Origin of the sequence: Bradyrhizobium sp. Arg237L, from assembly GCF_029990105.1 — a bacterium.
Lineage (GTDB): Bacteria > Pseudomonadota > Alphaproteobacteria > Rhizobiales > Xanthobacteraceae > Bradyrhizobium.
The window spans coordinates 1-55912 of the sequence record NZ_JAQMIL010000003.1; the positions used below are offsets into that span (position 1 = coordinate 1).

Sequence of the window (55912 nt, forward strand, 5' to 3'; positions counted from 1 at the left end):
TGAAGAAAACGCGTCAAAACAAGAATCTAGAGCTTCGGTTCTGATTCAATCAGAACCGAAAATGCTCTAGGAGTACTGAGAAGATCGTGCCGACCTGTCAGTTGCCGTACAGATAGTTCGGCAGCCACAGCGTCAGGCCGGGCCAGATATACATCAGCACCATGCAGATGATGACGATCAGCATGTAGGGCATCATGCCGGCGAAGATCTGATTCAGCGTGACGTGTTTCGGCGCCACGCCCTTCAGATAGAACGCCGACATCGCGACCGGCGGCGACAGGAACGCCGCCTGCAGGTTCACGAAGACCAGGACGCCCCACAGAACGGGATCGATGTTGAAGTGCTTCAGCATCGGCAGGAAGATCGGCACGAAGATCACGATGATCTCGGTCCATTCCAGCGGCCAGCCCAGGATGAAGATGATCGCCTGCGACAGGATCATGAACTGGACCGGCGACATGTTCAGCGACAGCACCCAGCTCTCCAGCAGCGCCTGGCCGCCGAGGATCGCGAACACCGCTGAGAACAGCGCCGATCCGACGAACAGCCAGCACACCATCGAGGTGGTCTTGGCGGTCAGGAACACCGCTTCCTTGGTGCGCTTCCAGTCCAGCGTCCGCGCCTGGAATGCGAGCAGGAAGGCACCGGCCGCACCCACCGCCGCCGATTCGGTCGCGGTCGTGATGCCGAACAGGATCACGCCCAGCACGACCACCGTCAGGATGCCGAGCGGCATCACCGAGGTGATCAACAGCCGCAGCACCTCGAACTGCTCGGCCTCCATGGTCCAGTAATAGTAGAGAAGCAGCAGGCCGCAGATGCCGGCGATAAACGCGAAATAGGTATAGAACTCCGGCGGTGGTCCAAGCTCTGCTGGTGCCGCGATGGTCTTGCCTCGCAGCTCGGCGCTGCCCATCTGCTCCAGCACTTCCGGCTCGTTCTTCGTGGCGGCCTCCGACCGGCTGGCGCCGCCGCCGAGCTCTTCGAGTTTCTCTTCCGCGCTGTCTTCCGCGGGCTGGGCCCCTGCGCCAAGCGGCTGAAGCGTCTCCTGCGCCCGCTGCTGCTGCTGCTGCGCGGCGGCCGGGAGCTGCGGCTGAATATCCGGCTGCTGGTGGATCACGACGTACCACCAGGCAGTCCACAGGGTCGCCAGCGTCAGCACCAGAGGCACGAGGGCGTGACCGAGGCTCGTCAGCAGCATCGAATAGGTGACGCGGGTGCCATCCACGCTGGCGTTGACGGCCCTTGCGGGCATCAGCACCGCCGCGAGCAGCGCCGGCAGCATCTTGCGCGAATAAGACTGCTGCAGCTTGGCGATCCAGGGCCGCACCGGGACTTTGGTTTCGTTTTCGGGAAGCTTCGGCGCAATCTTCGGGTTCAAGAGCGCCCAGCCGACGACGTAGAGCAGATAGAGGAAGGCGAGGAAGAAGCCGGGAAACATCGCCGCGGCGTAGAGCTTCACCACCGACTGCCCGGCGACCGCCGCATAGACGATGATCATCACCGATGGCGGGATCAGGATGCCCAGCGTGCCGCCCGCGGTGATGACGCCCGAGGCGAGCTTGACGTCGTAGCCGGCCTTCAGCATCGGGTTGAAGGCGATGACGCCCATCAGCACGACGACGGCGCCGACCAGGCCGCTGGCGATGCCCCAGAAGGTACACACGATCAGTGTAGCCACCGCAAGCGAAGCGGGCAGGCGGCGGAACGCGAGCTGAATCGAATAGAACATCTTGTCGACCAGCGCGCCGCGCTCCATCACGTAGCCCATCAGCACGAACAGCGGGATCGAGATCAGGACGTCGTTGGTCATCGCCCCGTAGGTGCGCTGGACCATCAGGTCGAAGATGTGATTGTCGCCCCAGGCCTCGCCGCCGCGGTGATAGGCGAAGAAGCCGAAGAACATGCCGAGGCCCATCAGCGTGAACGCCGTCGGGAAGCCCATCATGATGACGATCACGATGAGGACGAGCATCAACAGCCCGAGTGCCGGATCGCTCATCGTTGCAGGTCCCCGCCCATGCCGCGCTGCCGCGCGCTTTCCTCGATGTCCTGCGCATGCGCGATCGCGGCCTTGCGCGATTCTTCATCGACATATTCGCTATGCGCGAGCTGCTCCTCGACCACGTCGATCTCGCTGACATCGCGGAGCCGATCGGGCCAGGCGCCGGTCCTGAGGCACATGACGCAGCGCGCGATCTCGGCTGCGCCCTGCAGCAGCACCAAGGCTCCGGCCAGCGGGATCATGAATTTGAAGTGGTAGACAGGCGGACCGTCGGCGGTCACGTTGGAATGCTCGTTGATGCGCCAGGAATCGAGCGCATAGTCCCAGCCGGCGTAGACTAGCGCCGCGATGCCCGGCAGGAAGAATGCGAAATACAGCACGAGGTCGAGGGAGGCCTGCAGGCGCGGCCGCATCGAGCTGTAGAGGAAATCGCCGCGGACATGGGCGTTCTGCGCCAGCGTGTAGGCGCCCGCGAGCATGAACAGGGTGCCGTACAGCATGTTGGAGGCGTCGAAGATCCAGGCCGTCGGCATGTTGAGGATGTAGCGCTTGAAGACTTCGGCGCAGACGAGGCCCATCAGCCCGACAACCAGCCACGCCGCGGCCTTGCCGGTCCAGGTGCTGATGCCGTCGATCATGTACAGGAAACGCTGTGCGTTCATCTGCGTTCGCTACCGGCCGTTTTCGGAAGTATCGGGTTGGTATAGAGACAGCGGAAGCGCCATCCGGGGTTCGGTATCCCCCGGATGACGCTTTCGGTCGTGCGCAGCGCCCGTCAGGTCTTCTTCTTGGCGTTCGGACCAAAATAGTGGTTGTAGGCCATGCGGCGGTTGACCACCGTGTCGTTCTCCCACTGCGTCGCGCGCTTGGCGAAGGCGAGCTGGGATTCGACGATCTCCTTGAACAGCGCGTTCTCGGCCGACTTCTTCTCGACCACCTGGTCGTAGATCTCGAGCTGCTTCTGCAGGATCGAGTCCGGCGTCTTGTAGAACTTGACCTTGTCCTTGGTCTGCATCTCCTCGTAGTCCTTCGAGTAGCGGTCGATCGCCTTCCAGCTCATGTCCTGGCTGGCCGCGTCGACCGCGTTGGAGATGATGGCCTTCATCTTGTCCGGCAGGGCGTCGTACTTGGCCTTGTTGAACATGATCTCGAACTGCTCGGCATTCTGATGGTAGCTCTGCAGCATGCAGATCTTGGAGACGTCGGTGAAGCCGAGCACGCGGTCGGAGGTCGCGTTGTTGAACTCGGCGGCATCGAGCAGGCCGCGGTCCATCGCCGAGACGATTTCGCCGCCCGGCAGCGCGTTGACGGCGGCGCCAAGGCCGGTGAACACGTCGATGGAAATGCCGACGGTGCGGAATTTCAGGCCCTGGAAGTCCTCCACCTTGGACATCGGCTTCTTGAACCAGCCGAGCGGTTGGGTCGGCATTGGCCCATACGGGAAGGAGACGACATTGGCGCCGATCGAGGCGTAGAGCTTGGCGAGCAGCTCCTTGCCGCCGCCATACTTGTGCCAGGCCAGCAGCATGTTGGCGTCCATCGCGTAGCCCGGACCGGAGCCCCACAGCGCCAGCGCGGTCTGCTTGCCGTAGTGATAGACCAGCACGCCATGGCCGCCGTCGAGCGTCCCCTTCGAGACGGCGTCGAGCAGGCCGAAGGCCGGTACCACGGCGCCGGCGGGAAGCACCTCGATCTTAAGGTCGCCGCCGGTCATGTCGTTGACCTTCTTGGCGTAATCGAGCGCGTATTCGTGGAAAATATCCTTGGCCGGCCAGGTGCTTTGCCAGCGCATGTTGATCGGACCCTGCGCGCTGACGATGGTGGGCGCTGCAACGCTTGCTGCTGCGCCTGCGGCCGCAACCTTCAGGAAGCGGCGGCGACTGGACGTACTGCCCTTGCTGGATTTGGTCATGGTTTCCTCCCTGCCCTTTTTTGATCGCGATCGTTGGAGATCTGCTTTTTTAGGAAGGAAGACAAAGGCGTGCGCAGCGGTTTGGCAAGAACGTTCCCGACGATGCGACGCTAGGACGCGGGGGCCGGTGAAGACTGTATGCAGCCTATTTCTTGAGCGCGGCTATGACCGCTCCGCCGTCCGCGCCCGCCGGCCCTCGATCGGATAGGCCGGATCGTTGTAGCCGGGCGTGGAAGCATGCCCACTCACCACAAGCCCATCGATCAGCGCCTCGTCTTCGGCGGTGAAGCGATAGTCGAGCGCGCGAACGTAGTCGTCCCATTGCGCTTCGTTGCGAGGACCGGCGATCACGGCGGAGACGAAGGATGAATTCAGCACCCAGGCGACCGCGAACTGCGCGGCGGTGATGCCGCGGGCCTCGGCATATTGCTTGATCTCCTGCGCAAGCCTCAAGGATTCCGGCCGCCACTCGGTCTGCATCATGCGCTTGTCGCTGCGGCCGGCGCGGCTGTCCTTGTCGGGGGTAGCATCGGGGCGATATTTGCCGGTCAGGACGCCGCGGGCGAGTGGGCTATAGGGCACCACCCCGAGGCCATAATAGCCGCAGGCCGGGAGATGCTCGATCTCGGGCATGCGGTTCATCGCGTTGTAATAGGGCTGGCTCACGATCGGGCGGTCGAGGCCGAGCCGGTCGCAGATGTTGCAGATCTCGGCGAGGCGCCAGGCGCGGTAGTTCGAGACGCCGAAATAGCGCACCTTGCCCTGCCTGATCAGGTCGCCGATCGCGCGCACGGTCTCGTCCAGCGGCGTCGTGTGGTCTTCCTTGTGCAGGTAGTAGATGTCGATGTAGTCGGTGCCGAGCCGCTTCAGGCTCGCCTCCGTCGCCTGCAGCACCCAGCGTCGCGACAGCCCACCAAAATTGGGATCGTCACCGATCTGATTGGCGAGCTTGGTGGCGAGGATCCAGTTCTGCCTGTTGTTGGATATCGCGCGGCCCACCACCTGCTCGGAGTTTCCGGCGTTGTAGGCATCGGCAGTGTCGATGAAGTTGACGCCGGCTTCGCGCGCCTTTGCGATCATCCGCGCCGACGTTGCCTCATCGGTCGGGCCGCCGAACATCATGGTGCCCAGGCAGATCGGCGAAATCTTCAGGCCGCTGCGGCCGAGTTGACGGTACTGCATCGTCTGCTCCTCCGAACCCGGATGTTAAGCCTACTCGCTCTTCAATATCTTGAACACGCCGTTCGCCATGGCGATGCAGCGTCTGTCGACGGTCACTTCCGTGGTGATGAAGATCAGGCTCCTGGTCGACCGCACCACGCGCGGCTTTGAGATCAAGGTTTCGCCGATCTTGCCGGCCTCCACAAAATGCGTGTCGAGCTGCACGGTCGCCAGCGTCGGCTTGCCCGAGACGTAGCGGGCGGTCATGCCGCAGGTGCGGTCGGCGAAGGTCATGATCACGCCGCCTTGTACCAGGCCACGGCGATTGTGATGCTTGTCCTCGGTGATCAATGCATATTCATGCTCGTCGCCGACGAGGCGCTGCCACAGCGGTCCGACCAGATGCAGGAAACCGGATGTATCGACGATCTTCCAGCCGTCGGATTTGAGCTTTTCCGCAGGCGGTTTCGTCATGTGATGCTTTCCGTCCGGCAAGGCGTGATAGAGTCGTGATATCAGGTCATTTCATCGAACGCGGGACTGTTGTAGTCAAGGTCAATGGCCCGCACATTTGACGATGCCACCCGGCGGAATATCGCAGAGCTCTGTATGGCATTCACGCGCCTGCCGGATGACAGCGCGCTGCTGCTCAAACGTGCGGCGGTCGCAATCGCGCTCACAAGAGGCGAGGGCGAGGAGACCGCATTCCTGCTCACCCGCCGTGCGGCCAGTTTGCGCAGCCACAGCGCGCAATGGGCGCTGCCCGGCGGACGCTGCGACCCTGGCGAGACCCAGGCGGAAACGGCGCTCCGCGAGCTGCACGAAGAGCTCGGCCTCCGCGTCGATGATGCTGATGTGCTCGGCGTGCTCGACGATTATCCGACCCGCTCGGGCTATCTCATCACACCGATCGTGGTGTGGGTCTCGACCCGGGCGCCGATCGCGCCCAACCCGGACGAGGTCGCCTCGGTCCATCGCATCACGCTGCAGGCGATCGAGGCGGAGGATGCGTTCAGCTTCACCACCATTCCCGAAAGTGTCAGGCGCGTGATCCGCTTCCGCCACGCCGGCCAGCACATCCACGCGCCGACGGCCGCCTTGATCTATCAGTTCCGCGAAGTGCTGGCCGGCCGCGACACCCGCGTCGCCGATCTCGAACAGCCGGTCTTCGCCTGGAAGTAGGCAGCACTCAGCCGTCATTGCGAGGAGCGCAGCGACGAAGCAATCCACATCTCCACGAGTGGCGCGATGGATTGCTTCGCTCCGCTCGCAATGACGGGCGGCTCAGCCATCAGAAGTCTGGTTGCTGATGCCACTCATTTGAGTGACAATGCCGCCATAACAACAAACGTCAGGGGAGGCGTTCGGACATGCTGTCCTGGAAGAAACGACTTTGCGCCGTCATCGCCGCACTTGCTGTCGGCGCGGCATTTCACACCGCGCAGGCCCAGGATTATCCGAACCGGCCGATCACGCTCGTCATCCCCTTCGCGCCCGGCGGCAGCACCTCCATCGTCGGCCGCGGCATCGCCGAGAAAATGAGCGAGCTGCTCGGCGAGAAGATCGTGATCGACAACCGTCCCGGCGCTGGCGGCACGGTCGGCACCAAGGCGGTCGCCAAGAGCGATCCCGATGGCTACACGCTGGTGCTCGGCTATACCGGGACGCTCGCGATCGGCCCGTCGCTCTACAAGAAGGCGGGCTACGATCCGCGGAAAGATTTCGCGCCGATCGGCATGATCGGCAATGCGCCGAATTCGCTGGTCGTGCATCCGTCGTTCCCGGCCAAGAACGTCGCCGAGCTGATCGCCTACGCCAAACAAAATCCCGGCAAGATCAGTTTCGGGTCGGCCGGCGCCGGTACCGCCAGCCACATCACCGGCGAATATTTCGCGCGCAGCGCCGGCATCTCGCTCGTGCATGTTCCCTACAAGGGGACGGGCCCTGCGCTGGTCGACCTCATTGGCGGGCACATTCCGATGGCATTTGCGCCGATCCCGGCCTCCCACGCCAATGTCAGCGCGGGGACATTGCGCGCGCTCGCGGTGACGAGTTCGACCCGCTCCGATCTCCTGCCCGACGTGCCGACGATCGCCGAGGCCGGTGTTCCCGGGTTCGACGCCTCGCTCTATTACGGCCTCGCCGCGCCGGCCGGCACGCCACGGCCGATCATCGACAAGCTCAACAAGGTGCTGCGCGATGCGCTCGCCTCGGACGAGGTGAAGCGGCAATTGGGCTCTGATGGCACCGAGATCACGCCGGGTTCGCCAGAGGATTACACCGACTTCATCGACAAGGACGAAAAGAAGTGGGCGCAGCTCGTGAAGGCCAGCGGCGTCGAGCCGGAGTGATAGGGTGACTTTGCAGGAGTCCTTGCTACAAGAGAGCGATGCGCCTGCCATTGATTCGCTGTTTCCCCGGATTGGTCGCGCTCGCGCTGTTCGCGAGCGCGCCGGAGGCCGTGGCGGTCGAGGCTGCCAGCCTTTCGGCATCCACTGCGGATGCGATGGCGCAGGCCGCGACGCCGCAGGCAGTCGCCGAATATCGCCGCAAGCTGCGGGAATATCAGGAAGCGCGCGCCGCCTTCGACGAGGAAGCGGGCGCCTACTGGAGCGCGATCGCCGAGAAGCGCCGCACCCGCAACGCCAAGCGGCGCGAGCGGCAGGCGATCGCGCTCGATGATTATGTGCTCGACCAGCCGCCGGTCTATACCGGGCCGAAACGGCCGGTGAATCCGGAACCGGAAGAAGAGGAACCGTCGCGTCCACGCAGGACCATTCCTGTCGTCGCCGATTTCCTGAAGGCTGCCGCCGAGCAGTTTCAGTTCACGCCGCAACGGCCGGCCACCGAGATCGAGTTCAAGCGCGCCTACGCCCGCTACGCGCTCGCGGCCGGCTTGACGCGCGAGCAGGCGGTGCGGGTCTATTCGTTTGAAACCGGCGGCAGCGGCAATCACGATATGCAGTCGGGCTACCGCGGTCCGGGCACAAGGGCGATCTCGACCGCAATCGGCTACAATCAGTTGCTCACCACCAACACCGTCGAGTTGATCGCCCAGCAGGGCCCTGAGTTCATCAAGGTGCTGACCCAAAAGGCCGCCACGCTGTCCGGTCCCGCGCGCAAGGCGATGGATCACAAGCTCGCGGTGCTGAAGAAGATGGTCGCGTTCGCACGCACGGTGCCGGACGACTGGTCGGCGCATGAGCGGCTCGCGAGCACGCCGCAGGGCTGGGCGGTCCATTCCATGGTGCTCGATGTCGACGTCGGCCCGATGCTGCAGACCCACAAGCTGCTGACATCGGTCGTCTTCGCTCGGACCAAGGGCTACACCCGCCCGCTGACCGCGGCCGAGCTCGAGATGATGAATCTGACCGGCGACGGCACCGGCTACGACATGGTCACGATGCCGCAAGCGATGCGCGAGAGGGTGCCGACGTCGAACTTCTTCCAGCGCGGCGGCTACGAGCGCAACCCGGTCGCGATCCGCCACAACACGGTGGCAAAGCTGCTCGCGGTCACCGATGAGCGGATGGATTTCAACAGCAACAAGCCCGGCGCCAAGGAATTGGCGTCGGTGTTTTAGCGTCCGCGGGCCGTAGGGTGGGCAAAGCGCAGCGTGCCCACCTTTCTTGCACCGACCGTGGATGGTGGGCACGCTGCGCTTTGCCCACCCTACAGGCTACAGCGGCATCGCCGCCTAGTTCGATCCGAACATGAACTTGCCGTCGCCCTCGAGATAGGGGCCGGAGCGCATGTAGAGCTGGCCGTTCTGGCCGACGAAGAACAACGTGCCTCTCGGCACCTTCTTCGCGCCCTTGAGCAGCAGGCCGGCATTGTTGGTCCCCATCTTGTAGGCGAGGGTCGAGCCGTCCTTGCCATAGGCGTAGCCCATGTCGGACTTCAGCTCCCAGGGCGCGGGCGATGCATCCTGTGCGAGTGCGGGAGCGGCCAGCGTCGTCAGCGCCGCTGCCATCAAAAAGGTCGCCATCAAAAAGGTCGTCGTCAAAAAAGTCTTGGCCTGAAATCGAGTCATGATCATCCTCCCCAGTCGTCGCTGCCGAAACCGGCGCCCTTGTCTTGAACAAATCACGAACGCCATTATTCCGTCAATACGACGGAAGTCGTCGTGCGGCATCGCGTGCATCCTGCGGGTTTGTGATTTCCTGCTTCGCGACTATGTTGCCGTTTCCATCTACAAACGCATGATTGCGAAAAGTTTGATAGGGATGATTCGAATGACCCCCGGCATGAATATCGGTTTCGGTATTGCGCTCTCGCTCATGACGATGGCCACCGCGGCTTATGCCGACGAATTCAAGCTCTCCAACAACCAACGCATCGCCTGCAGCCGGGGATTGTCCGCCGGCAAGCTCAACACCGCGACCTGCAAGTCCTACGCCTATCTGTTCAACACCAAGACCTCGGAATACTTCCGCTGCCAGGTCTCGCTGGCGCTGACGCGTGACAACAAGGAGGTCATCAACGTGCAGGCCGATGGCGGTTGCACCAAGCGGCCGCGCATCTTCGACACCGATGGCAATTACTCCTTCGACGCCACCGAAACCGAACCGCCGAACACCAACTCGTTCTTCGGTCCCGGCGGTTATTCCGTCTGGGCCAGTGACAACAACGTGCAGAAAGTGCGCGGCTGCATCACCATCTCCTCCGGCCTCGGCTCGGATATCTCGAAATGCATCGACATGACGTTCCAGTGAGCCTCTGGGCCGTCGCAGAGAACGTCACGATTTCGATTCAGCGCTCGCAGCCGGGGAAGGCCGCGAGCGGGCGAATTTCTTCACCCCCATCGGCTTGCCGAACAGATAGCCCTGCACCAGGTCGAAGCCTACCGCATGGGCGGTGAGGAAGTCGGCGCGGGTCTCGACGCCCTGGGCAAGCGCCCGCGCGCCATGGTCGTGGGCGAGCTCGACGACATGTTTGCACACGGTCTGCTTCAGCCGGTCGTCGGCGGCGCCGGTGACGAATTGATGATCGATCTTCAGTTCGACGAAGGGAAAGCTCTTCAGCCCCATCAGCGACGGCCACTCGGTGCCGACCTGGTCGACCGATATTGCGATGTTGTGGAACCGCACCTGCCGCGCCACCTCGATCACGAGGTCCAGGTTCTCGATCACCTCGGCGCTTCCCATCTCGAGCAGCAGGCCGCCGAAGGCGGGGTGCTGCGGCACGCGACGGCATAGTTCGCGCACGGCTTGCGGATCCCTCAGGAACGACACCGGCAGGTTGATCGAGAGGTCTACCGGTCCTTTCTGCTCCAGCAGATAGTGCCAGTCCTCGATGGCGCGACCGACCACGAATTCGGACAGCGCATGGAAATGCGGATCGCTCTCATCGGGAATGAAATAGGCCGGCGGCACCACGCCCCAGGCCGGATGCCGCATCCTGACCAGAGCTTCTGCGCCCGCGGGCACCAGCGTGCGCAGGTTGATCCTCTGCTGGTACCACAATTCGAGCCAACCGGCTTTGAGCGCCTCTGCCACATCGACCGCGGGGCTCGGCGCGGGCTCCTGTGGCAGCAGCATCGCGACGCTGTCGCGCAGCGTTCCTGCGCCGAACGGCGTCGCCAGCGGTGGCAGCATGGCTACGCCGTATTCTTCGCCAATTTGCCTGACCGCTTTTACCATAATCGACTCGGGCGGGCCGATGACGAGAACCTTGCCGGCGAAATTCTTCCTGACGAGAACCTCCAGAATCCTGCCGACCTCGATCCCGTTGACGGAGACACCGAGCACAAGCAGGTCGGGCCGATGCGCGTCCAGCGCGCCATCCAGTTCGGTGGCCTCGCCGCACTCCGAGGTGATGAACCCGAGATCCTCGAGAGCATCAGAAAGAAAGGTACGAAGGTGCTTCTTGCTATCTGCGACGCAAGCCCGCGGCGTCAATTTGCGATGACCGAACCAGCCGGGTCGTGCGTATTCCTTGGGGTTGATGTGATGCATGCCCGCCCTCTCCCGCGATGTCGATTTGACTCGTACATCTCAGTGGCGGCCTTAATCTGGAAATTTGAGGACTCTCCCTGCAAATCCCCATGAATGCTAAGGTAGGGTTAAAGAGACAAATGAAGCTAAAATTGTAATTAAAAATCGAAGCAGATGAGGCCATCGCCGGCCGCAAATGCCGTGCTCCGACGCCATTCGGTCCGAACTGCTCGCGAGGCGATTGCAATGGTGCGCCGCCGCGTCGTTTCGCGGCGGCAGCACGCGTTAATGTCTGTGGTTGTTTATCGTTGTCGCGGTGATCGATTCCCGTTTTGAGAATAGCATTCACGTGATCGATGCTGCTCCTATCGTCCCTCCGGCTCGATGCCGACCTTAGTGCCCCATGCGCGCCGAAGCCGGGTGACCCGGCACCTTGAAGCGTTTGCCGGTGTCGCTAACCTTCCCACCATCGACTTTCAGGATCGAGAAATCCTGGGTCAGGTAATTTCCGGCGAGGACGTACTTGCCATCCGGCGTGAACGCGACCGCCTCGGGCAAGCCACCGACCTCGATGTCCTGAGTCTTGGTCACCTTCTTGCCGTCGATCTTCAGCACCGTGAGGCTGCCGTTCTTGTGATAGTAGTACGCGTTCTTCATGTTGGAGCCGCGCAAAATGGCGGCGACAGCGAGATCTCCCTTCGGCGAAATCGCAAAGCCCTCGGGACCGTCGCCGACCACCACACGATCGATGATGCGCGGCGGATTGGCTTCGAGATCGATCACGCTCGTGGTGTCGACGCTGCCATCGGATGAGCCGGCGCCGCCATTGTCGGACGTCAGTGCGAGTTTGCCATTTGGCGTCACCGCAACATTGTATGGCCATTGGCCCGTCGGCAGATCGACCTTGTTGTAGGTGACCTTGTCTCCGGCAATATCGAGCACCGAAACCTTGTGTGCGGGGAAGCGGACAGCAAGCGCCCGCTTGCCGTCCGGCGTGAACGCCACATGGGCGACGCTGTCGGGCAACGCAATCGTATCGGTGACCTTGACGTCGCTCCCATTGATCGAGAGCACGCTGACGGAATTGTCGCCGCGATTGGCGACCAACGCCATCTTGCCGTCCGGGCTGATGCTGAGCCCCGAGGGCTGCTTGCCGACGGTAACAGTCGCCGCCAGCTTCGGCGGGTTGGCCTTGAGATCGATGACATAGACCTTGTTGTCCGGCACCTGCTTCAGCGCATCGCCGTCCTTGGTCACATCGACCGAATCGGCGACGAGAGCGATCGAGCCGGTCGGGTCGATGTCGAGATTGACCGGCGGTCCCACCACCGAATTCTTCAGCGGCAGGGAGGCGACAGTCTTGGGATTTTCGGGATTGGCGAGGTCGAGGATGAGAACCTGGTCCTTGCCGGGCGCCGACAGGATCGGTTTTCCATCGTCATCCCATAATAGCTTCTCGTCGAGACCGACGATCATGAAGGGTTTCGCATGGACAGGATTGAAGGCGAGATTGCAGAGCAGGACTGCAGCTCCCAAAGATAGTCCGACGGCGCGGTAAGCAGGCATTGGCGTTCTCCCGGTTGCGCCGGCCACTGGCGGGCCGGTTTCGCGCAGGGAAAATTAAGCAGGGAACACGATCGTTGCCAATGACCAAACTGACGTGCGTATTGGCGCTCGGCTCTATGCGTCGTTTGGATGGGTTGGCCGACGCGCCCCGTCCGGTCCATTTCCCGGCCGGGGGCACATCGGGCGTCTCATATCCGCTCGGCGTCGCTATCGTCACTCCGGCTTGATGCCCGCGAATTTGGCGACCTTGCCCCATTTCTCGGTCTCCGCCAGCACGTAAGCCTGCATGTCTTCGGCTGAGCCGCCGACGGGTTCGGCGCCGAGCTTGCGCAGGCGCGCAATCCCGTCCTCGGTCTTGAGGAATTTGGCGACGCTCGCGTTGAGGCGGTCGATGATCTCCTTCGGCGTCTTCGCAGGAGCCGCGATCGTAAACCAGGAAGCGGCCTCGTAGCCGGGCACGCCCGCTTCCGCGATTGTCGGAAGGTCAGGCAATAGCGGCCAGCGCTTGGAAGTAGATACCGCAAGCGGACGGATCTGTCCGGCTTCGGCGAAGGGCTGCGCGGCGGGGAGGTTGTCGATCATCAGATGCACGCGGCCGGCGATCAGGTCGGTCAATGCCGGTGCGCTGCCCTTGTACGGCACATGCGTGATCTCGACGCCCGTCATCGAGCGGAACAGCTCGGTCGAGACATGGGCGGTGCTGCCGAGCCCGGGCGTGCCGTAGAACAATTCGCCGCGCTTCGACTTGGCGTAGTCGATCAGTTCGGCGACCGACTTCACCGGCAGCGAATTGGTGACCGAGCAGAGATTGGGCACCCGCGCGATGATGATGACCGGCGCGATATCCTTCAGCGGATCGAACGGCATGTTCCCGAACACGAACGGATTGATCGCATGCGTGCCCGGCGTGCCCACGAGGAAGGTGTAGCCGTCAGGATCGGCCTTGGCGACGGCGTCGGCCGCGATGTTGCCGCCCGCGCCGGTCTTGTTCTCGACGATGAACTGCTGGCCGAACTCCTCCGAGACCTTGGCCGCGACCACGCGGGCCAGGATGTCGGTGGTTCCGCCGGCGGCAAACGGCACCAGGAGCTTGACCGGCCGCGTCGGCCATTCGGCGGCGCGCGCCAGGTGCGGCAGCAGCGATGTGCCGGCAAGCGCGGCGGTGCCACGCAGCAGAGAGCGGCGGCTGAGATTTGACGAAGCGACGGTCGAAGAGGGCATTTGAAAGTCCTTGAGCGATGCGGAAGGGTAGGCGCCGAAAAACCGAGCGGCGCACGATGGCGCCGCTCGGCGGGTGGTCAGGAATTCTGGTTAGGGCGCGTTATAGCGTTTTCGAGCGAAGTGGATGCCGGTTCGTATAGCAATCAAGTTTACGCAGATTGCGTAGACTTATCTGCGCAGAAAACGCGTCAAAAAAGCTAGCCGCCGATGCCCTTTTCCTTGAAATACTTCAGCGCGCCGGGATGGAACGGGATCGGGGAGCGATCCTGCCGCTGGTTGTCGAGCGAGAAGCTTTCGGCTTCCTTGTGCACGGCGACGATATCGGCCTTCTTTTCCACCAGCGTCTTGACGATCGTATAGGCATCGTCGTTGCTCATCTTGTCGCCGGTGACAATGAGATTCCAGACCTCCGTGATGGAGTTGTCCTTGTCATAGCCCGGATACGCGCCCGCCTTGATCGTGCTAGGCGAATAGAGCTTGCCGTATTTGGCGTTCATCTTCTCGGCCAGGTCGCCATGGTCGATCAGTTTCATCTTGATGCCGGGGGTCGCCGCCAGATCGGTCACCGCCGCGGTCGGAATGCCGCCGACCCAGAAGAAGGCATCGATCTTGCGGTCCTTGATGGCGTTGACGGATTCGGCAACGCCGAGCCGCTCGCGCTTCATGTCCTTGTCCTTGTCGAGGCCGGCGGCTTCGATGACACGGAATGCCATCACTTCGGTGGCGCTGCCGGGCGAACCCGTCGAAACGCGCTTGCCCTTGAGATCCGCCATGGACTGGATGCCGGTCCCTTCGACGGTCACCACATGCATGCGGTTCGGATAGACGACGAGGAGGGCCTGCAGCGGCACCTTGCTGTTCTTGAACTTGTCCTGGCCCTGCAGCGCGTCGAGCGCGGCATCGGCCATGGTGAAGCCCATTTCGCTCTGCCCGGTGCCGATCAGCTTGAGATTGTCGACCGAGCCGCCGGTGACCTCGGCGGTGGCCTGCACGTTCGGAAGGTTCTTCGAGAGCACGTTGGCGACCGCGCCGCCGAGCGGATAGTACACGCCACCGGTGCCGCCGGTGCCGATCGACATGATCTTCTGCTGCGCATGGACGATGCCGGCAAAGGCGAGACCGGCCGAGATCGTCACAGCCAGTATCGCCACGGTCTTTTTCAGTTTCTTCATCCTGTCACTCCCTGATTAAATCGTAAGCGCCGGTTCCTTCGGCGTCGGTGTTCTCGCCTGCCACAGCAGCACGCCGAGGCCAATGATCAGGCCCGGCACGTAGGTGTAGCTGATATCGCGGCCGATCATCCATTCGACGATCGCCTCGATCAGACTCGGAAACACCAAGAGCAATCCGGATAGCAGAAGCAGGCCGCGTTCGATCGGCGTAGTTTGTCGCAGTGCCCAGTTCTGGGCAAACGCGGCAAGCGCGAGTAGCCCGATGGTCGCCTTGATCGTGATTTCGAGGATATCGACCCACGAGCCGCCTTTGGGAATCGCCAGCAGGAGACCGACGCCCTGTGGATCAAGCACGAACACGAACGGCACCAGGAAGGCGGGCAGCGTGTATTTCCACGATTGCAGCGTCGTGCGGTAGGGATCGCCGCCGGTGATGGCGGCAGCCGCGAACGGCGAGAGCGCTGTTGGCGGCGACACCTCCGACAGCACGGCGTAGTAGAAGATGAACATGTGCGCGGCGTAATCGGGTACGCCGAGCTTGATCAGTGCCGGCGCTGCGATCACGGCGCAGATGATGTAGGAGGCGGTCACCGGCACCGCGAGGCCGATGATCCAGACGATCAGCGAGGTATAGATCGCGGTCAGCAGGAGACTGCCGCCGGCATAGCTGATCACGATCGACGAGAATTTCAGGCCGAGACCCGTCAGCGTCACGATGCCGACGACGATGCCGGCGCATGCACAGGTGGTCGCGGCATTGAGCGCGCCGATCGAGCCGTCGGCCAGCGCCTTCACCAGCTTCGAGGGTACCAGCGCCGTTTCCTTCCGCAGGAAGCTCAACGCGAAGGTGACCACGACGGCGTAGAACACCGACAGTGACGGCGAATAGCCGATGATCATGAACACGACCACGGCGGCCAATGAGACGAAGTGAAAGCCGTAGCGCTTGGTCATCTGGCCGAGCGTCATCTCCGGCTTGAAGTTGACGTCCTTGGCACCGAATTTGCGGGCGTCCAGTTCGACCATGAACAGCAGCGACATGTAGTAAAGGCAGGTCGGGATGGTCGCCATCCAGATCACGTCGAGATAGCTGATCTTGAGAAATTCGGCGATCAGGAAGGCGGCCGCGCCCAGCACCGGCGGCGACAGGATCGCGCCGAGGCCACCGGCCGCCAGCAATCCGCCGGCGGCGTTTTTCTCAAAGCCCGCTTTGGCCAGCATCGGATAGGCCACGGTGCCGATCATCACGGTGGTGGCGACGCCGGAACCCGAGGGGCCGCCGAGCAGGAACGACGACAGCACGACCGTCCGTCCTGCGCTGTTCGGCTTGCCGCCCATCAGCGCCAGCGAGAAGTCGATGAAGAATTTCCCGGCGCCGGATTGCTGCAGGAATGCGCCGTAGATGGTGAACAGGATGATCAGCGTGGCCGACACATCGACCGCGACGCCGAAAATGCCTTCCAGGGTGATGAAGAGATGGCCGACCAGGCGGGACAGGTCGTAGCCGCGGTGGGTCCACGGCGCCGGCAAATGCGGACCGAGCATCGCATAGGCGATGAAGAACAGCGACACCACGGGCATGATGGGGCCGGTCGTGCGCCGCGTCGCCTCGAGTAGCAGCACGATGAAGACAATGCCGACGATGACATCCAGGTGGTCGGGCGTGGTGGCGCGGTCGGTGAAATCCTCGCCGCCCCACAGCGCATAGACGATGGTTGCGACCGCAACGATGCCCGGCACGATGTCCCACCAGCGTACGCGGTTGCGAAACCGGGTAGCCAGCGGAAACAGCAGGAAGCTCAGCACCAGCGTGAAGGCGACATGGGTATAGCGAAGTTCCTGGGTCGGAACGATCGCGTAGGCGGCATAGAGGTGGAACAGGCTCATGACCACCGCGATCGTGGTCGAAATGCGTCCCGCCCAGCCCATCAGGCGGTTGGTCGCGCCTTCCTCAGCCTCAACGAAGGTTTCCGCTTTTTGCAGCGCCTCCTCGGAGATGGCGACGACGTCGTCATTGGGCGACGATTTGCCTGACGGTCGGCCTTCTGTGGTCATGCTTCCCCCGGTACGCTCTCTGTAGCCCGGCTGGATGGCCGGGTCTTGGGCGGCGCATTCATGCTGGTTTGGGGGAAGCGTTGCAAGGGGCATCGCGCCTGCGACTTTCGGATGATACATGCGGCGTATGCATCGGGCACTTCAGCCGGATTGGGTTGACCGCGGGCGCGCGTCCGGCCAATTTCCCGGCAAGGGGAATACTCATGAATTCCAGGTTGGCGGCTGCCGCATTCTTGGTCGGCGCCTGGCGCGCCGGCCTGTAATCCTTAGCCCGGATAAGCGAAGCTGTGATTTGGGAGCGCCAGGCCCCGGATTACGCTTCGCTTCATCCGGGCTACAACACGAATAGCAAGGGAGAAACCAATGGATCGGCTCAAGGGCAAAATCGCGATGGTGGTCGGCGCCGGCTCGATCGGGCCGGGCTGGGGCAATGGCAAGGCGACCGCCGTCACCTTTGCCCGCGAGGGTGCCAGCGTGTTCTGTGTCGACCGTAACGCGGCTGCCGCGGAAGAGACGGCCGGCATCATCACCGGCGAGGGCGGCAATGCGACCGCGTTCACCGCGGATGTCTCGCGTGCGGCCGACGTCGAGGCGATGGTCGCGGCATGCCTCAAGACATACGGCCGCATCGACGTAACAGACAACAATGTCGGCATCGCCGAGATGGGCAGCGTCGTCGAGGTGAGCGAAGCGGAATGGGACCGCGTGTTCGCCGTCAACCTCAAGAGCGCCTATCTTGCCATGAAGCACGTGATCCCCGTGATGCAGAAGCAGGGCGGCGGCTCGATCATCAACATCTCCTCGATTGCCTCGATCCGCCATCTCGGCATTTCCTACGTCACCTACGCCACCACCAAGGCGGCGATGAACCAGATGACGCGCACCACCGCGGTGCAGTTCGCGCGCGACCATGTGCGCGTGAATGCGATCCTGCCCGGTCTGATGAAGACGCCGATGGTGGCGCATTCCGCCGGCCTCGCCGCCAGCTATGCTGCCGGCGATGTGGACGAGATGTGGCGCGCTCGCGACGCGCAGGTGCCGATGGGCCACATGGGCGACGCCTGGGACGTCGCCAACGCCGCGCTGTTCCTGGCCTCGGATGAATCGAAATATATCACCGGCATCGAGCTCGTCGTCGACGGCGGCGTGACGCTGAAGGTGAGTTAGCGCGTGGTGCCGTAGGGTGGGCAAAGCGAAGCGTGCCTACCATCCACGTTCGGTGCAAGAAAGGTGGGCACGCTTCGCTTTGCCCACCCTACAAATTCCCGTTACGCCTGCGCGCTCAATTCGGCACGGTCGAGTTCTTCCTCGATCAGGTGAAACGCATCATCGCCGATCTCCTCGGATTCACGCAGCGTCAAGAGCGATTGCCGGGCGGCGCTGATCGCGCGGCGTCTTAAGGGGTCGGCGGGAAGCTCGCTCGAGGTGACGCCGCCGCTTGGATCGGTCTCGGCGCGCATCAGGAGCGCGCGGTACTCCAGCCTGAGGATTTCGGCTTCCTCGGAGGGATCGCTGTCGATCTCTTCCAGCGCGGCGCGAAAGGCGATGGCGCGGGCGCGCGCTGCCTCGGCCGTCACCGGGTCGTCGTCCTTCAGACGCAGCGCCAGGATCAAAGGCCGCAGGGTCAAGCCCTGAATCACGAGCGTTCCAAATACCACCGAAAAGGCGGTCAGCAGGATCAGGTCGCGATACGGAAAATCTTCCGGCAATGCAAAGGCGGCCGCCAGCGTGACGATGCCGCGCATGCCGCACCAGGAAACGACGATGCCGCCCTTGACCGTCGGCGGCGGCGCGGCGCGGTGGGGATGAAACAGCCCCCACGCCGCCAGCCGCCTGACGACGGCGCCATAGCTCATCACCCAGCCGATGCGCGCGAGGACGACGGCCGCCAGCACGCTTGCGGCAAAGATGCAATATTCCACGCGCACGACCTCGTCGAGCCCGGCCCAGATCGGCTTGAGCTGCATGCCGATCAGCATGAAGGCGAGCACGTTGAGCACGAACACCACGGTCTCCCACACCGCGTAGGACGGCACGCGCAGCCGCGCCGGCATCCGCGCCGGTGCAGTACGCGCCATGGTGATGGCGAAGACGACGATGGTGAGGATGCCGGACAGGCCGATCCGCTCGGCGATGATCCACGCCATGAACGTGCCGCCGAACTGGGTGATGATCGCGCTCGGCGCGTAAGCGATTCGGCGCGTCAGCAGCATCGAAAGCCGGGCGAAGAGATAGCCGGCGATCAGGCTGCCGATCACCGCCAGCACGAGCGACGGCGCAAATTCGCGCAGCTTCAGGTGTTCGACCGCCACAGTGCCAACGGCGACGCGATAGATCAGCAGCGCGCTGGCATCATTGAGCAGGCTTTCGCCCTCGAGGATCTTCAGCAGCCGATAGGGCAGCTTGACCTGGCGCAGGATCGCGACCGCGGCCGCCGCATCCGGCGGAGCGACGATGGCGCCCAATGCGATCGCCGCGGCCCATGGCATGTCCGGCCTCAGCCAATGCGCCACCAGCGCGACGGCGGCGGTCGTGGTGCCGACCGCAGCGAGCACCAGCATCGACACCGGCAACCAGTTGTTGCGGAGGTCGCGGAGCGACGTATCGAATGCGGCATCGAGCAGCACAGGTGCCACGAACAGCGCCAGCGCGAGGCCGGGTTCCAATGTCCAGGATGGCCCCGACGGCAGGAAGGTCAGGAGCACGCCGCCGACCGCAAGGAAGGTCGGATAGGGCACGTTGATCCGTCGCGCCGCCGCCGACAGCGGAATGGCGACGAGCAGCAGGACGATGGTCCATTCGAAGGTTGACACGCGTCAAATTCCTGTTGGCAGTCATTGGCTAATCTAACACGAGTTTGCGTGTCTATGAGCAAGCGCGGAAATCGCGACAAATCTCCCGCTGTGCGGGGTGTGCGTCGTTTGCTACCATTGGCTCGAGATCAAGAATTCCTACCGGACCAATCGATGCAATCCTGGCTCTTCATCCGACGCGTCATCGTCGCGTCGAGCCTTTGCATGGCGCTTGCGCAGCATGCATTTGCAACCAGCGTAGAGCCGCTCAAGGATGTGCAGGCCGATCCCGCGCCATGCCTCACTGCTGCCGGCGCTGACGATAACGATAAGGCCGTCGATCTCTGCACGGCGCTGATCGACAACGAAAACACCGCCAAACCCGATCGCGTCAAGGCGCTGATCGCGCGTGGTGAGGTCTATGCCCGGAAGGACATGGTCGACCGCGCGATCTCCGATTACGATGCAGTGCTGAGGCTCGATCCGACGCTCGCCGATAGCTTCAATGCGCGCGGCGAGCTTTGGCGCAAGAAGGGCGACCGGCCCAAGGCGCTCGCTGATTTCGGCGCGGCGATCAAGCTGAATCCGGGTCACGCCGCGGCGCGCGCCAACTACAAGTCGTTGGCGCTCGAATTGGAGCGCCTCGGCGCGCTGATGGCCGTTGCGGGCAAGCCGAGTTTCAATTGTGCCAAGGCGCGACGCGCGGTGGAGAAGGTCATCTGCGCCAACCCTGATCTCGCCGACCTCGACCGCGAGATCTTTGCGGCGAATGCCAGGGCGGTCCGCGAGGCCGAGAATCCGCGTGCCGCCCGCGCCCTGCAGCGCGAGCAGGACGAATTCATCGCCCGCCGCAACGCCCAGTTCGGCCGTCCCGGCTATGACCTGCCGACGGCGATGAAGCGGCGGCTGCAGAAGCTGAACGGGGTCGACGGGTATTAGTTGCGGCCGCTGGCTGAATGGAGCGCTCTTTTCGGCTTGAATCGTGGCCGCTGTCCGTGACAATGCGGTCAAAGACGATGAAATAGCCGCTTGCGTCATGCCCGGCCTCGTGCCGGGCATCCACATCCTTCCCGGCTGAGGAAGCAACGCGTGGATGGCCGGGACGAGCCGGCCATGACGGGGAGAAAGACCGGGAGGAACGCCATGAACATTCACAACAGCCGCTATCACGAGATCCATGCACGCTCGCTGGCTGATCCCGATGGTTTCTGGAGCGAGGCGGCGCGGGAGATCGATTGGATCGAGCCGGCCAAGACGATTTTCGATCCCTCGCTCGGCGTCTATGGGCGCTGGTTCACCGGCGCCGTCGTCAACACCTGCTACAACGCGCTCGATCGCCACGTGCTCGGCGGCCGCGCCGACCAGGTCGCACTGATCCACGATTCCCCACTCACCGGCAGCATCACGAAATTCACCTATGCCGGGCTTCTGAAGGAAGTGCAGGCGCTCGCCGCGGTCATGCAGGATTTCGGCGTGACCAAGGGTGACCGCGTCATCCTCTATATGCCGATGGTGCCGGAAGCGGTGGTGGCGATGCTGGCCTGCGCGCGGATCGGCGCGGTGCACAGCGTGGTGTTCGGCGGTTTTGCCGCAAAGGAATTGGCCAGCCGCATCGACGATGCCAAGCCGAAGCTGATCTTTTCGGCGAGCTGCGGCATCGAGCCCGGCCGCATCGTGCAGTACAAGCCGCTGCTCGACGAGGCGATCAAGCTCGCCAGCGCCAAGCCGGAAGCCTGCATCATCCTGCAGCGCCCGCAGCATGGTTGCGAGCTCACCGCGAGCCGCGATCACGACTGGTCCAGCCTGAGCTGCGCCGCACTCGATGCCGGCAAGGCCGCGCCTTGCGTCCCGGTGCTCGCGACCGACCCGCTCTACATCCTCTACACCTCGGGCACGACGGGAATCCCGAAGGGCGTCGTGCGCGACAATGGCGGGCATCTGGTCGCGCTGAAATGGTCGATGTTCAACCTCTATGGCGTCAAGCCGGGCGAGGTCTGGTGGTGCGGCTCCGACATCGGCTGGGTGGTCGGCCACAGCTACATCGTTTACGGCCCGCTGTTCCATGGCGCGACCTCGATCATGTATGAAGGCAAGCCGATCGGCACGCCCGATGCCGGCGCGTTCTGGCGGGTGATCTCCGAGCACAAGGCGGTGGCGTTCTTCACCGCGCCGACCGCCTTCCGCGCCATCCGCAAGGAGGATCCGGAAGGCAAGTTCATCCGACAATATGATCTCGCAAACTTCCGCACGCTCTTCCTCGCCGGCGAGCGCGCCGATCCGCCGACGGTGGAATGGGCGGAGGCACAATTGAAGGTACCGGTGGTCGACCATTGGTGGCAGACCGAGACCGGCTGGTGCATTGCCGGCAATCCGGTGGGGCTCGGCATGCTGCCGGTCAAGCATGGCTCGCCGACGGTGCCGATGCCGGGCTATCAGGTCGATGTGGTCGATGAAGCCGCAAGGCCGATGCCCGCGGGCACCATGGGCTCGATCGTGATCAAGCTGCCGATGCCGCCCGCCTGCCTGCCGACGCTGTGGCAGCAGGATGAGCGCTTCAAGGAAGCCTACCTCTCCGAATTCCCCGGCTATTACAAAACGTCGGACGCCGGCTACAAGGATGAGGACGGCTATGTCTGGGTGATGGGGCGCACCGACGACATCATCAATGTTGCCGGTCACCGCCTCTCCACCGGCGGCATGGAGGAAATCCTCGCATCGCATCCCGATGTCGCCGAATGCGCCGTGCTCGGCGTCAAGGATGCGATCAAGGGCGAAGTGCCCTGCGGTTTCCTGGTGCTGAAGGCCGGCGTCAGCCGCCCGCCCGCCGAGATCGAGAAGGAGATCGTGGCATTGGTGCGCGAAAAGCTCGGCCCGGTCGCCGCCTTCAAGCTCGCGATCACGGTCGGCCGCCTGCCGAAGACGCGCTCCGGCAAGATCCTCCGCGGCACCATCAAGAAGATCGCCGATGGCGAGAGCTGGACCATGCCGGCCACGATCGAGGACCCCAAGGTGCTCGACGAGATCGGCGCCGCGCTGAAGGGAAGGGTGTGACGGTTGGATCGTCATGCCCGGGCTTGACCCGGGCATCCATCAAGATCAGAGAAGCCGCCATCTTTTCGATGGATTGCCGGGTCATCCCCGATCAGGTCGGGGACGGGCGCACGGCAATGACGAAAGAGGGAAACCACGTATGCGACGTTACTTCGCCCGAGCCCATATCGCCCTGTTCCTAGTCGCGCCACTGCTCGTCGGCTGCCTCGAGCGGAGGACGGCGCCGCTGGCCGATGCCGCGGGTGACGACGACGCGTTCTGCCGCGCCAACAACGTCCAGCAGGGCTCGCCCGAATACGTCGCCTGCCGCAAGGACCGCGACGTCCAGCGGCAGAACGCCGAAGCGCGCGCCGACCGTCGTCAGCGCAATCTCGGCGAATACATGCTCAACAATCCGGTGAGGCCATAAGCAGAGGAGGAACGTCATGAACGAGGACGTCTTCAACGAAAGCCTGCGCCGATTCCTGAAGCGCGTCGGCATCACCTCCCAGCGCGAGATCGAAAAGGCCGTACGCGACGCCATCGAAGCCGGCCGCCTCAAGGGCAACGAGAAGCTGACGGCGAAAATGACGCTGACGATCGACGCCGTCGGGCTCAAGCACGAGGTGACGGAAGAAATCGCGCTCGGATAGTGCTTTGCCAGAGCGTTTTCGAGCGAAGTGGCAGCGCGTTACCGCTGCGACTGAATCGCAACGCCGTTTGCCGTGATACTTTTGCAACGGTGTGACTCAATCACGCCATGTCTCGTCTGATTTGATCCGCATCAAATCCTTCACCGTCCCGCTTCTGGTCTGAGAGAGGCAACGCGCGACTTTCCGCGCGGACTTGGCGATGGGAAGACTTGGCGATGGGGAATTTAATGAGGACAAGAACAATTTTGACGGCGTCGCTCGTGCTTGCGGCGGCGTTCGGTGGGGCTGCCATGTCGGCGCAGGCTGCGGATCTGGCGGCGACGCCGGTCTACAAGGCGAAGGCACCGCCGCCGGTGGAGACCTTCAACCCCTGGATGATCCGTCTGCGCGCACTCGGCGTGTTGCCGGATGCGGGCGGCAGCTCGGTTAACGTCTTTGGCGTTCCGGGCCTGTCGTCACCGAATTCGGGGCTCTCGATCAGCGACCAGGTCATCCCGGAGCTCGACATCACCTATTTCTTCACCCCGAACATCGCCGCCGAACTCATCCTCGGTGCGACCAGGCATCACATCAGCGGTACCGGGGCGCTCAACGGGCTCGACATCGGTAAGGCCTGGCTGTTGCCGCCGACGCTGACCCTGCAATATCACTTCACCGGGCTCGGCGCGTTCAAGCCGTATATCGGTGCCGGCATCAACTACACCGTGTTCTTCAACCAGTCCGCGGCCAACACGCCGGTCGGCGGTCTTGCGGTGACGGATCTGCACATCAGCAACCAGGTCGGCGCCGCGGTTCAGTTCGGCTTCGACTACATGCTCGACCGCCACTGGGGCCTCAACGTCGACGTCAAGAAGCTGTGGCTGCGGCCGGATTACTCGGCAACTGTCAACAACGCGATTCCAGTCACCGGGCGCGCCAATATCGATCCGTGGCTGGTGGGCGGCGGCGTCGTCTACAAGTTCTGACGCCGCGGGGGACGGCGGCGCCGGGAGCCGGGCCCCGGCGCCGCTGGCCGCCTTGGTGCTGAGCGAGCATGAGATGACGGACCAGATCGAATTGCGCTAAGAGAGATCATTCCCATCTCAGCGCGCGCCGCGGAAAGCATCACATGGACATCAAGGTTAGGGATTCAAACGGCGCGCCGCTCGCCGAAGGCGACAGCGTCACGCTGATCAAGGACCTGAAGCTGAAAGGCTCGTCCACGGTCTTGAAGCGCGGCACTGTGATCAAGAACATCCACCTCACCGACAACGAGGACGAAATCGAAGGCCGCACCGACAAGGTCAAGGGCCTGGTCCTGCGCACGGAGTTCTTGAAGAAGGCGTGAGGGCGGCCATCCGCCGTCATCACCGCCACCGGGTCGGCGCACAGCGCCGCCCGATGACAGGCTCCGACGGCTGAGGGCGCTTGCTGCATCGCTCCAAACAAAAACGCGGCGGGTTATCCCGCCGCGTTCGCATCTCCGATGCTCGAAGCGGAGGAGACTTACTCCTCCTCGTCCGCCTTCTTGCCGCCGATCGTCTTCAGCTTGGCGAACACGGCGTCGACGTTGAGGTCGTCGCCCTTTCTCTCGGCGGGCTCGAACTCCGGCTCCTTCCGCGTGGTCTCGGAGGCCGGCAGCAGCGTGGCGCCACCATAGGTGGCGGTGGCTGGCTTCTCCTTGGCGGCGCGCTGCACCTCGAAGTCGAGCTCGATCTGCGAGCACAGGCCGAGCGTCACCGGGTCCATCGGGGTCAGCGTCGAGGTATTCCAGTGGGTGCGGTCGCGGACGCTGGCGATCGTGGTCTTGGTGGTTCCGACCAGCCGCATGATCTGGGCGTCCTTCAGTTCGGGATGGTTGCGGACCAGCCACAGGATCGCGCTCGGCCGCTCATGGCGGCGCGACACCGGCGTATAGCGCGGGCCCTTGCGCTTGGCGGCGGCCGGCAGCACCACCTTGCTCTCGCCGAGCCTGAGGCGATAGTTGGGGTCCCTTTCGCCCTTTTCGATCTCGTCGCGGCTCAATTGGCCGGTCGAGATCGGGTCCATGCCCTTGATGCCCTGGGCGGCGTCGCCGTCGGCGATGGCGCGGACCTCCAGCGGGTGCATCTTGGTGAAATCGGCGACCTGGTCGAAGGTCAGCGCGGTATTATCGAGTAGCCAGACGGCGGTCGCCTTGGGCATCAGAGGTGCGTTGCTCATGGCAAATCTCCTTTGTGCTTCGCCCACCTCTTTGGAGGCGAAACCGGGGGGTCATCAGCGATGACGGGAATTAAGCCCTATATAATCCTTCGGGTACCGGTGGCGCAATGGTTCTGCTAGAGTGCCTTGACACCGTCCGAAACCGAGCCCAAGTCGGGCTAAAGTCCTTACCCAACTGACCGTTCCCTGCCCGCCGGCAAGGGGTGATTCGGTCGCGAGATCGCTCCATGCCAGCCAAACCAGACCTGAGAATCGTGCTTTGTTCGCCACGCGGCTTTTGTGCCGGGGTGGTCCGGGCCATCGACACCGTGGAACGGGCGCTGACGATCTACGGCGCCCCGGTTTATGTCCGGCACGAGATCGTCCACAATAAATATGTCGTGGACGGCCTGAAGAAGAAGGGCGCGATTTTCGTCGAGGAACTGGCCGAAATCCCCGCGAATACCACCGCACCGGTGGTTTTTTCCGCTCATGGGGTTCCAAAGTCGGTTCCGGCGGATGCGCAGGCACGCCATTTGTTCTCGCTGGACGCCACCTGTCCGCTGGTCACCAAGGTGCACCGGGAAGCCGCGATCCATTTCAAGCGTGGCCGCGAGATCCTCCTGATCGGGCATTCCCACCACCCGGAGGTGGTCGGCACGCTCGGCCAGTTGCCTGCGGGCGCCGTGACCCTGATCGAGACCGCCGAGGACGCCAAGACCTTCACCCCGAAGGATCCCAACAACCTCGCCTTTGTGACCCAGACCACGCTGTCGATCGACGATACCGCCGAGATCGTCGCGCTGCTCAAGGAGCGCTTCCCGAACGTCAACGGGCCGCACAAGGAAGACATCTGCTATGCCACCACCAACCGCCAGCTTGCGGTGAAGAAGGTGGCTCCGGTGGTCGATGCGCTGATCGTGGTCGGCGCGCCGAACTCCTCCAACTCGCAGCGCCTGCGCGAGGTCGCCGAGCGCGAGGGCTGCCCGATCGCGGTGCTGGCGCAGCGTGCCAGCGACATCGACTGGGATCGCTTTGAGGGCATCAGCAGCCTCGGCATCACGGCCGGCGCCTCCGCGCCGGAAGTGATCGTCGAAGAGATCATGGACGCGTTCGCCGAGCGCTTTGAATTGCATGTCGAGACCGTCTCGGCCGCGGAAGAAAACGAGTTCTTCCCGCTGCCGCGCTCGCTGCGTCCTGAAGCCGCCGCCGAGTAGTCGTTTATGGCGGTCTACACCGACGTCGCCGCCGAAGAGCTAGCGGAATTCCTTAGAGGTTACGACATCGGCGATCTCCTCTCCTACAAGGGGATCGCCGAGGGCGTCGAGAACTCCAACTTCCTGCTGCACACGAGCTGCGGTTCGTTCATCCTGACGCTCTACGAGAAGCGCGTGGCGGAGGATGACCTTCCGTATTTCCTGTCGCTGATGGCGCATCTCGCCGAGCGCGGCGTGAGCTGCCCGCAGCCGGCGCGAAACCGCAACGGCGAGGTCTTTAGCCGGCTCGCGGGGCGGCCGGCGGCGGTCATCAATTTCCTCGAAGGCATGTGGCCGCGGCGGCCGAATGTCGGACATTGCGGCGCCGTCGGCGAGGCGCTGGCGAAGATGCATCTTGCCGGGCTCGATTTCCCGATGTTCCGCCAGAACCCGCTCTCGGTTGCCGGCTGGCGGCCGCTGTTCGATCTTGCCGGCTCGCGCGCCGACAGCGTGCAGGCGGGCCTGCGCGATTTCGTCGAGCGTGAGCTTGGCTATCTCGAGGCGAATTGGCCGGCCGATCTGCCGGTCGGCGTCATCCATGCCGATCTGTTTCCGGACAACGTGTTCTTCCTCGGCGACAGACTGTCGGGGCTGATCGACTTCCCGTTCTCCTGCAACGACATCCTGGCTTATGACGTGGCGATCTGCCTCAATGCCTGGTGCTTCGAGCCGGACCATTCCTTCAACGCGACGAAAGCGCGCGCGCTCCTCAATGCATATGGCCGGGCGCGGCCGTTGTCGGAAGGAGAGCAGGCGGCGCTGCCGCTGCTCGCGCGCGGCGCCGCGCTGCGCTTCCTGCTGACGCGTTTGGTCGATTTCTTCAACGTGCCGCCAGGTGCGCTGGTGAAGCCCAAGGACCCGCTGGAATATGTGCGCAAGCTGCGCTTCCAGCAGAGCGTGAAGACGCTCAGCGACTACGGCGTGACGCAGGCGGGGTGCGTGGCGTGAGCGAAAAGCCGCATGTGACTGTTTTCACCGATGGCGCCTGCTCGGGCAATCCCGGCCCGGGCGGCTGGGGCGCGATCCTGAAATTCGGCGACGTCGAGAAGGAATTGAAGGGCGGCGAGGCCCATACCACCAACAACCGCATGGAATTGATGGCGGCGATTTCGGCGCTGGAGGCGCTGAAGAAGCCCTGCGTGGTCGATCTCACCACCGACAGCCAATATGTCCGCCAGGGCATCACCGCCTGGATCTTCGGCTGGAAGAAGAACGGCTGGCGTACTGCCGACAAGAAGCCGGTGAAGAATGTCGAGCTATGGCAGCGGCTCGATGCCGCGCTGAAGCCGCACGAGGTGCGCTGGCACTGGATCAAGGGCCACGCCGGCCACGCCGAAAACGAGCGCGCCGACCAGCTCGCCCGCGAAGGCGTCGCCATGGCGCGGCTGAAGGAAAAAGTCGGCGGTTCGTAGTTGGTAGGGTGGGCAAAGCGCAGCGTGCCCACCATCCACGTTCGGTGCAAAAAAGGGTGGGCACGCTTCGCTTTGCCCACCCTACGGCCTCTCCGTCGTCGTCCGTCATTGCGAGCGAAGCGAAGCAATCCATTTCGCCGCTTGCTGAGGCGTGGATTGCTTCGTCGCTACGCTCCTCGCAATGACGGGGGGAAGCTTAGAGCTGCGCCAGCAGCGTGTCGCCGCCGGAGACCTCGACCTTGCCCGGGGCCGGTTCGAGGTTGAGCTTCTTCACCACGCCGTCCTCGACCAGCATCGAATAGCGCTTGGAGCGGATGCCGAGCCCGTTGCCGGAGGCATCGAGCTCCATGCCGATCGCCTTGGTGAAATCGGCGTTGCCGTCGGCGAGGAACAGCGCCTCGTCGCGCTGGTCGGTGTCGCGCTTCCAGGCGTTCATGACGAAGGCATCGTTGACCGAGACGATCGCGATGGTGTCGACGCCCTTGTCCTTGATGGCGTAGGCGTTGAGGAAGATGCTCGGCAGATGCATCTTGTGGCAGGTGCCGGTGTAGGCGCCGGGCACTGCGAACAGCGCCACCTTCTTGCCCTTGAAGACATCATCGGTGGTCCGCACCTGCGGACCTTCCTCGGTCATCACGCGAAACTTGGCATCCGGCAGCTTGCCGCCAACTTGGATCGTCATCGTCCAGTCTCCCTGAATGAGCTGATGTTTTGTAGACCGTGCAGCTTGCGGGCACAATATTCGCGAGCGTCAAAACCGCAACGGCCGCGCGCCTTCACCGTTCCGTCATCATCCAGAAAATCCGCCTTCGTCCAGGAAGGCCTGCTCGTCCGGTGTGGTCGCGCGCCGCAGGATGCGGTTGCGGTGAGGAAAGCGGCCGAACCGCCGGATGATATCGGCGTGCCCCTCCGCATATTCGAGCTGCTCCGTGTTGCCGATGTTCCGGAACAGCTCGATGCAGCGGATCTGGTCGGGCAGATGCTCCGAATGCATGAAGGGCATGTAGAGGAATTCGAGCAGGTCGGGGTCGATCCGCGCATCCACCCCGCGGTCGATGGCCCGATGCGCCACCTCCCGCGCCAGCGCGTCGCTTGAATAGGTCAGCGCGTCGCCGCGGAACATGTTGCGGGGAAACTGATCGAGCATGATGACGAGCGCCAGCGCGCCGTCGTCGATCATCTCCCATGACGACAACTCGCCGCCCGCCGCCTTCCGCCAGAGCTCGAGATAGCGGTCGCGTATTTCCGCATCGAACGCATCGTCGCCCGCGTACCAGCGATCGGGGCCGGCCGCGCGCCAGAACGCCAGGATCTCGCCCGGCGTGACATCGCGAACGTCAATCATGGTCCGAACGTCCGCTGGCGCGCGAATTCAGGCCGCAGCCGCCGGCTTCTTCTCGTCGCGCAATTCGCGGCGCAGGATCTTTCCGACATTGGTCTTCGGCAGCTCGGTCCTGAACTCGATCTGCTTCGGCACCTTGTAGTTGGTGAGCTGGGTGCCGCAGAACTTGATGATCTCCTCGGCGGTGAGGCTCGGGTCCTTGCGGACGATGAAGGCTTTGACCGCCTCGCTGGTCTTGGCGTCGGACACACCGATCACGGCGCATTCGAGCACGCCCGGATGGCTCGCGATCACTTCCTCGATCTCGTTCGGATAGACGTTGAAGCCGGAGACCAGGATCATGTCCTTCTTGCGGTCGACGATCTTGGTGTAGCCGTTCTCGTCCATCACCCCGATGTCGCCGGTGCGGAAATAGCCGTCCGCGGTCATCACCCGCGCGGTCTCGTCCGGCCGGTTCCAGTAGCCCGACATCACCTGCGGGCCCTTGGCGCAGATCTCGCCGGCCTGTCCGAGCGGCAGTTCATTGCCGTCATCGTCGCGGATCGAGAGATAAGTCGAAGGCACCGGCAGGCCGATCGAGCCGGAGAACTTGTCGGTGTCGGCGGGGTTGCAGGTCAGCGTCGGCGAGGTCTCGGACAAGCCGTAGCCTTCCGACAGCGCGCAGCCGGTCACCGCCAGCCATTTCTCGGCCACCGGCTTTTGCGTCGCCATGCCGCCGCCGAAGGAGGTCTTCAGCTTGGAGAAGTCGAGCTTGTCGAAGCCGGGCGTATTCAACAGGCCGTTGTAGAGCGTGTTGACGGCGGGAAAGCTGTTGATCTGGTATTTCGCGAGCTCCTTGACGAAGCCGGGCAGATCGCGCGGGTTCGGGATCAGGAGGTTGACGCCGCCGGCGCGCACCGCCAGCAGATAGCAGGCGGTCAGCGCGAAGATGTGGTAGAGCGGCAGCGCGCAGACGATGAAGAGCTGGTCGACATGCGGCGGCTTCTTGATCGCCGGCTGCAGCCAGGCGTCGTTCTGCAGCACGTTGGCGACGATGTTGCGGTGGAGCAGGGTGGCTCCCTTGGAGACGCCGGTGGTGCCGCCGGTATATTGCAGGAAGGCGACGTCATCGGGCGTGATCCTGGGCCGGTTGAGCTTCATGCCCCGGCCTGCGGCGACAGCAGTGTTGAATGCGACGGCGCGCGGGATCGAGAACGGCGGCACCATCTTCTTCACCCGGCGCACCACCAGATTGACGATCACGCCCTTGAAGCCAAGCAGGTCGCCCATGCTGCCGACGATGACGTGCTTGACCGAGGTCTTGCCCAGCACCTGCTGCACGGTGGCAGCGAAATTCTCCAGAACGATGATGGCTTCTGCGCCGGAATCCTTGAGCTGGTGCTCGAGCTCGCGCGGGGTGTAGAGCGGGTTGACGTTGACGGCGGCGTATCCGGCACGCAGCACGGCGGCGGTCGAGATCGGATATTGCAGCACGTTCGGCATCATCAGCGCGACGCGCGCGCCCTTTTGCAGGCCGAGGCTCTGCAGATAGGCGCCGAGCGCGGTCGACATCTCGTCGAGCTCGCGATAGGTGATCGCCTTGTCCATGCAGATGAAGGCCTTGCGGTCGGCGAACTTCGCAAAGCTCTCCTCGAGCAGCTCAACCAGCGATGAGTATTGCGTGACGTCGATGTCGGCGGGCACGCCGGCCGGGTAGTACTTGAGCCAGATGCGCTCCATGGAAATCCCCTCTCCTCGTCCCCGGACCGTGGCCCGGACTGCCTTCTTTTTGGCAGTATTGGGCTAGCCGGCGGCCGATGGCAAGCCGCCCGCGCCCGTTCGACGCATCAGCAAATCGGGGGATGTTGCGGCGCGGTTAACTGGCCGGCTTGCCGTCGTTCTTCGGCTTGGCCGCCGCCTTCGGCTTCGCCGGCTTGGCGGCTGGCTTGTCGCCCGCGGTGGCAGCCGGCTTCTCCGAAGGCTTTGCCGCCGCGCCATCCGACTTGGCATTGGCCGACTTGGCATTGGCATGGTGGACGGCGGCAGGCTTCGCCGCTGGCTTGGCTTCCGGCTTGGCGGCTTGCTTGGTATCCGCCTTCGTATCTGCCTTGGCCTGCTTTGCAGCCGGCTTGGCGTCGGACTTGCCATCCGATTTGCTATCAGACTTGGCGTCGGCAGACGCGTCCGGCTTCTTGGCCGCGACATGCGTCTGCTTCTTGCGCGGCTTTGGCGCGTCCTTCTCGGTGTCCGCCGCGACCGCGGCGATCAGCGCCGCACCCGTCCGGGTCGGGCCGGTATAGACCAAGACCGGCTCGGACGGCTCCGCCGGCTGCGCCAGCAAGTCGGCCGGCTTGAAGATCGGCGGCGGCAGGGCGGCGAAGAAGGTCGCGCCGGTCTCTCCACTGCTGCTGGTGCTGGCGACGGCGTCCTCGTCCTCGTCGCTGGCGGGCCGCTTGCGCTTGGGGCCACACATCTCATCGCGCAGGTTCGGCGGCGTGGCGTCGATCGGCGCCAGACTCTCGACCGTGCCGAGCGAAGGCCGGAGCCAGGACAGGCTGTTATTGGCGAAACCGCGATCGAGCAGTTGCGCCGCGCGCACCGCGCGCATCCGGCCCGACGAGGCACCGAGCACCACCGCGATCAGCCGTTTGCCGTCGCGCGTCGCCGACGCAACGAGGTTGTAGCCGGAGGCGCAGATGAAGCCGGTCTTGAAACCGTCGGCGCCGGGATAGCGGCCTATCAGGCGGTTGAAGTTCTGCGTGGTCCGGCGGCCGAAGCGGATCGAGGGGATGTGCACGAAATATTCGTATTCCGGGAGATCGCGGATGATGGCACGGGCAAGAATCGCAAGGTCGCGCGCGGAGGTGATCTGGCCGTCCGCCGGCAGCCCGTTCGGATTGACGTAGCTCGTCTGCGTCATGCCGAGCTTCTGCGCGGTGTCGTTCATCATCGCGGAGAAGCCGTCGATCGATCCGCCGACGCCTTCGGCGAGCACGACCGCCATGTCGTTGGCCGACTTCACCAGCATCATCTTCAGCGCATTGTCGACGGTCACTTGCGTGCCCGGACGAAAACCCATCTTCGACGGTGACTGCGAGGCCGCCGTCGGCGAGACCGTGAGCAGCGTGTCGAGCGAGATGCGGCCGTCCTTCACCGCCTTCAGCGTCACATAGGTCGTCATCAGCTTGGTGACCGATGCCGGATACCAGGGCATGGTCGCGTTGTCGGCCTGCAGCACCTTTCCGCTATCGGCTTCCACCACCAGCAGCGCCTCGGCCTTGGTCGCGTGCGGCGCGAGCGCGAAGGCCGCGGCGGCGACGAGGAGGAGAAGCGATCGGCGAAGCAGCGGGCGAAGAAGGTGCACTATCCTGATCCTGGTCCGGTTCTTGGAGCCCCGCCGTGAACAAGTTGGGGCTTTCAGATGTGACGTTCCGGTTTCAAGCGTGTCCGGCGCCGGCCAATTTTGCGGCGGTGCAAACCCTATACCGGGTCGCTTTTGGAGAACAGAGGCCGGGTTATTTAATCGTGGACGAAATCGGCCGAATTTCGACAATTCCGCGGCCGGTGAAGCGCGGCCTATTCCGCCTGCAGGCTTGCTCGCGCGTTCTCCTGGACCATGAATTGGGCCCGCGCGAGATCGGCAAAACGGCCGCCTTTTGCGACGAGTTCATCGAAAGTTCCGCTTTCGATCACCCTGCCGTTGTCGAACATCAGGATGCGGGTGGCGTGGCGGATGGTGGAGAGGCGATGCGCGATCACGAAGGTGGTGCGGCCTTTCATCACTTCATCGAGAGCGGCGTTGACCTTGGCCTCGGTGACGGCATCCAGCGCGCTGGTGGCCTCGTCCAGGATCAGGATCGGCGGGTCCTTGAGCAGCGCGCGGGCGATCGACAGGCGCTGCCGCTCGCCGCCTGACAGCATGCGGCCGCGCTCGCCGGCATGGGTGTCGAATCCCTTCTCGCTGCGCTCGATGAATTCCAGCGCCTGTGCCCGGGCCGCTGCCGTGCGAAGTTCCTCGTCGGTGGCGTCAGGCTTGCCGACGCGCAGGTTCTCGGCGATCGAGCGGTTGAACAGCAGCGCCTCCTGGAACACCACGCCGATGTTCCTTCGCAGCGCGGTCAGCTTCAGCGCGCGGATATCCATGCCGTCGATCTTGATGATGCCCGACTGCGGATCGAAGGCGCGGTGCAGCAGCGCAATCGCGGTCGACTTGCCGGCACCGGTCGGGCCGACCAGCGCGATGGTCTGGCCGGGCAGCGCGGTGAGGGTCAGATCTTCCACTGCCGGCCGCTTGCCATCATAGGAGAAGGAGACGTCGTGGAATTCGACGAGGCCCGACAGCCGGCCTGCATCCATCGCGCCGGGACGGTCGCGCACCGCCGGCACCGCGTCCAGTACGTTGAAAAATTCCTTCAAGCGCGGCGCTTCCATGAACACGTTGTTGATGAAGCCCACCACCTGCTCGAGCTTCTGGATCAGCATGGTCGCGAAGGAGACGAACATCACGATCTCGCCGACCGAGGTCAGTCCTTGCTGGTTCAGCACGATGCCGACCGTGAAGATCGCAAGCACGGTGATGGTGGTGGAGGCACGGGTGATCACGGTCACCAGCGCCCACCATGACAGCACAGGCATCTGCGCAGCGAGCAGCTTGTCGGCGACGAAGCGCAGGCCTTGCACCTCGGAGTCGATGCGGACGAAGCTCTGCACCAGCGCCACATTGCCGAGCGCGTCGGAGGCGCGCGCGGAGAGATCGCTGTAGTGCTCCTCGACCTCGCTCTGCATGCCGTGGGTCTTGCGTACCACCAGCGTGGTCAGCACGGTGAAGACGACGCAGAGCGCGAACAGGAGGATCGCGAGTCGCCAGTTGATGTAGAGCGAGAGCGGCAACAGCACGACCAGCGACAGGATCGCGGCAAAATGCTCGCGGAAGAAGCCGAGCCAGAGCCGCCACAGCGCGTCCGTGCCGTTCAGCATCACTTTCATCAGCCGTCCCGAATGGGTGCCGGTGTGAAAGGTCAATGGCAGTTGCAGGATGTGCTCGAAATAATCGGTCAGAACCGCCTGCCGCTGGCGATGCGCGAGCCGGTCGGCATGCAGCGCCACGATGGCGCTACACCCGATCGTGAACAGGCCGAACGCGACCCAGGCCGCGAGCAGCGGCCATGGCGAGGTGGACGCGATCAGTCCGGTGACCGGCTTGCCCGAGAGCACGTCGACGATCTTGCCGAACAGCACCGGCTCGGCGAATTGCGCGCAGGCGAGCAAGAGATTGGCGCCGGCCAGGATCCAGCCGAGCCGCGCCTCCTTGCCGAGCAATTCGAGCACGCGAACATAAAGACGAAGCAGCGACATGCCGCCATTCTAATCCGGGATCGCGGGCAAGAACCAGAGCGCGATGCTCTTTCCCGCCGTTTCTCCACGTCATTGCGAGCGGAGCGAAGCAATCCATATCTCCGCTTGCGGAGGCGTGGATTGCTTCGTCGCTGTCGCTCCTCGCAACGACGGGCGCGGCGCTACTCTTGCTCAATTCACCACGCGCGCGTCGGCCGGCGGCAGGAATGCGTCATCGAAAATATCCGCCGCGGTCGGCCGCTTCTGGAATTTGAAATCCTCCGCGATCTGGTCGATCGACCGCTCGAACCTGACCGTATCGATGCCGCCGAGGCCGTGCTGCTTCACTTCCGCGGTGAGGATGTTGTCGCCGATGATGGCGCGCAGCCGCTCGGATTCCAGTTCGCGTGAGCCGGCATCCATGCGGCTCACCACTTCGGTGACCGCTCGTGCGGGTTCCTTGATCGCAAGATGTGTTCCCGTGATCACCGCCCGCACAAAGCCCTTCACGGCCTCGGGCTTGGCGGCTGCCAAGTTCGGGTTGACGATCAGCGCGGCGCCATAGGCCTCGCAGCCGTAGTCGGCGAAGCGCAGCACTGCGAGATCGTCCGCCGGCACGCCGCGATCGCGCAGGTTGATCGCCGACAGATAGGAGAAGCCGGTAACCGCGTCGACCTGTCCCGCCGACAGCATCGGCTCGCGGACCGCGGCGCTGATGCTGTTCTGCTTCACGCTTTGCGGCTTGATGCCGTTCTGCCTGGCGACCGCGGGCCACAGCCGGATCGAGAGATCGCCTTCGGCGACGCCGAGATTCTTGCCCTCGACATCGGAGAGCGCACGGATGCCGCGGCTCCTGCGCGCGATGATGGCGTAGGGCGCGTGGTTGAACAGCACGAAGATCGCCTTGACCGGTGCGGCGCCATTCCGGTCGCGCGCGCGGATCAGCGTGTTGATGTCGACCAGCGCGAAATCGCTCATCCCCGCGCTGACGCGCCCGATCGCGTCCTGCGATCCGCCCGCGATGTTGGTGGTGACCGCAAGCCCCTCCGCGCCGAACGATCCGCCGACGCCTGCCATCACGAAGGGCGACACCGCGGCGTCGATCGGGCGGTCGAGCGTAAGCTGGATCGTGATCGGCTGCTTGGCGGCGCCTGCGCTCTGTGCGCGGCTTGCGCGAGAGCACAGGCTGGCGCCGAGGCCGATCGCAAGGCCCAGGAAATCGCGGCGGGTGGAGGTCAGGGTTACGCGCATGATGACGTCAGGAGACGCGAGACAATCTGTCGCGCTGGGTATGTCTGTTTCGTGACACCGAACGCGCGTTTTCGCCCGTTCAGCGGTGCCATTCTGCCGCTTCTAACCTGAATGCTTGATGACTGCCACGATTTCGCCAGGGATCGTTCAGCCTGCGTTTGGTTTGGGGAACTTAGGATCGCACCCGTGGTTGGCTATGAGTGGCCCGACGGGCCGAGCTTCCACGGAGGACTACTCAGATGTTTGCGCGAAAAGGTGTGTTTTCATCGATCGGCCGCGCAGCCGCACTGGCTACCGTCGCGGCGGTCGCGCTGACGGCGGTCGAGCCGTCGATGGCCTATGCGGGCTCGGCCCCGAAGGCCAAGAAGGTCACGGCGCAGACCGGCACCAGCGACGTCACCGATATCAGCGCCCGCCGGCGATATTATCGCGGTGGCGGTGGCGGCGCGGCCGCTGCGGCAGCCTTTGCCGGCATCGTCGGCGCGGGGCTTGCGATCGCCGCCGCCCAGAACCGCCGCGATTACTATGATTCCTACGGCTACTATGGTGGCGGCCCGGTCTATTACGGTGGCCCGGCCTATTATGGCGGCGGCCCGTATTACTACGGCGGCGGCTATGGCCGCGGCGTGCCGTACTATCGCGGTCACCCGCTCGCGAGCTGGTAAACGCGATTTTGATCGAGATGAGGCCACCGGCCCGCGCGGCCGGTGGATTTTTTTCGCCCATTGGCCAGCATGTTAACACGCTGGCCAGAGGTTTGAATTAGGCTTGAGGAATGAGTGATTCGCTCGATCGGCTCTATCAGGCGGTTCTCGCGGCCCGGCATCTTGATCCGGCGACGTCGCGCACCGCCCGATTGTTTCAGCGCGGGCCGTCAAAAATGGCCAAGAAGCTGGCCGAGGAAGCGATCGAGGTCGTGATCGACGCCCTCAGCGGCAAGACCGACGCCGTGGTGCGCGAGAGCGCCGACCTTCTCTATAACCTGACTGTTTTGTGGGCAGCCGCTGGGGTCAAGCCGGAGGATGTCTGGAAAGAGATGGAACGGCGCGAGCATTTACTCGGAATCGCCGAAAAACTGCCGAAGACCGGAGCCAGACTGGCCAAGCCGTCGGCCGAGCCGGTCGTGCGGCGGCGAATTGTCGCGCTCGAAAGCAGCCTGCGGAAGCGGCGCTGACCCGCCAACAATCCTCTTTTGCCGGCATGGACAAATGCGCTCCATGATGGTTGATCGCGCCCATGCTGAAACGGATCTACGACTGGTGCATCGACGCCGCCGACAAACCCTACGCGCTGTGGATTTTGGCCGCCGTCGCCTTCGCTGAGAGTTCATTCTTCCCGGTTCCGCCCGACATCATGCTGCTGCCGATGTCGCTGGCGCAGCCAAGGCGCGCCTGGTGGTTCGCCACCGTCTGCACGGTCGCGTCGGTCGCCGGCGGCGTGCTCGGCTACGCCATCGGCGCGCTGCTCTATGACTCGGTCGGCCATTGGCTGATCACCATCTACGGCCTCGGCGACAAGGTGGACGCCTTCCGCGCCTCCTATGCCGAATGGGGCGCGGTGATCATCCTGCTCAAGGGCCTGACCCCGATCCCCTATAAGCTCGTCACCATCACCTCGGGCTTCGCCGGCTATAACATCTGGCTGTTCATCCTGTGCTCCATCGTCGCGCGCGGCGGCCGCTTCTTCATTGTCGCGGTCCTGCTCAACCGCTACGGCGACTTCATCCGCAAGGAATTGGAGAAGCGGCTGGGCTTCTGGGTCGCAATCGGCGCGATCGTGCTGGTGCTCGGCTTCTACATCGCCTTCAAGCTGGTTTAGCGCGCGCGAGAACTCTCTCCCCTCATGGTGAGGAGGCGCGAAGCGCCGTCTCGAACCATGAGGCCCAATCGAGCCCGTGGCCCATCCCTCGAGACGCGCGCTAAGCGTGCTCCTCGGGATGAGGGTGGTAGGTGTGGCGCAAAGCGCTTTGCCGTGTCGTCGTCCTCGGGTTACGCTTCGGCATGCTTGATCGAGTCGAGCTTTCGTTTCGCATCGGACCGCCCGTCGCCAAGGCGGCCGTTGTCGTGTCGACGCTGATGCTCGCCTCCGATCTCGCTTTTGCGCAAGCCGCGCCTCCAATCTCGCTCGGTGTCCAGTCACAGCCCCAGCCTCAGCCAAACCAAGCTGCGCCGCCTGAGCGCGAGGAGAACCTGGGCCTCATCAACGAGATCAGCAAGCTGTTCGAAAAGTCCAAGTCGATCCTGCCGTCGTTGAAGAGTCCGGGCGAGACGGTTGATGATCTCAACGCCCGCGCCAAGGATGCGGGCGAGGGCCTGTCTGCTCTCACAAGACCGTCATTGATTGTCACCGGCCGCGCGGCCTGCCTGGTCGCAGCCAACGGCGCGCCGGACTGCAAGGCCGGCGCCGACAAGCTCTGCCAGAGCAAGGGCTACAAGGAAGGCAAGAGCCTGGACACCGATGCGGCCGAGAAATGCTCGCCGATCGTGTTCGTTCCCGGCCACAAGCGCAGACCCAATGACTGCCGGACGGAAAATTTCGTCACGCGGGCGATCTGCCAATAGCGCTCTGTAGCTCTCGTAGCCCGGCTGGAGCGCCAGCGTAACCCGGGTCCGCTCGCAGATGCGGACACAGACGTCCCGGGTTACGCGTTCCGCTCCACCCGGGCTACGGCAATAGCGGGAAAACGCAATACTTGACACTGGAAAGATTGCCTTGCTGGTATGATGTCTGGCATCTTTGGCCTAGTCTCGCTTCCCAGCTAATCGAAGGATCTTCTCTGATGTCCATGCCTGCCTTGTTCAAGGGCCGTCTGTCGATTCCAGTGATCGGTGCGCCACTGTTCATCATCTCCGTGCCTGATCTCGTGATCGCGCAGTGCAAGGCCGGCGTGGTCGGATCGTTTCCGTCGCTGAACGCGCGGCCGCCGGAGTTGCTCGACGAATGGCTGGGGCGCATCAAGGAAGAGCTCGCGGCCTATGACAGGGCGCATCCCGAACGGCCCTCGGCGCCGTTCGCGGTCAATCAGATCGTGCACAAGTCGAACAACCGGCTCGATCATGATCTCGCGCTCTGCGAGAAGCACAAGGTGCCGATGATCATCTCCTCGCTCGGCGCGCGCGAGGAGCTCAATCGGGCCGTGCACAATTGGGGCGGCATCGTCTTCCACGACGTGATCAATCAGAAGTTCGCCCACAAGGCGATCGAGAAGGGCGCCGACGGCCTGATCCTGGTGGCGGCCGGCGCGGGCGGCCATGCCGGCACGCTGTCGCCGTTCCCCTTCGTTGCGGAGACGCGGCAGTGGTTCGACGGTCCGATCGCGCTGTCGGGCGCGATGGGCAACGGCAGGGCGATCCGCGCCGCGCGCATCCTCGGCGCCGACTTCGCCTATATCGGCTCGGCCTTCATCGCGACGAAAGAAGCGAATGCGGTCGAAGGCTACAAGAGCATGATCACCGGCTCGGCCGCCGAAGACATCGTCTATTCCAACCTGTTCACCGGCGTGCACGGCAATTACCTGAAGCCGTCGATCGTCGCCGCCGGCATGGACCCGGACAATCTGCCGGCCTCCGATCCCTCCAAGATGAGCTTCGGCACCGACGCCTCCGGCGAGCGGGCGAAGCCGAAAGCCTGGAAGGAGATCTGGGGCTCAGGCCAGGGTGTCGGCAGCGTCGAAAAGATCGTACCCGCCGCCGAACTGATCGCGCGCTTCAAGAAGGAATACGAGGAAGCGGTCGATCCGGCATTGTGATCAATCAATTGGCGGTCCCGGCGTTGCGCACGGGACCGCCAGTGCTTTCCTGATCAGGCAACGTCGGTGGAAAGCGAAAGGTCCCTCCACGCTTCGAAGTCGGCCTGCAGCGCCTTGATCTTCTCCTCGACCAGCCGCACGGCGTCGCTGCCAAGCAGAAGATGCGCGGGCGGATCATCCGACATCGCGACCTTCAACATCGCTTGCGCGGCCTTCGCGGGATCGCCGATCTGCTTGCCGCTATATTCCATGCGGCGCTGGCGCGCCGGGTTCATCACCTGGTCGTAGTCGGAAATCGATCGCGCCGCCCGCACCAGCGATCGTCCCGCCCAGTCGGTGCGGAAGCCGCCCGGCTCGATCGCCGTCACCTTGATGCCAAGGTCCTTCACTTCCTTGCCGACCGTCTCCGAAATCCCCTCCAGCGCGAACTTGCTGCCGTGGTAGTAGCTCAGGCCGGGAAACGTCATGATGCCGCCCATCGAGGTGACGTTGAGGATGTGCCCGGAGCGCCGCTTGCGCATGTAGGGCAGCACCGCCTGCATCATGGCCACCGCGCCGAACACGTTGACCTCGAACTGGTGGCGCAAATCCTCGATCGAGGACTCTTCCAGGATGCCTTCGTGGCCATAGCCGGCATTGTTCACGAGCACGTCGATCCGGCCGATGCTGCGCTCGATCTCCGCGACCACAGGGGCGACCCTGCTGGTGTTGGCGACGTCGAGAATCACGGCGTGCGCGCCTTTGCCGAGTTTCTCGAAATTCTCCTGGTCGCTTTGCTTCCGCACGGTGCCGGCGACCGTGTGCCCTTCCCGCAGGGCAGCTTCGGCCAGTGCGCGGCCGAAGCCGGTGGAAACGCCTGTGATGAGGAATGTCTTTGCCATCTGTGATGTCCTTTCGGCCCAAATCCCGGATCACAGATAGGCGGATTGATTAATGCAACAATCGGCATAAATTGACATGACCTGATGCAGAATATCGAACAATGATCGATGCTGGCCTTTTCGAACTGAACGCCATCGCCGCGATCGCGGCCCACCGCAGTTTCCGCGCGGCGGCCACGCAGCTCGGCATCTCGCCATCGGCCCTCAGCCATGCGGTGGCAGGGCTGGAGAAGCGGCTTGGCGTTCGCCTCATCAACCGCACGACGCGCAGCGTCTCGTTGTCGGCGGCGGGCGAGCGCTTCCTCTCAAGGGTCAATCCGGCGTTGCGCGAGATCGCCGGCGCCATGGAAGACGTGAACGTCTTCCGCGACACGCCGGCGGGCGCGCTGCGCATCAGCCTGAAGGAGCGCGCCGGCCATCAGATCTTGCGGCCTGTCGTTGCAAAATTCCTGCGGCGATATCCCGACATGCAGGTCGAACTGACCATGGAAGGCCGTCACATCGACATTGTCGCGGAAGGCTTTGATGCGGGTATTCGGCTTGCCGAGGCCGTTCCGCAAGACATGGTGGCGGTCCCCTGCGGGCCGGACTCGCGTTTCCTCGTGGTAGGCGCGCCGTCCTATTTCGAACGGATGTCGGTGCCGCGCTCGCCTTCGGATCTGCTTGCCCATGAATGTGTTCGCAGGCGGATGCCCAGCGGCAAGCTGTACCGGTGGGAGTTCGAGAAGCGCGGCGAGGAGGTGATGTTGGACGTGCCGGGCAGGCTGACGCTCGATAACGATGCCCTGATGGTCGAGTCCGCGCTGGATGGCTTCGGCCTCATCTTCGTGAGCGAGTGGTGGGTCGCCGATCATCTCGCCTGTGGCCGCTTGCGCGCGGCCCTTGAAGACTGGACGCCGCCGTTTCCCGGATTGCGCCTCTATTACCCGCGGCATCGACACATGACCGCTGGCTTGCGTGCCTTCATCGATCTGCTGCGGGAAGAACTGCCGTCGGCCGTGGCGCGAAAAGCGGGCGGAATTCCCAAGCCAGCGCACGCTTCGAAATCGGTGCGGTCTATGCAATCGGCAAATATTCGCAAGTGAAGGCGAACGGCTTCCGCTTGTCGTCTTGGATAACCCGGCGGCGAGGGCCATCCGTGCACCGGCGCGGCGTCACGAACCCTTGATGCGGGCAGCGACCCTGTGCGACAAATACCGCCATGAGCGCCGCCGCCGTCAACGTCGTCAACCATCCGCTGGTGCAGCACAAGCTCACGCTGATGCGTGAGCGCGACCGGTCGATCAAGAGTTTCCGGGAACTCGTCAACGAGGTCGGCATGCTGCTCTGCTACGAGGTGACGCGCGACCTGCCGCTCGAACTGGTCGACATCGAGACGCCGCTGATGCCGATGAAGGCGCCGATGATCGCAGGCAAGAAATTGACCTTTGCCCCGATCCTGCGCGCCGGCGTCGGATTCCTGGACGGCATGCTCGCGCTGGTGCCGTCGGCGCGCGTGTCGCATATCGGGCTCTATCGCGATCCCGAGACGCTGGAAGCGGTGGAATATTTCTTCAAGGCGCCGCACGATCTGGCCGATCGCACCGCGATCCTGATGGACCCGATGCTGGCGACCGGCAATTCCGCCGTCGCCGGTGCGAACCTCCTGAAAAAGCGTGGCGCCCGTGACCTCCGTTTCGTCTGCCTGCTGGCCGCCCCTGAGGGCATCGCGCATTTTCAGCGGGAGCATCCCGATGTGCCGCTCTGGACCGCGGCCATCGATGAGCGGTTGAACGACCACGGCTACATCCTGCCCGGCCTCGGCGATGCCGGCGACCGCATGTTCGGCACCAAATAGGCCCAGTTATCATGGACCCCATCTTCTGCGTTGACGGCAACAAAGTCGTCACCAGCCCGGATGCCGCCGGCCCCTGGCATCCGCAGATGCAGCACGGTTCCGCGCCTGCGGCGCTGGTGGTGTGGGCCGCGGAGTCCCTGCTCACGCCGGTGCCGATGCAGATCGCGCGCGTCACCATCGACCTGATGCGGCCGGTGCCGGTCGCGCCGCTCACCATCGAGACCGAGATCTTGCGCGAGGGCCGCAAGATCCAGCTCTGCGGCGTGCGGCTCCTGGCCGAAGGCGTGCCTGTGGTCGCGGCCTCCGTGCTGCGGATCAAGTCGCAGGCGCAGGCATTGCCGCCCGATGTCGTTGACCTGCCGCTCGGGCTTCCCGGCCCCGATCAATCGATGTTCGAGCCTGCCGATAACGCCGGCAGCCCGTTCACCAGATGCATCTCGATGCGCGCCGCGCGCGGCCGCTTCGGCATGGTTGGTCCTGCCGCGATCTGGTTTCGCGTCGACCGGCCGCTGATCGCGGGATCGCCGGTGTCGCAGGCCATGCGCGCGGTGGTCGCCGCCGATTTCAGTAACGGCACCTCGTCCACGCTCGATTTCCGGGAGTGGACCTTCATCAATGCCGACCTCACCGTGAGCCTTTCGCGACAACCGGTCGGCGAGTGGATCCTGCTCGATGGCGAAAGCTGGATCGGACCCGATGGGGCGGGGCTCGCGATGTCGCGGCTCGCCGACGAGCGCGGCTATTTCGGCCGCGCCGTGCAAAGCCTGGTGATTGAGAAGCGCTAAGGTAACGCGGCGAAAAATTGCTTCATCGCCTTGGAACGCTTCGAGGCCGGGCGAGTTTGGCCCCTCGTTGAGGGCCATCATGAAGTGCGTTGATTTAGCCGCCGGCGGACGGACGCTCGCTGCCGGGCAAGCGTCAGCCGTCGTCGCTTCCTATCCTATTGCAGCCAAGTCTTTTTTAGCCCGGAGCGTACCGTGAGGCCGGGTCCTTCCTCCGAACGCGCGGTGGTCCTTGCTTCGACCGAGCGTGAAGCGGTCGAGACCGCCTGCCTGATCCGTGAGGCGGGCTACTATGCCAACATCTGCGGCGATCTCACCGCGCTGAGGCGCGAGATCGCAAGCGGCGCGGGGCTCGCCGTGATCGCCGATGACGCGATCATGGGAGCGGATTTGACCGGCCTGACCCGATGGCTCAACGATCAGCCGGCATGGTCGGATTTCCCGATCGTGCTTCTGACCCAGGGCGGCAGCCCCGAGCGCGATCCCGGCGCGGTACGGCTCGGCAAGATCCTGGGCAATGTCACCTTCATCGAGCGGCCGTTTCATCCCACCACGCTTGCGAGCATCGTCGGCTCCGCAGTGCGTGGCCGACGCCGCCAGTACCAGACCCGCGCCATCCTCGAAGACCTCACCGAAAGCGAGAGCCTGCTGCAGACCGCGCTCAACGCCGGCCAGCTCGGCGCGCTGGAATTGCATTTGCCGGAATTCGAGCTGGAGGCTTCGGACATCTGCAAGACCTATTTCGGGCGCCGCACGAGCGAGCGGTTCACCTACCCGGAGCTGCTCGACGCCGTGCATCCCGACGACCGCGAGCGGCGTCTTGGCGTCCTGGCGCAAAGCATCCGCACCGGCAAGCATTACGCGATCGAATACCGGGTGATCTGGCCGGACGGCTCGCAGCATTGGCTCGACGTGCGCGCCCGCGCCGTGCGGCGGCCCGATGGCAGTCTCAAATCGCTGGTCGGTGTCTGCTCCGACATCACCCTGCGCAAGACCGCCGAGATCGAGCGCGAAAACCTGCTGGCGCAGCTTGCAGCCGAGCGTACCGCGCTTTCGGAATTGACGGCGACGCTGGAGCAGCGCGTCGAGCAGCGCACCGCCGACCTCCTGAAGGAAGTCGCCGCGCGCGAAAAGGCGCAGGAGCAGCTCCGCCATGCGCAGAAGATGGAGATTATCGGCCAGCTCACCGGCGGCATCGCCCATGACTTCAACAATCTCCTGATGGCGGTGATGGGAAATCTCGAGCTCTTGCGCAAGCGCCTGCCGAGCGACCAGCGCCTGCATCGCCTCATCGACGGCGCAATGCAGGGGGCCGAGCGCGGCGCCTCGCTGACGCAGCGGCTGCTCGCCTTCGCCCGGCAGCAGGACCTGCGCGTGGAGCCGGTCGATCTGCGTGCGCTGATCCGGGGCATGAGCAATCTGCTCGAACGCTCGCTGGGGCCGCGGATCGCATTGCACCTTGATTTGCCCGAAGGCCTGCCGCCGGCGCGGATCGACGCCAACCAGCTCGAGCTTGCGATCCTCAATCTCGCGATCAACGCGCGCGATGCGATGTCGGATGGCGGCGCAATCGACATCAAGGTGTCGGAAGATCAGGCCGTAAAGGATCCGTCGCTCATGCCGGGCTGTTATCTCAAGCTGTCGGTGATCGATACCGGCAGTGGGATGTCGCCGGAGATCCTGAAGCGCGCGATCGAGCCGTTCTTCTCGTCAAAGCCGCTCGGCAAGGGCACCGGGCTCGGACTGTCGATGGTGCATGGGCTCGCCGTGCAACTCGGCGGCACGCTGCAGCTTTCCAGCATCGAAGGCCAGGGCACCACCGCAACGCTGATGCTGCCGGTTGCGACGGTCCTGGCGGAAGCAGCGAGCCCAGCGCCGCCGTCGCGAAAGCTCAAGCGCTCCGCGGTGATCCTGTTCGTCGACGACGATCCCTTGATCGCGATGTCGACCACGGAGATGCTGGAGGATCTCGGCCACCGCGTGATCGGCGCCACCTCAGGCCTGCACGCGCTTGACATCCTTCGCAGCGAGCAGCCGCTCGATTTGATGATGACCGATCACGTCATGCCAGGGATGACCGGGCTCGAGCTTGCCGCCGCCACGCGAAAAGTGCGCCCGTCACTGCCGATCCTGCTCGCCACCGGTTATGCCGAACTGCCCGACGGCGTGCAGGTCGACCTGCCGCGACTGGCGAAGCCCTACCACCAGGATCAGTTGCGCGACCGGCTGGACCAATTGCTGCGGTGAGCGTTACCCCAGCTCTCTCCACGTCATTGCGAGCGGAGCGAAGCAATCCATAGCGACGCACGCGGAGGCGTGGATTGCTTCGTCGCTACGCTCCTCGCAATGACGTCGCGTAGCGATGCGGCGCACCTATCGGAGATGCTGCCGCGCGTCTCGAGCGCACGCGCGTCATCCCACCATCCGCTCGCGGCCGGTCCAGAAGCTTGCCTTCAACACCTTCTTGTCGACCTTGCCGACGCCGGTCATCGGCAATTCCTTCACGAAGCGGATCTGCTTCGGCGCATGCGCCGAGCCTTTCTTCGCTTTCACCAGGTTGATCAGCTCATCCGCATCCGGCCGCGCGCCGTCGCGGGCGACGATAACAGCGGTGACCGCTTCACCCCATTTGTCGTCGGGCACGCCGACGACCGCGACCATCGCAACGTCCGCGTGCTGCGACAGCACGTCCTCGACCTCGCGCGGGAAGATGTTGAAGCCGCCGGAGACGATCATGTCCTTCTTGCGATCGAGGATGTACATGTAGCCGCGCTCATCGGCGCGGGCGATGTCGCCGGTATGCAGCCAGCCGTTCTTGAGCGTCTCCGCTGTCGTATCGGGCCGCTTCCAGTATTCCGCCATCACATGCGGCGCGCGCACGCAGATCTCGCCAGCTTCGCCGGTTGCGACCTCCTCGTCATTGTCATCAAGGATCTTCACGTCGCAGACGGCGATCGGGAAGCCGCAGGACAGGAACAGCCCGGGCGTCTTCGGATCATGGTCGGCCTTGCGCAGCACCGAAACCGGATAGCATTCGGTCTGGCCGTAAAGCTGCGAGAACACCGGCCCGATCCGCTCGATGCCTTCGACCAGCCGGCTCGGCGACATCGCCGAGGCGCCATAAAGCAACAGTTCGAGCGAGGAGAGATCGGTCTTATCAAGCAAGGGATGATCGAGCAGCACATAGATCATGGTCGGCACGAACAGCGTGAAGTTGATCTTCTCCCGCTCGATGGTCTTGAGCACGGCCTCGGGATCGAAACCCCTCAGCATGTGCACGGTGCCGCCGCGCATCAGCGTCGGCAGCACTTTCGTTCCGGCGACATGGCTGGTCGGCGCCACCGTGAGATAACGCGGCGTGTCGGGGATTTCGAAATCGGCCAGGATCGCGCCGGCGAAGCCGCCATATTCGCGGTGATGGCGCAGCGCGCCCTTGGATTTGCCTGTCGTGCCGCCGGTATAGTTCAGCGTCGCGATGTCGTCCGGTCCGGCCAGGCAGCGCGCGGTAGCGTGCCCCGCCTGCTCGATCGCCTGCAACAGGTCGATGCCGTAATCGGCGGGGCCGAGCGTGAACACGGTTTTGATATTCGTGGCTTTCGCCGCGAGATCGCCGCCGCGGTCGCGGAAGGTCGCGGCATCGATGATCAGCATCTGCGCGTCCGAATCCTCGATCTGGAATAGCTGATCGTCCAGCGATCCCAGAGGATGCAGCCAGGTGATCGCAAGTCGCGCGAGCTGCGCGGCGACGCCGGCGCACCAGGCGTCGGCGCGGTTGGCGCTCAGCAGCGCGACGCGGGTGCCGGGCGCGAAGCCGAGCCGCATGAACACGTTCTGGATCCGCCCGACCAGGTCGGTCGTGCCCCGGTAGGTGATCGATCCATCAGGCCAACTGAAGGCGGTGCGCGTGGGATAGCGTGCCAGCGCCCGCAGCGTCTGCGCGCACACCGGTGGAAACGCATGGAGCGGATCGCTCATCTCAAGAATTCCTCCCCGTCGGTTTTGTGTCTGGCATTTCTTCGTGCCAATGTTGACGATGACGCTAGCACAACAAGGAAGCGGCTCAAGCCGGGAGAGGGAAGAAACGCCTTGCCGTCGAACAACATTCGCTCGCGCTTTCGCGAACGCCTCTCGCTGCCGCTGATCGCGGCGCCGATGTTTCTGGTCTCCGGCGTCGAGCTGGTGGTGGCCGCCTGCCGCAATGGCGTGATCGGTTCGTTCCCCACGGTGAATTGCCGCGAGACAGAACAGCTCGACCAGTGGCTGAGCGAGATCGAGACTCGATTGCAGCGGCATTCCGACGCAAGCGGGAAGGCGGCCGCGCCGATTCTGCCCGAACCTGATCGTGCACCGCTCCAACGCGCGGCTGCAGCAGGATCTGGACGTGCTGCTGCGTCACAAGCCGGAGATGGTCATCACTTCAGTCGGCTCGCCGGCACCTGTCCTGGCGCCGCTGCACGATGCCGGCGCGCTGGTGTTCGCCGACGTCGCCTCGATCCACCACGCCGAGCGCGCGGTCGAAGCCGGCGCCGACGGATTGGTGCTGCTCACCGCGGGCGCGGGTGGGCAGACCGGCTGGCTCAATCCGTTCGTGTTCGTGCGCGCTGTCCGCGCCTTCTTTGATGGTCCGATCGTGCTCGCCGGAGGCATCTGCGATGGCCACGCGCTACGCGCCGCCGAAGCGCTCGGCTGCGACCTCGCCTACATGGGCACCAAATTCATCGCCACGCGCGAGAGCATGGCGGATAACAGCTACAAGCAGATGCTGGTCACAAGCGGCGCCGACGATATCCTGCTCACCACCGCCTTCACCGGCCTGCAGACCAACATGCTGCGCCCCTCGATCGAAGCTGCCGGCCTCGATCCCGACAACCTGCCGCAGCGCGGCGCCATCGACATCGGCAAGGATATCGACATCGGCGCCCGCGAAAGCCGCCCCAAGCGCTGGCGCGATATCTGGAGCGCCGGCCATTCGGTCTCCGGCGTGACGGATGTGCTCCCGGTGGATGAACTGGTGGCGAGGACGGTCGAGGAATATCGCGCCGCCCTGTAGCCCGGATGGAGCGAAAGCGTAATCCGGGATGAGGTCACCCCGCCCTCGAAACCCCGGATTGCGCTTCGCTCCATCCGGGCTACGACTAATTCGCCCCGAGATACCACTTAACCCGGCATTAACCACGTCCGCCCCAACAATAGCCGCGCAGGACAGCCCGCCGCCATGGCCGGGCTGGCGCAGGACCAAAGGGGATACGACGTGCTTCTTGAGGCCTTTCTCACCAAAACCCCCGCGACCCTTGATGAGCTTCGGACCCGCGTCCGCCACGCCTTGCAGCGCCATCCGCTCTGTCGCAACGTCGAATTCGACGTCGTCAGCATGCCTCGCACCCGCCGGACCAACTGGACCATCAGCCTGCATTCGGTATCAGGGTCCGCGCTGTTCGAGGCCCATGACATCGTCGCCGACATCCAGGAAGCCTATGAACTGGCCGCCGCGGCCTGATTTTCGCTTGTTTAAATTAGGTTTTTTCGCCTTTGCCCCGCCTTGGCGGTTCCAAGGGCATGCTAACGCCGCAATTAGCGTTCAATTTCAAGGGAAGTCCGGGCGAGATGGAGACGTCGTTGACTAGGGCCATGACCATCATCGCGCTGACCTGCTTCCTCGTGGTTGGCGCCGCCGCCACCAGCATTTTGAGCCGTGACAGCGTGCCGATGCCGCGCAGTGTCGCGGAGGAAGCCGCGCCCGTTCATCCCGTCTCCAACAAGGAGAGCAAGAAGGACCGCCTCGCGGTGGTGGCCTACGCGCTCGCCGCCTATGAGCCGCCGCCGCAGACCCCGGCGCAGGCGCAGCTTCAGGCCCAGGCCCAGGCCGCCATCCCGGATCTCACGGCCTCCCTGCGCCAGGCCTATGCCTCGGCCGAGCCGGCCGATGTCGGCCTGCCGAAATTGACCGAGCCGCCCGCGAACCAGCCTGCAGCCGCCCAGCCGGCCACGCCGGCGCCCCCCAAGCCAAAGGCTGCCGCCAAGCCCGCGCCGCAGAAGAATTACGCGCTGCTCAGCGATGCGCAGATCGCCGGCATCAAGGACCGGCTGAAGCTGACCTCGTCGCAGGAATATTACTGGCCTGCGGTCGAGACCGCGCTTCGCGCCGTCGCCCGCAAGATCCACCAGAAGCGCCAAGCCGATCCGAATGCGAACGGGATGCCGATCGATCCGGACTCCGACGAAGTGCAGCAATTGAAATCGGCGGCCATGCCGCTCCTGTTCCAGCTCCGCGAAGACCAGAAGAACGAAGTCCGCTCGCTCGCCCGCATCATCGGCCTGGAAAAAGTCGCCGCGATGATCTGAGCGGCGTGGCGAGAAAGTTTCCCACGATCCTGTCATTCCGGGCTCGATGCTTCGCATCGCCCCGGAATGACAGGGAAGAGTCGCCCGCACAATCCGCCCGATCAATGCAGCAGGTCGTACGCCGCTACGCGATTGATGTCGGCCAGGCGACGATCGGCATTGGCCTCAAGGTCGAGGCTTCCAACCAGGTCAAGCAGGCGCTGATAGGCATGGTCCGCGACGTCAACGGGCAGAGGTTCTTCGTCGAAGGCTTCGACGTAGCCGCCAACGAGATCGCTCAGCAGCCGGCACAAAGCCTGTTGCCCGGGCTCGTCCCTCACTAACGCGTCGAGTTTTTGCTGGAAGTTTCGGAAGGTTCGCAAGCCATGGTGCTGCTGCGAGAGCCATGCATGCAAGTCGTTCATATCAGCCTCTTCATGCTACGGAAGAAGCTACCGGCTTATACACGCGGCCGGCTTCTGGCGCCATCGCGATTTTTTTGCACTGCGGCCCTTGAAGGCGGCGGAACAGGGCGACATCAATTCTCGTTGCGCCAGCCTCCCAACAGGAAAGCTTTGCGCGGTCTGCGATTTGCTCCCGCCTGCGCCTGCACGTCGGGGAGATCGACGCTGCTTCGCTTCATCAGCAGCCTGGCGATGATCCCGATGATGACGAAGGGCGCTACATAGATCACGAACACTTCGAGTGCGCGCATGGGACCGCTCCACATGATCGTGGACCCGACCCCACTATAGCACAGGACGTTTTTCATGTCGGTAAGCAAGGTGTGCTGGCCAACCCTGGGCCTTGGCGGAGGCGACGCATGGACTGCCCGAACGGTGCAGTGCGAAAGGGTTACCCGGCAGGACGACGCTGCCCCGGTTTCAAGCGAGCCTCCGCCCGCCACGCGTTATCGAAGTTGGGCAGGCGTGCTAGTATCTCCAGTTGTTCAAGCCCAAGTCTGTTGGGTGACGTCTGCATGCAAAGAGGAGAATTCAACCTACAGATAACAGGGAGGACAGGTCATGGCTCGCATAAGTCGGCGTGAGCTTCTTAAGCTTTCCGGCGGTGGTGCAGTTGCGGCGAGGACTGGAGGACTGGCGTCAATTCTTGCCCTGAAGCAGGCGCCCGCCTACGCACAAGCAACGACGATTCATTGGCTGCGCTGGAACGATTTCGTTCCTGCCTCGGACGAAGTGCTCCGCAAGGTGATCGTTCCCGAATGCGCCAAGGCGCTCGGCATCAAGCTCAACATCGAGATGATCAACGGTAACGACATCCAGGCGCGCACGACCTCGGCGATTCAGTCCGGCACCGGACCGGACGTGATCTGCGCGCTCAACAACTGGGCGCAGCTCTATCCCGAGAGCGTCATCGACGTCAGCGATGTGGCGGAGGAGATCGGCAAGGCGCAGGGCGGCTTCTACGAGGAATCGCGCGTCGTCGCCAATGACGGCAAGAAATGGATCGCGGTCCCCTGGTGCGTGCTCGGCGCGCAACTGGCGTACCGCAAGTCCTGGTTCGCGGAGATCGGGTACGAGGCGCCAAAGTTCCCGCAAACCTGGGAGGAATATCGCGAGGCCGGCAAGAAGCTGAAGGCGAAGGGCCGGCCCCTGGGGCAGACGGTCGGCCACAGCTTCGGCGATCCGCCGACCTATGCCTATCCGTATCTTTGGTCATGGGGCGGCAAGGAGGTCGAGGCGGACGGCAAGACGGTGACGCTGAACTCCAAGGCGACGGTCGATTCCGTCAAGTTCGCGGTTGGCTTCTGGAACGACGCATATGACGAGGGTGGGCTCGCCTGGGACGACACCAGCAACAACCGCGCCTTCCTCGCAGGCACGATCAGCTCGACGTTGAACGGCGCCTCGATCTACATCGAGGCCAAGCGCAAGCCCCAAGTCTATCTTACCGAAACCGGCACGCCGATGTGGCAGGACATCCTGCACGCGCCGCTGCCCAGGGGCGCCGCCGGCCAGTTCGGCTATCACTTGCCGATGTCGAACATGCTGATGAAGTATGTGAAGGACCAGAAGGCCGGCAAGGAGTTCCTGCGCTGGATCACCTCCAAACCGGTCTATCAGGCGTGGTTCGATTCGCAGCAGGGCTATTCCGTCGGGGCGACCACGGTTTGGGAGCAGGATAAGCTCTGGGAGAACGACCCCGTGATGCTGCCGTTCCGGACGGCGGCGCGGGCCGGACGTTTCCCCGGCTACGCCGGGCCGGCCGACCGCCACGCAGCCGAGGTGCTCAGCAAGTACATCATGGTCGACATGACGGCAAAGGCGATACAGGGCATGCCGGCGCAGGACGCGGTGAAATGGGCGCACGACGAGGTGGCAAGGATTTATGCCGCTTGAAGCCGCTTCCTCGGCGCGCTAGGTTTTGATCTCGCCTCGGTGCTGCGGCCCGCGGCCGCAGCGCTCCGGCAGCCGTTCGGAGAACCGCTCGATGGCCGTCGACTCCGTCGTCGCTGCAAGACCCTATGTGTCCGCGCCGCGGCGCGGGCCGGTCACGCGAGTTCTTGAGAACGAGCGCTGGTTCGCCTTCTTCCTGCTGCTGCCGACCGCGGTGCTGCTCGGCCTCTTCATCGCCTATCCCTTCGTCAAGGGCGTGCTGCTGGCCGTGACCGACGCCAAGGTCGGCGTGCCCGGAAACTTCGTCGGACTGCAGAACTTCGCGGTGCTGATGAACGACAGCATCTTCCGCGTCGCGGTCTGGAACACCATCCTCTACACGGCGGTGACGACCGTCTTCAAGCTGGCGCTCGGCTTGTGGCTTGCTCTGCTGCTCAACCGCCATTTCAGGGCAAAGGCCCTGACCCGCGCCTTCATCCTGTTGCCTTTCATCATCCCGACCGTGCTCTCGACCTTTGCGTGGAAGTGGATGTTCGATCCGACCTTCAGCGTCATCAACTGGACGCTCTTTCACCTCGGCATCATCCGCACCCGCATCAATTGGCTGGGCGACCCCGGACTTGCGCTGATCTCGGTGATGATCGTCAATATCTGGCGCGGCGTGCCGTTCTACGCAATCAGCCTGCTCGCCGGATTGCAGACCATCAGTCCGGAGCTGGCCGAGGCGGCCGCGATCGACGGAGCGCGGCCCTGGCAGCGCTTCCGCTACATCACCTGGCCGCTGCTGCTGCCAGTCACCATGGTCGTCGTGCTGTTCTCGGTGATCCAGACATTCGCCGATTTCCAGCTCGTCTATATCCTGACCGGCGGCGGACCGGCCAACGCCACGCAGCTCTTCGCCACCTATGCCTATCAGGTCGGCGTCGGCACGGGTCTGTTGGGTGAGGGCGCGGCGATATCGCTCGCGATGTTCCCGGTGCTGCTCATCGTCGTCGTCGTGCAGCTCCTCTATATCCGCCGCGTGGAGACACTTTGATGATAGAGGGCGCGCGCTGGCGTCGTTGGGTCTTCTTCAATCTCCCGCTCGCGCTGTTCGTGATCGGGCTCCTCTTCCCGTTCTATTGGATGATGGTGACGACGGTGCGGCCGGACGCCGAGCTCTATCGTCCCTGGATGGCGCCGAACTACACGCCGTTCTGGACGCTCAATCCGACCCTCGACCATATCCGGTATCTCCTGGACGAGACGCTGTTCAGCCGGTGGATGCTGAACACCTTCTTCATCTCGGTGCTTGCCACGGTGATCTCGCTTTTCTGCGGGCTGCTGGCCGGCTACGCGCTCTCCCGGCTCAAATTTCCGTTCGCCGGCAGCCTCGGCACCGGAATCTTCATCACCTATCTCGTGCCGCAGACGCTGTTGTTCATCCCGCTCGCCGATATCATCCGCAACTTCCGCCTCGGCGATACGCCCTGGGCGCTCGTTCTCACATACCCCACCTTCCTCATCCCGTTCTGCACCTGGCTGCTGATGGGCTACTTCAAGGCGATCCCGCGCGAGCTCGAGGAATGCGCACGGATCGACGGCGCGACGCGTTGGCAGGCGATGGTCTACATCGTCTTCCCGGTCGCCGTGCCGGGCATCCTCTCGGCCGGAATCTTCGCCTTCACGCTGTCGTGGAACGAGTTCATCTATGCCCTCGTCTTCCTGTCCTCGCCGGAGCAGAAGACGGTCGCCGTCGGCATCACCTCGGAGCTTGTCCGCGGCGACGTGTTCTACTGGGGCTCGCTGATGGCCGGCGCGCTTCTCGGTTCGGTACCGGTGGCGCTGATCTATTCCTTCTTCGTCGAGTACTACGTCGCCGGCATCACCGGGTCCGTCAAAGGGTGAGGCAAAGGGTGAGCCATGTCTCGGGTCATCATACGGAGTTTGAACAAGAGGTTTGACGGGGTCCATGCCGTCAAGGACGTCAATCTTGAGATTCACGACAAGGAATTCGTGGTGCTTGTCGGTCCCTCGGGCTGCGGCAAGACGACGACGCTCCGCATGGTGGCCGGGCTCGAATCGATCACTTCGGGCGAGATCATGATCGGCGACCGCATCGTCAACGAGCTGCCGCCGATGGACCGCGACATCGCCATGGTGTTCCAGAACTACGCCCTTTATCCGCACATGAGCGTCTACGACAACATGGCCTTCGGCCTGAAGATGCGCGGGTTCGATCGCGCCGAGATCGCGAACCGCGTGAAGGCCGCGGCCGAAATCCTTGGCATAGAGGAGCAACTGCAACGCAAGCCGCGCCAGCTCTCCGGTGGCCAGCGGCAGCGCGTCGCCTTGGGCCGCGCCATCGTTCGGCATCCGCAGGTGTTCCTGTTCGACGAGCCGCTATCGAACCTCGACGCCAAGCTGCGCATCCAGATGCGGGTGGAGATCAAGAAGATCCACGTCCGCCTCGGCACCACCGCGATCTACGTCACCCACGATCAGGTCGAAGCGATGACGCTCGGCGATCGCGTGGTGGTCATGAAGGATGGTCTCGTTCAGCAGGTGGGCGAGCCGCTCGAGCTCTACAACGAGCCCGCCAATCGCTTCGTCGCAGGCTTCATCGGCTCCCCGGCCATGAACTTCGCGACGGTGGAAATGGCCGACACCGAGGGCGCCCTCTGGGCCCGCCATGAGGGCATCCGCATCAAGCTGCCGACTGAGCTCGCAGGCCGGCTCCGGCCGCATGTCGGAGAGAATGTCACGCTCGGAATCCGTCCGGAGGATCTGCACGTCGCATCCGGCAGCGACATGGCGGACCTCAGCTTCGATGCCGTGGTCGAGGTCATCGAGAAGCTCGGCTCCCAGATTCTTCTGGACGTCAGGGTTGGCCCCAACACGATGGTGGCCGCGGTCGAGCCGACCGTCAAAGCGAAAGTCCACGACCGCCTTCGCCTCGCGCTCAATCCCGACCGGCTGTACTTCTTCGACCGCGTGTCGCAGGCGGCAATCTGAGGTTTTTCACATTGGCGTGCTCGGGACGGGGTCGTGTTACTCAAGCGTCCCGGCCGCCGATGGTGTTGGACCAATAGCCGCGGCGGACTGCGGCTTGGAGAGGTGCTGCTTCAGCCGCGTGATTCCTTCCGGCGCCCAGTCGCGAACGTCCGTCACCTCGATCCATGCGTCGATGTAGTGCGCCGGGGCGTAGACGTGGCCGTAGCCGATCGGCGCCTCGGTTGCCATGAACATGTCCAGCATCAATTGGAAAAGAGTTACGACCGGGTACCAGCGCAATTGCGGCGACACGTCCGGGCCGCGCGGCGGCTGCATCCAGTCCGGTTCGCGATAGAGGCTGCGATAGTCGAAAAAGGTCGCCGGATCGCTTGCATATTGGAGGTAGACGATCCTCACCGGTCCCCACGGGGCATTCGGACCTGGGGGCTCGGCAGCCTCTCCGTGCTGATTCATGAACCGCACGAACGATCCATCACGAAAGCGGGGAAGCCAGGCGGGCGACCCGGGGTTGCGATGGTCGGTGAGCCAGCGCCAGAGCCTGCTCGAATAGGGCGGCCCGCTCCAGAGCGCGCCATCGAAAGGGTCGCCCATCACTTCGATCAGGTCCGTCGACTGTTCGGAATTCGTGGCGCCAAGACTGATACCGTGGAGATAAAGCCTCGGCCGGTTTCCCCTCGGAAGCGTGGTCCAATATCCATAGATCTCCTTGAAGAGGGCGCGCGCGACTTCAGCGCCATAGCCTGGGTCCACGAGCA

General features: G+C 63.8%; 53 protein-coding genes and 1 pseudogene (1 of these 54 cut by a window edge). 30 read left to right on the forward strand and 24 right to left on the reverse strand.

The window, feature by feature from the left end:
* Positions 1-97: 97 nt before the first annotated feature.
* The 5 genes from OZ411_RS02150 to OZ411_RS02170 all read right to left on the reverse strand — a co-directional run bounded on the left by OZ411_RS02150 (position 98) and on the right by OZ411_RS02170 (position 5552).
* Positions 98-2002: a TRAP transporter large permease subunit gene (locus tag OZ411_RS02150; RefSeq protein ID WP_282526602.1), complete on the reverse strand. Its 1905-nt coding sequence runs from the start codon at positions 2000-2002 to the stop codon at positions 98-100.
* Entirely contained in the window at positions 1999-2667 is a 669-nt protein-coding gene (locus tag OZ411_RS02155) for a TRAP transporter small permease subunit (protein WP_282526603.1), read from the reverse strand. The genes OZ411_RS02150 and OZ411_RS02155 overlap by 4 nt, the downstream gene beginning before the upstream one ends.
* Positions 2668-2780: 113 nt before the next feature.
* Positions 2781-3917, reverse strand: coding sequence for a TRAP transporter substrate-binding protein (locus OZ411_RS02160; protein ID WP_282526604.1), 1137 nt, complete (start codon positions 3915-3917; stop codon positions 2781-2783).
* A 162-nt stretch (positions 3918-4079) separates the two neighbouring features.
* Positions 4080-5099, reverse strand: coding sequence for an aldo/keto reductase (locus OZ411_RS02165; protein WP_282526605.1), 1020 nt, complete (start codon positions 5097-5099; stop codon positions 4080-4082).
* A gap of 30 nt (positions 5100-5129) precedes the next feature.
* Entirely contained in the window at positions 5130-5552 is a 423-nt protein-coding gene (locus OZ411_RS02170) for a PaaI family thioesterase (RefSeq protein WP_130582742.1), read from the reverse strand.
* A gap of 84 nt (positions 5553-5636) precedes the next feature.
* Between OZ411_RS02170 and OZ411_RS02175 the strand changes: the two genes are divergently transcribed.
* The 3 genes from OZ411_RS02175 (at position 5637) to OZ411_RS02185 (ending at position 8661) form a co-directional block, all read left to right on the forward strand.
* Entirely contained in the window at positions 5637-6260 is a 624-nt protein-coding gene (locus OZ411_RS02175; protein ID WP_282526606.1) for a CoA pyrophosphatase, read from the forward strand.
* Positions 6261-6448: 188 nt separating this feature from the next.
* Positions 6449-7429, forward strand: coding sequence for a tripartite tricarboxylate transporter substrate binding protein (locus OZ411_RS02180; RefSeq protein ID WP_282526607.1), 981 nt, complete (start codon positions 6449-6451; stop codon positions 7427-7429).
* 38 nt (positions 7430-7467) lie between these two features.
* A complete protein-coding gene (locus OZ411_RS02185; RefSeq protein ID WP_282526608.1) occupies positions 7468-8661 on the forward strand; it encodes a hypothetical protein in 1194 nt (397 codons plus the stop codon).
* 114 nt (positions 8662-8775) lie between these two features.
* Here the strand turns inward: OZ411_RS02185 and OZ411_RS02190 are convergent, their stop codons facing one another.
* Positions 8776-9066, reverse strand: a complete 291-nt coding sequence (locus tag OZ411_RS02190; protein ID WP_130583494.1) for a hypothetical protein — start codon at positions 9064-9066, stop codon at positions 8776-8778.
* 247 nt (positions 9067-9313) lie between these two features.
* Here OZ411_RS02190 and OZ411_RS02195 point away from each other — a divergent pair, with 247 nt between their 5' ends.
* Positions 9314-9793 carry a hypothetical protein gene (locus OZ411_RS02195; RefSeq protein ID WP_028168237.1) on the forward strand — a complete coding sequence of 160 codons (480 nt, stop codon included), beginning with the start codon at positions 9314-9316 and terminating at the stop codon, positions 9791-9793.
* A 24-nt stretch (positions 9794-9817) separates the two neighbouring features.
* On the opposite strand, the gene OZ411_RS02200 is transcribed toward OZ411_RS02195, so the two are convergent.
* The 5 genes from OZ411_RS02200 to OZ411_RS02220 form a co-directional block, all read right to left on the reverse strand.
* Positions 9818-11035: an EAL domain-containing protein gene (locus tag OZ411_RS02200; RefSeq protein ID WP_130583495.1), complete on the reverse strand. Its 1218-nt coding sequence runs from the start codon at positions 11033-11035 to the stop codon at positions 9818-9820.
* A gap of 372 nt (positions 11036-11407) precedes the next feature.
* Positions 11408-12580 (reverse strand): YncE family protein, encoded by a 1173-nt coding sequence (locus OZ411_RS02205; protein WP_282526609.1) that lies wholly within the window; start codon positions 12578-12580, stop codon positions 11408-11410.
* A gap of 213 nt (positions 12581-12793) precedes the next feature.
* Positions 12794-13801: a tripartite tricarboxylate transporter substrate binding protein gene (locus OZ411_RS02210; RefSeq protein WP_282526610.1), complete on the reverse strand. Its 1008-nt coding sequence runs from the start codon at positions 13799-13801 to the stop codon at positions 12794-12796.
* A 197-nt stretch (positions 13802-13998) separates the two neighbouring features.
* Complete coding sequence (locus OZ411_RS02215) at positions 13999-14973, reverse strand: TAXI family TRAP transporter solute-binding subunit (RefSeq protein WP_130583497.1); 975 nt, start codon at positions 14971-14973, stop codon at positions 13999-14001.
* A gap of 15 nt (positions 14974-14988) precedes the next feature.
* Positions 14989-17028 (reverse strand): TRAP transporter fused permease subunit, encoded by a 2040-nt coding sequence (locus tag OZ411_RS02220; RefSeq protein WP_282526611.1) that lies wholly within the window; start codon positions 17026-17028, stop codon positions 14989-14991.
* 363 nt (positions 17029-17391) lie between these two features.
* Between OZ411_RS02220 and OZ411_RS02225 the strand changes: the two genes are divergently transcribed.
* Positions 17392-18195, forward strand: a complete 804-nt coding sequence (locus tag OZ411_RS02225) for a glucose 1-dehydrogenase (RefSeq protein ID WP_282526612.1) — start codon at positions 17392-17394, stop codon at positions 18193-18195.
* 101 nt (positions 18196-18296) lie between these two features.
* On the opposite strand, the gene OZ411_RS02230 is transcribed toward OZ411_RS02225, so the two are convergent.
* Positions 18297-19841 carry a sodium:proton antiporter gene (locus tag OZ411_RS02230; protein ID WP_282526613.1) on the reverse strand — a complete coding sequence of 515 codons (1545 nt, stop codon included), beginning with the start codon at positions 19839-19841 and terminating at the stop codon, positions 18297-18299.
* Positions 19842-20045: 204 nt separating this feature from the next.
* Here OZ411_RS02230 and OZ411_RS02235 point away from each other — a divergent pair, with 204 nt between their 5' ends.
* The 6 genes from OZ411_RS02235 to OZ411_RS02260 all read left to right on the forward strand — a co-directional run bounded on the left by OZ411_RS02235 (position 20046) and on the right by OZ411_RS02260 (position 24830).
* Positions 20046-20759 (forward strand): hypothetical protein, encoded by a 714-nt coding sequence (locus OZ411_RS02235; RefSeq protein WP_282526748.1) that lies wholly within the window; start codon positions 20046-20048, stop codon positions 20757-20759.
* 204 nt (positions 20760-20963) lie between these two features.
* Positions 20964-22871, forward strand: coding sequence for a propionyl-CoA synthetase (locus OZ411_RS02240; protein WP_282526614.1), 1908 nt, complete (start codon positions 20964-20966; stop codon positions 22869-22871).
* 139 nt (positions 22872-23010) lie between these two features.
* Positions 23011-23280, forward strand: a complete 270-nt coding sequence (locus OZ411_RS02245) for a hypothetical protein (RefSeq protein ID WP_130577445.1) — start codon at positions 23011-23013, stop codon at positions 23278-23280.
* 16 nt (positions 23281-23296) lie between these two features.
* The gene (locus tag OZ411_RS02250) at positions 23297-23503 is read left to right on the forward strand and encodes a DUF6494 family protein (RefSeq protein ID WP_130577446.1); all 207 of its coding nucleotides are present in this window, start codon (positions 23297-23299) and stop codon (positions 23501-23503) included.
* A gap of 227 nt (positions 23504-23730) precedes the next feature.
* Positions 23731-24468: an OmpW family protein gene (locus OZ411_RS02255; protein WP_282526615.1), complete on the forward strand. Its 738-nt coding sequence runs from the start codon at positions 23731-23733 to the stop codon at positions 24466-24468.
* Between the two features lie 143 nt (positions 24469-24611).
* Positions 24612-24830 carry an alkylphosphonate utilization protein gene (locus OZ411_RS02260; protein WP_130577450.1) on the forward strand — a complete coding sequence of 73 codons (219 nt, stop codon included), beginning with the start codon at positions 24612-24614 and terminating at the stop codon, positions 24828-24830.
* Between the two features lie 158 nt (positions 24831-24988).
* Here OZ411_RS02260 and OZ411_RS02265 read toward each other — a convergent pair whose 3' ends face one another.
* Positions 24989-25684, reverse strand: a complete 696-nt coding sequence (locus OZ411_RS02265; protein WP_282526616.1) for a cell cycle transcriptional regulator TrcR — start codon at positions 25682-25684, stop codon at positions 24989-24991.
* Between the two features lie 227 nt (positions 25685-25911).
* Here OZ411_RS02265 and ispH point away from each other — a divergent pair, with 227 nt between their 5' ends.
* From ispH to rnhA, 3 genes are read left to right on the forward strand one after another with little or no spacing between them, the layout of a single operon-like run.
* A complete protein-coding gene (ispH, locus tag OZ411_RS02270; RefSeq protein WP_282526617.1) occupies positions 25912-26880 on the forward strand; it encodes a 4-hydroxy-3-methylbut-2-enyl diphosphate reductase in 969 nt (322 codons plus the stop codon).
* 6 nt (positions 26881-26886) lie between these two features.
* Positions 26887-27867 (forward strand): homoserine kinase, encoded by a 981-nt coding sequence (locus OZ411_RS02275; RefSeq protein ID WP_282526618.1) that lies wholly within the window; start codon positions 26887-26889, stop codon positions 27865-27867.
* Entirely contained in the window at positions 27864-28331 is a 468-nt protein-coding gene (gene rnhA / locus OZ411_RS02280) for a ribonuclease HI (RefSeq protein WP_130577454.1), read from the forward strand. The genes OZ411_RS02275 and rnhA overlap by 4 nt, the downstream gene beginning before the upstream one ends.
* A gap of 196 nt (positions 28332-28527) precedes the next feature.
* Here the strand turns inward: rnhA and OZ411_RS02285 are convergent, their stop codons facing one another.
* From OZ411_RS02285 to OZ411_RS02310, 6 genes are all read right to left on the reverse strand, one after another.
* Positions 28528-29013 (reverse strand): peroxiredoxin, encoded by a 486-nt coding sequence (locus OZ411_RS02285; RefSeq protein WP_028168672.1) that lies wholly within the window; start codon positions 29011-29013, stop codon positions 28528-28530.
* A 108-nt stretch (positions 29014-29121) separates the two neighbouring features.
* Positions 29122-29676, reverse strand: a complete 555-nt coding sequence (locus OZ411_RS02290) for a DUF924 family protein (protein WP_282526619.1) — start codon at positions 29674-29676, stop codon at positions 29122-29124.
* A gap of 27 nt (positions 29677-29703) precedes the next feature.
* Positions 29704-31392 (reverse strand): long-chain fatty acid--CoA ligase, encoded by a 1689-nt coding sequence (locus OZ411_RS02295; RefSeq protein ID WP_282526620.1) that lies wholly within the window; start codon positions 31390-31392, stop codon positions 29704-29706.
* Positions 31393-31528: 136 nt separating this feature from the next.
* Positions 31529-33016: a D-alanyl-D-alanine carboxypeptidase family protein gene (locus OZ411_RS02300; protein ID WP_282526621.1), complete on the reverse strand. Its 1488-nt coding sequence runs from the start codon at positions 33014-33016 to the stop codon at positions 31529-31531.
* Between the two features lie 212 nt (positions 33017-33228).
* Positions 33229-35007: a glucan ABC transporter ATP-binding protein/ permease gene (locus tag OZ411_RS02305; RefSeq protein ID WP_282526622.1), complete on the reverse strand. Its 1779-nt coding sequence runs from the start codon at positions 35005-35007 to the stop codon at positions 33229-33231.
* A 171-nt stretch (positions 35008-35178) separates the two neighbouring features.
* A complete protein-coding gene (locus OZ411_RS02310) occupies positions 35179-36237 on the reverse strand; it encodes an ABC transporter substrate-binding protein (protein ID WP_282526623.1) in 1059 nt (352 codons plus the stop codon).
* 239 nt (positions 36238-36476) lie between these two features.
* Here OZ411_RS02310 and OZ411_RS02315 point away from each other — a divergent pair, with 239 nt between their 5' ends.
* The 5 genes from OZ411_RS02315 to OZ411_RS02335 all read left to right on the forward strand — a co-directional run bounded on the left by OZ411_RS02315 (position 36477) and on the right by OZ411_RS02335 (position 39985).
* Positions 36477-36902 carry a hypothetical protein gene (locus OZ411_RS02315; RefSeq protein ID WP_282526624.1) on the forward strand — a complete coding sequence of 142 codons (426 nt, stop codon included), beginning with the start codon at positions 36477-36479 and terminating at the stop codon, positions 36900-36902.
* A gap of 110 nt (positions 36903-37012) precedes the next feature.
* Complete coding sequence (gene hisE, locus OZ411_RS02320) at positions 37013-37411, forward strand: phosphoribosyl-ATP diphosphatase (protein ID WP_130577461.1); 399 nt, start codon at positions 37013-37015, stop codon at positions 37409-37411.
* Positions 37412-37473: 62 nt separating this feature from the next.
* Entirely contained in the window at positions 37474-38055 is a 582-nt protein-coding gene (locus OZ411_RS02325) for a YqaA family protein (RefSeq protein WP_282526625.1), read from the forward strand.
* Positions 38056-38312: 257 nt separating this feature from the next.
* A complete protein-coding gene (locus OZ411_RS02330) occupies positions 38313-38798 on the forward strand; it encodes a hypothetical protein (RefSeq protein ID WP_282526749.1) in 486 nt (161 codons plus the stop codon).
* Between the two features lie 218 nt (positions 38799-39016).
* A complete protein-coding gene (locus tag OZ411_RS02335) occupies positions 39017-39985 on the forward strand; it encodes a nitronate monooxygenase family protein (protein ID WP_282526626.1) in 969 nt (322 codons plus the stop codon).
* A gap of 53 nt (positions 39986-40038) precedes the next feature.
* Here OZ411_RS02335 and OZ411_RS02340 read toward each other — a convergent pair whose 3' ends face one another.
* Positions 40039-40866, reverse strand: a complete 828-nt coding sequence (locus tag OZ411_RS02340) for an oxidoreductase (RefSeq protein ID WP_282526627.1) — start codon at positions 40864-40866, stop codon at positions 40039-40041.
* Between the two features lie 101 nt (positions 40867-40967).
* Here OZ411_RS02340 and OZ411_RS02345 point away from each other — a divergent pair, with 101 nt between their 5' ends.
* The 4 genes from OZ411_RS02345 to OZ411_RS02360 all read left to right on the forward strand — a co-directional run bounded on the left by OZ411_RS02345 (position 40968) and on the right by OZ411_RS02360 (position 45732).
* Positions 40968-41951: a LysR family transcriptional regulator gene (locus OZ411_RS02345; protein WP_282526628.1), complete on the forward strand. Its 984-nt coding sequence runs from the start codon at positions 40968-40970 to the stop codon at positions 41949-41951.
* Between the two features lie 116 nt (positions 41952-42067).
* Positions 42068-42703: a uracil phosphoribosyltransferase gene (gene upp, locus OZ411_RS02350; protein ID WP_130577466.1), complete on the forward strand. Its 636-nt coding sequence runs from the start codon at positions 42068-42070 to the stop codon at positions 42701-42703.
* A gap of 11 nt (positions 42704-42714) precedes the next feature.
* The gene (locus tag OZ411_RS02355) at positions 42715-43488 is read left to right on the forward strand and encodes a thioesterase family protein (protein ID WP_282526629.1); all 774 of its coding nucleotides are present in this window, start codon (positions 42715-42717) and stop codon (positions 43486-43488) included.
* Between the two features lie 192 nt (positions 43489-43680).
* Positions 43681-45732: an ATP-binding protein gene (locus OZ411_RS02360; protein ID WP_282526630.1), complete on the forward strand. Its 2052-nt coding sequence runs from the start codon at positions 43681-43683 to the stop codon at positions 45730-45732.
* A gap of 165 nt (positions 45733-45897) precedes the next feature.
* Here OZ411_RS02360 and OZ411_RS02365 read toward each other — a convergent pair whose 3' ends face one another.
* Positions 45898-47460, reverse strand: coding sequence for an AMP-binding protein (locus OZ411_RS02365; RefSeq protein ID WP_282526631.1), 1563 nt, complete (start codon positions 47458-47460; stop codon positions 45898-45900).
* A 111-nt stretch (positions 47461-47571) separates the two neighbouring features.
* Here OZ411_RS02365 and OZ411_RS02370 point away from each other — a divergent pair.
* The 3 genes and pseudogenes from OZ411_RS02370 to OZ411_RS02380 all read left to right on the forward strand — a co-directional run bounded on the left by OZ411_RS02370 (position 47572) and on the right by OZ411_RS02380 (position 49827).
* Positions 47572-48535, forward strand: a pseudogene (locus tag OZ411_RS02370) (nitronate monooxygenase).
* A 165-nt stretch (positions 48536-48700) separates the two neighbouring features.
* Positions 48701-48982: a hypothetical protein gene (locus tag OZ411_RS02375; protein ID WP_165420998.1), complete on the forward strand. Its 282-nt coding sequence runs from the start codon at positions 48701-48703 to the stop codon at positions 48980-48982.
* A 119-nt stretch (positions 48983-49101) separates the two neighbouring features.
* Entirely contained in the window at positions 49102-49827 is a 726-nt protein-coding gene (locus OZ411_RS02380) for a hypothetical protein (protein WP_130577470.1), read from the forward strand.
* Between the two features lie 101 nt (positions 49828-49928).
* On the opposite strand, the gene OZ411_RS02385 is transcribed toward OZ411_RS02380, so the two are convergent.
* A complete protein-coding gene (locus OZ411_RS02385) occupies positions 49929-50231 on the reverse strand; it encodes a hypothetical protein (protein ID WP_282526632.1) in 303 nt (100 codons plus the stop codon).
* A gap of 113 nt (positions 50232-50344) precedes the next feature.
* Positions 50345-50521, reverse strand: a complete 177-nt coding sequence (locus OZ411_RS02390) for a hypothetical protein (RefSeq protein WP_165420999.1) — start codon at positions 50519-50521, stop codon at positions 50345-50347.
* Positions 50522-50831: 310 nt separating this feature from the next.
* On the opposite strand from OZ411_RS02390, the gene OZ411_RS02395 reads away from it, so the two are divergent.
* The 4 genes from OZ411_RS02395 (at position 50832) to ugpC (ending at position 55157) form a co-directional block, all read left to right on the forward strand.
* Positions 50832-52166 (forward strand): extracellular solute-binding protein, encoded by a 1335-nt coding sequence (locus OZ411_RS02395; RefSeq protein WP_130577472.1) that lies wholly within the window; start codon positions 50832-50834, stop codon positions 52164-52166.
* 91 nt (positions 52167-52257) lie between these two features.
* Positions 52258-53199 carry a sugar ABC transporter permease gene (locus OZ411_RS02400; RefSeq protein WP_282526633.1) on the forward strand — a complete coding sequence of 314 codons (942 nt, stop codon included), beginning with the start codon at positions 52258-52260 and terminating at the stop codon, positions 53197-53199.
* A complete protein-coding gene (locus OZ411_RS02405) occupies positions 53199-54050 on the forward strand; it encodes a carbohydrate ABC transporter permease (RefSeq protein ID WP_282526634.1) in 852 nt (283 codons plus the stop codon). The genes OZ411_RS02400 and OZ411_RS02405 overlap by 1 nt, the downstream gene beginning before the upstream one ends.
* 15 nt (positions 54051-54065) lie before the next feature.
* Positions 54066-55157, forward strand: coding sequence for a sn-glycerol-3-phosphate ABC transporter ATP-binding protein UgpC (gene ugpC, locus OZ411_RS02410; RefSeq protein WP_282526635.1), 1092 nt, complete (start codon positions 54066-54068; stop codon positions 55155-55157).
* A gap of 36 nt (positions 55158-55193) precedes the next feature.
* On the opposite strand, the gene OZ411_RS02415 is transcribed toward ugpC, so the two are convergent.
* Positions 55194-55912 carry the 3' end of an alpha/beta-hydrolase family protein gene (locus tag OZ411_RS02415; protein WP_282526636.1) on the reverse strand. Its footprint extends 1000 nt past the window's final position, so the window shows 719 of its 1719 coding nt (coding positions 1001-1719); its start codon lies off the right edge, out of view; the stop codon is at positions 55194-55196.

Excerpts from the sequence above, each read along its gene's own strand:
- OZ411_RS02400 (WP_282526633.1), top strand. The coding sequence starts at position 52,258 with ATGGCCGTCGACTCCGTCGTCGCTGCAAGACCCTATGTGTCCGCGCCG.
- OZ411_RS02195 (WP_028168237.1), top strand. The coding sequence starts at position 9,314 with ATGACCCCCGGCATGAATATCGGTTTCGGTATTGCGCTCTCGCTCATG.
- OZ411_RS02340 (WP_282526627.1), bottom strand. The coding sequence starts at position 40,866 with ATGGCAAAGACATTCCTCATCACAGGCGTTTCCACCGGCTTCGGCCGC.
- OZ411_RS02160 (WP_282526604.1), bottom strand. The coding sequence starts at position 3,917 with ATGACCAAATCCAGCAAGGGCAGTACGTCCAGTCGCCGCCGCTTCCTG.
- OZ411_RS02390 (WP_165420999.1), bottom strand. The coding sequence starts at position 50,521 with ATGCGCGCACTCGAAGTGTTCGTGATCTATGTAGCGCCCTTCGTCATC.
- OZ411_RS02165 (WP_282526605.1), bottom strand. The coding sequence starts at position 5,099 with ATGCAGTACCGTCAACTCGGCCGCAGCGGCCTGAAGATTTCGCCGATC.
- OZ411_RS02205 (WP_282526609.1), bottom strand. The coding sequence starts at position 12,580 with ATGCCTGCTTACCGCGCCGTCGGACTATCTTTGGGAGCTGCAGTCCTG.
- OZ411_RS02215 (WP_130583497.1), bottom strand. The coding sequence starts at position 14,973 with ATGAAGAAACTGAAAAAGACCGTGGCGATACTGGCTGTGACGATCTCG.
- OZ411_RS02330 (WP_282526749.1), top strand. The coding sequence starts at position 38,313 with ATGCTCGCCTCCGATCTCGCTTTTGCGCAAGCCGCGCCTCCAATCTCG.
- OZ411_RS02290 (WP_282526619.1), bottom strand. The coding sequence starts at position 29,676 with ATGATTGACGTTCGCGATGTCACGCCGGGCGAGATCCTGGCGTTCTGG.
- upp (WP_130577466.1), top strand. The coding sequence starts at position 42,068 with ATGAGCGCCGCCGCCGTCAACGTCGTCAACCATCCGCTGGTGCAGCAC.
- OZ411_RS02315 (WP_282526624.1), top strand. The coding sequence starts at position 36,477 with ATGTTTGCGCGAAAAGGTGTGTTTTCATCGATCGGCCGCGCAGCCGCA.
- OZ411_RS02355 (WP_282526629.1), top strand. The coding sequence starts at position 42,715 with ATGGACCCCATCTTCTGCGTTGACGGCAACAAAGTCGTCACCAGCCCG.
- OZ411_RS02295 (WP_282526620.1), bottom strand. The coding sequence starts at position 31,392 with ATGGAGCGCATCTGGCTCAAGTACTACCCGGCCGGCGTGCCCGCCGAC.
- hisE (WP_130577461.1), top strand. The coding sequence starts at position 37,013 with ATGAGTGATTCGCTCGATCGGCTCTATCAGGCGGTTCTCGCGGCCCGG.
- OZ411_RS02240 (WP_282526614.1), top strand. The coding sequence starts at position 20,964 with ATGAACATTCACAACAGCCGCTATCACGAGATCCATGCACGCTCGCTG.
- OZ411_RS02170 (WP_130582742.1), bottom strand. The coding sequence starts at position 5,552 with ATGACGAAACCGCCTGCGGAAAAGCTCAAATCCGACGGCTGGAAGATC.
- OZ411_RS02385 (WP_282526632.1), bottom strand. The coding sequence starts at position 50,231 with ATGAACGACTTGCATGCATGGCTCTCGCAGCAGCACCATGGCTTGCGA.
- OZ411_RS02200 (WP_130583495.1), bottom strand. The coding sequence starts at position 11,035 with ATGCATCACATCAACCCCAAGGAATACGCACGACCCGGCTGGTTCGGT.
- OZ411_RS02325 (WP_282526625.1), top strand. The coding sequence starts at position 37,474 with ATGCTGAAACGGATCTACGACTGGTGCATCGACGCCGCCGACAAACCC.
- OZ411_RS02395 (WP_130577472.1), top strand. The coding sequence starts at position 50,832 with ATGGCTCGCATAAGTCGGCGTGAGCTTCTTAAGCTTTCCGGCGGTGGT.
- OZ411_RS02225 (WP_282526612.1), top strand. The coding sequence starts at position 17,392 with ATGGATCGGCTCAAGGGCAAAATCGCGATGGTGGTCGGCGCCGGCTCG.
- OZ411_RS02155 (WP_282526603.1), bottom strand. The coding sequence starts at position 2,667 with ATGAACGCACAGCGTTTCCTGTACATGATCGACGGCATCAGCACCTGG.
- OZ411_RS02260 (WP_130577450.1), top strand. The coding sequence starts at position 24,612 with ATGGACATCAAGGTTAGGGATTCAAACGGCGCGCCGCTCGCCGAAGGC.
- OZ411_RS02180 (WP_282526607.1), top strand. The coding sequence starts at position 6,449 with ATGCTGTCCTGGAAGAAACGACTTTGCGCCGTCATCGCCGCACTTGCT.
- OZ411_RS02365 (WP_282526631.1), bottom strand. The coding sequence starts at position 47,460 with ATGAGCGATCCGCTCCATGCGTTTCCACCGGTGTGCGCGCAGACGCTG.
- OZ411_RS02265 (WP_282526616.1), bottom strand. The coding sequence starts at position 25,684 with ATGAGCAACGCACCTCTGATGCCCAAGGCGACCGCCGTCTGGCTACTC.
- OZ411_RS02310 (WP_282526623.1), bottom strand. The coding sequence starts at position 36,237 with ATGCGCGTAACCCTGACCTCCACCCGCCGCGATTTCCTGGGCCTTGCG.
- OZ411_RS02185 (WP_282526608.1), top strand. The coding sequence starts at position 7,468 with ATGCGCCTGCCATTGATTCGCTGTTTCCCCGGATTGGTCGCGCTCGCG.
- ugpC (WP_282526635.1), top strand. The coding sequence starts at position 54,066 with ATGTCTCGGGTCATCATACGGAGTTTGAACAAGAGGTTTGACGGGGTC.
- OZ411_RS02210 (WP_282526610.1), bottom strand. The coding sequence starts at position 13,801 with ATGCCCTCTTCGACCGTCGCTTCGTCAAATCTCAGCCGCCGCTCTCTG.
- OZ411_RS02405 (WP_282526634.1), top strand. The coding sequence starts at position 53,199 with ATGATAGAGGGCGCGCGCTGGCGTCGTTGGGTCTTCTTCAATCTCCCG.
- OZ411_RS02275 (WP_282526618.1), top strand. The coding sequence starts at position 26,887 with ATGGCGGTCTACACCGACGTCGCCGCCGAAGAGCTAGCGGAATTCCTT.
- OZ411_RS02150 (WP_282526602.1), bottom strand. The coding sequence starts at position 2,002 with ATGAGCGATCCGGCACTCGGGCTGTTGATGCTCGTCCTCATCGTGATC.
- OZ411_RS02220 (WP_282526611.1), bottom strand. The coding sequence starts at position 17,028 with ATGACCACAGAAGGCCGACCGTCAGGCAAATCGTCGCCCAATGACGAC.
- ispH (WP_282526617.1), top strand. The coding sequence starts at position 25,912 with ATGCCAGCCAAACCAGACCTGAGAATCGTGCTTTGTTCGCCACGCGGC.
- OZ411_RS02305 (WP_282526622.1), bottom strand. The coding sequence starts at position 35,007 with ATGTCGCTGCTTCGTCTTTATGTTCGCGTGCTCGAATTGCTCGGCAAG.
- OZ411_RS02245 (WP_130577445.1), top strand. The coding sequence starts at position 23,011 with ATGCGACGTTACTTCGCCCGAGCCCATATCGCCCTGTTCCTAGTCGCG.
- OZ411_RS02285 (WP_028168672.1), bottom strand. The coding sequence starts at position 29,013 with ATGACGATCCAAGTTGGCGGCAAGCTGCCGGATGCCAAGTTTCGCGTG.
- OZ411_RS02335 (WP_282526626.1), top strand. The coding sequence starts at position 39,017 with ATGTCCATGCCTGCCTTGTTCAAGGGCCGTCTGTCGATTCCAGTGATC.
- OZ411_RS02345 (WP_282526628.1), top strand. The coding sequence starts at position 40,968 with ATGATCGATGCTGGCCTTTTCGAACTGAACGCCATCGCCGCGATCGCG.
- OZ411_RS02190 (WP_130583494.1), bottom strand. The coding sequence starts at position 9,066 with ATGGCGACCTTTTTGATGGCAGCGGCGCTGACGACGCTGGCCGCTCCC.
- OZ411_RS02255 (WP_282526615.1), top strand. The coding sequence starts at position 23,731 with ATGAGGACAAGAACAATTTTGACGGCGTCGCTCGTGCTTGCGGCGGCG.
- OZ411_RS02375 (WP_165420998.1), top strand. The coding sequence starts at position 48,701 with ATGGCCGGGCTGGCGCAGGACCAAAGGGGATACGACGTGCTTCTTGAG.
- OZ411_RS02250 (WP_130577446.1), top strand. The coding sequence starts at position 23,297 with ATGAACGAGGACGTCTTCAACGAAAGCCTGCGCCGATTCCTGAAGCGC.
- OZ411_RS02235 (WP_282526748.1), top strand. The coding sequence starts at position 20,046 with ATGGCGCTTGCGCAGCATGCATTTGCAACCAGCGTAGAGCCGCTCAAG.
- OZ411_RS02175 (WP_282526606.1), top strand. The coding sequence starts at position 5,637 with ATGGCCCGCACATTTGACGATGCCACCCGGCGGAATATCGCAGAGCTC.